Origin of the sequence: Arthrobacter sp. 147(2020), from assembly GCF_013116715.1 — a bacterium.
GTDB lineage: Bacteria > Actinomycetota > Actinomycetes > Actinomycetales > Micrococcaceae > Arthrobacter_D.
Genome location: NZ_JABFOM010000008.1, coordinates 55,449 through 112,513 on the forward strand (window position 1 = coordinate 55,449; position 57,065 = coordinate 112,513).

Here is a 57,065-nt window from a genome sequence, read left to right on the forward strand (position 1 = left end):
ATGACCGAAGACCTCATCGCCGGCAAAGCCCGCTACTCGAGCATCTTCAACTACCCCGCCGTCACCTGGGCGGACATGGGGGCCATCGGCTGGCTCGTCGACGGCGCCGCGATCGCCAACCAGGTGCCCCTCTGCCGGGCGTCCTACGGCCCCTACGGCCGCGCCATGGTCCGGATCTGCAAGGAGGAATCCTTCCACCAGCGCCAGGGGTTCGAGATCCTGCTGGAACTCGCGAACGGTACTCCCGCCCAGAAGGAAATGGCCCAGGACGCCGTCAACCGCTGGTACGCTCCCTCGCTGATGATGTTCGGCCCGCCCGACGACGATTCGCCCAACTCCAAGCAGTCGATGGCCTGGAACATCAAGCGGTTCTCCAACGACGAGCTCCGCTCACGCTTCGTCGGCATGATGGTGGAGCAGGTCAAGGTCCTCGGCCTGACCCTGCCCGATGACCAGATCCGGTTCAACGAGGACACCCAGCAGTGGGAGCACGCCCCGCTCGACTGGAACGAGTTCAAGGAAGTCCTCGCCGGCAGGGGACCCTGCAACGCCCAGCGGATGGAACGCCGTCGTGAAGCCCACGAGGACGGCGCCTGGGTGCGCGAAGCAGCGGCAGCCTACGCCGACAAGCGGGCCACAGCAGCACAGCAGAAGGCGGCCTAGATGACCGGCGGTTCAACCACAGGCGACGACGGTTCGGCGGCACCAGCCCCGGCAGCTCCCGAGAAGCGCCAGCCCTGGCCGCTGTGGGAGGTCTTCGTTAGGTCTTCCCGCGGTCTCTCGCACGTCCACGCTGGGTCCCTGCACGCGCCCGACGCCGAGATGGCCGTCCGGAACGCCCGGGACCTGTATACCCGGCGCAACGAGGGCGTGAGCCTGTGGGTGGTGCCGGCGTCGTCGATCATCACCAGCGACCCCGACGCCAAGGGGCAGTTCTTCGAGTCCCCGCAGGGCAAGGACTACCGGCATGCGACCTACTACACCAAGAGCGACGGGGTGAAGCACCTGTGAGCGAATCCAACGCCAGCGCCACCCGGATTACCCCCGGCAACGCTCTGCGCCCTGAAGACATCGCCGCCGCGGACCTGCGGCCGAGCGCCGACGTCGCCGAGTATGCGTTGCGCCTCGGCGACGACTCGCTGATCCTCTCCCAGCGGCTCGGCTGGTGGATCTCGAGGGCACCGGAGCTGGAAGAGGACGTGGCCCTGGGCAACATCGCCCTGGACCTGATCGGCCACGCACGGTCTTTCCTCAGCTACGCCGGCCACGGCCTGGACAAGACCGAGGATGATCTGGCCTACTTCCGGCGCGAACCGGAGTTCCGCTGCGCTCACCTGTTTGTGCAGCCCAACGGCGATTTTGCCCGCACCATCGCTCGCCAGTTGGTGGTCTCGCACTACCAGTTCGAGCTCTACTCACGGCTGATGCACTCGACCGACGCCACCCTCGCGGCCATCGCAGCGAAGGCCGTCAAGGAAGTCGACTACCACCGCGACCACAGCAGCCAGTGGGTGCTGCGCCTGGCCCTGGGCACCGACGAATCCCGCCGCCGCATGATCGCCGGACTGAAACTGACCTGGCCCTACGTGGAGGAACTCTTTGTCGACGACCAGCTCATCGATACCCTCGGCGAGGCTGCGGTCCGCCCGAGCACCCTCCGGGCTCCGTTCGATTCTCTGATCAGCGCATTGTTCGCCGAGGCCGACCTGGATATCCCCGCGGTGCCAGGAGCTGTCGGTGGCGGCCGCGCCGGCAAGCACAGCGAACACCTCGGCTACCTGCTCGCCGAAATGCAGGTGCTCGCCCGCGAGCATCCCGGCGCCACCTGGTAACGGCGGTGCGGGCATGAGCATCGCCGCGTCTTCAGTGGACACCAGTACCAACACCGCGCACCGGCCCGTTGACGCCGAGTCCGCCCGGATCTGGGATATCGCCGCCACCGTGGTGGACCCCGAGATCCCGGTCCTCACCATCGAGGATCTGGGCATCCTGCGCCAGGCAACGCTCGACGGCGACGGCGCCGTGACGGTGACCATCACGCCCACCTACTCGGGCTGCCCCGCCATGGACGCGATCCGGGATGACGTCACGAGCGCCCTCGCCGGACACGGCTACAGTGATGTCCGGGTGCGGCTCACGCTCGCTCCGGCCTGGACCACCGACTGGATGACCAGCGCCGGCAAAGCCAAACTGGACGAGTACGGCATTGCCCCGCCCACCGGCCTCGCTGCGGCGGGACCCGTCCGGGTGGGACTCAGCGTGAAGTGCCCGCAGTGTTCTTCCCTCAATACCCGCGAACTCACCCGCTTCGGTTCCACCTCCTGCAAGGCGCTCTATGTGTGCCAGGACTGCAAGGAACCCTTCGACTACTTCAAGGTGCTCTAGATGGCAGTCAAGCTTGCCCCGTCCACCCAGCGACGCACGGCCTTCAACGAGCTCACCGTCGCCGAGGTCCGGCGGCTCACCGGCGACGCCGTCGAGGTCACCTTCGCCGTCCCCGACCACCTGGCCGGCAAGTACAACTACCTGCCGGGCCAGTACGTCGCGTTGCGCACCACCCTTGACGTCGACGGCTCACCCGTCGAGGTGCGCCGCAGCTATTCGATCTGCGCCGAGCCTGTTCCGGGGGAGATCCGGGTGGCGATCAAGAAGGATCTTGGCGGCGTGTTCTCCAGCTGGGCGAACGAATCGCTGAAGGCCGGCGACCGGCTCGACGTCATGAGCCCGATGGGCCAGTTCATCTCCAAACATGAAATGAACGAGCTCAACCGGCCTGAGCACCTTCAGCAGAACCTCACCGTCGAGGGGGAGTCCACCTTCGTTGCGGTGGCCGCGGGTTCCGGCATCACGCCGGTCATCGCCATTGCCCGGACGGTCCTGGCCGCCAACGACTTTGTGCGCTTTGACCTGATCTATGCGAACAAGGCAGCGATGGATGTGATGTTCCTCGAAGAGCTCGCTGATCTCAAGGACCGTTACCCCGCCCGGTTCGCCCTGCACCATGTGCTGTCCCGCGAACAACGGATTTCCCCGTTGCTTAGTGGCCGGATCGACGCTGACAAACTGGAAAAGCTGCTCGGCACCGTCATCCGGACCGACGACGTCGACGAGTGGTTCCTCTGCGGACCCTTCGAACTCGTGCAGCTGTGCCGTGACACCCTGGCGGAGCGCGGTGTGGCGCCGGAGAAGATCCGGTTCGAGCTTTTCTCGACCGGCGAGCCCACCCGGCCGGAAGGGCAGATCGGCCGTCCGGTCCGCGCTGACGACGGCGGCGATAATTACACCATCTCCTTCAACCTCGACGGGTTGCAGGGCAAGGTTGCCAGCCCCACCCATGCCCGGGAATCAATTCTCAACGCGGCACTGCGCGTACGCCCCGATGTACCGTTCGCCTGCGCCGGCGGGGTCTGCGGCACCTGCCGCGCGAAACTGGTCTCCGGCACCGTGGAGATGGAAGAGAACTACGCGCTGGAGCCGGACGAGATCGAGAAGGGCTACGTGCTCACCTGCCAGTCCCGTCCCACCAGCGACACCGTCTCGGTGGACTACGACGCCTGACCTTTTTCACAGAAATATTCATGCTCCTGCATCCAAAGTGCCGCCACCGACGGTAGTACCGGTGTAAGCATCAGTTGGAGGCCCCCTGGGCCCGAGTGAGGAGCAAAAATGCGAAAGAGCCTTTACGCAGTAGGAGCAGTAGCAGTTCTCGGCGCTGCTTCAGTCGCAGCACCGGCAGTAGCCACCGAAACCGGTGACACGGCCTCATTGTCAGTCCTTCACGCTGTCCCCGACCTGACGGTCGACGTCTACGTCAACGGTGACCTGACCCTCGACGATTTCACCCCCGGCGAGCTGGCTGGTCCCCTTGAACTTCCAGCCGGCGACTACGAGTTGGCGGTGACGGCCTCCGACGCCGCTGACGCCAGCGAACCAGTCATCGGCCCTGTGGCTGTGACGTTGGCAGCGGGCGGCAACTACACGGCCACCGCCAACCTCGACGCTGAAGGCGCCCCCACAGCAAACTTCTACACGAACGATGTCTCTGCTGTGGAGGCTGGCCAGTCCCGGCTGACCGTCCGCCACACCGCGGCTGCCCCAGCGGTCGACGTCCTCGCCGGCGATGCGGTGGTGGTGGAGAACCTCAGCAATCCTGACGAGGCGACCCTGACCACCGACCCTGGCACCATCTCGGCCTCCGTGGCGGCCACCGGGACCACCGACCCTGTGATCGGCCCGGCTGACCTGACCCTCGGTGAAGGCACCGCAACCATCGTCTACGCCTGGGGAAGCCTCGAAGACGGCAACCTTGCCCTCGCCACCCAGGTGATCGAGGGACTCCACTCCGACCCTGCAGCGGTCCCCGGCGCACAGGCCGGCCCAGCGCAGGACAACACCGCAGCGATCCTCGGAGCAGGCGCCCTCGGCCTCGTGCTCCTCTCGGGAGCAGCTGTCGCCGCCCGGGTGCGTACCGCCCGCGCCGGCAAATAAACCAGTGTGGGCAGGGTGGGGGCCCCCTCTCGCTCCTTACCCTGCCCACCTGTCTACCCACCCCCGACGAAAGACCCACTCCTTGCCGCATAAGTCCCTCCGTCTGACCGCAGTGGCCCTGGCTGCCTCACTTGGTTTGTTAGCTGGTGGGTGCGCAACCCCCGCAAGCCAGGCGGGGCCGGCGACGATCGTCGAACGATCAACGCCGCTGGCGACCATCGAGGCGCCTGACCTGCGGGAGAGCGACACCACCGCCCAGGAAGCGACCGGACCCGAAGCGCCGGCTGAGGAACCAGCCGCCAGCGCGCCGGGCGTCACCGTCCGTCCGGCCACTGGAGCGCTGGCAGAAGCCACGCCCCGTCCCGTCTCGCTCGATATTGCCGGCACCGACATCTCCGTCGATGTGATCGACGTGGGCATCGCGAGCGACAACGAAATGGAAATCCCCGACAGCTTCTACGAGGCGGGGTGGTACCGGTACGGCCCCGCGCCGGGCGCCTCCGCGGGAAACGCAGTCCTCGCCGCGCACATCGACATTGGGACCGAGGTCATGCCCTTCACCCAGCTGAAGGACGTCGCACTCGGCACCATCATCACTGTCGGACGCGAGAACGCGGAGCCGGTGCAGTACCGGGTCACCGACGTCAGGCATGTTCCGAAGGCAACCCTCGACACCTCCCAGATCTTCCAGCGCGATGGCGAACACCGGCTGATGATTCTCACCTGCGGAGGGGACTGGCTAGTAGACAAGGATGATTATGAGGATAATGTTGTGCTGACGGCCTCCCCGCTCTGAACGGTCCATGCACGCAGCGACCGGTCAGCAGCGCGGATGCCATTTCAGGGGGCACCAGGGACGCGGCCGCGCCGTAAGGAGAGTAGTTTGACACCTCCAGGCCATGACTGGACACGGCAGCGCGACGCCGAATTCTCGGCCGGCGACGAACACGCTCTGGCGCTCGCCTATCAATGCTTCGCCCCGCTGATCTTCACCGTGGCCCTCCGTTCACTGGGAGACCGGGCGGCGGCCTCCGATGTCACCCAGGAAGTGTTTGTCAGAGCGTGGCGGTTTCGCTCCGGCTACAACCCCGATACGGGAAGCCTGCCCGCGTGGTTGCTCGGCATCAGCCGCAACGTCGTCTCCGACGCACAGGGAGCCCGGCAGAAAAGCGAGAAAATCGTGCAACGGGCCCACACCGTGGGAGATCATCGGGAGCGCGAACACGGTGCGGACGAGATCGAGAGCGTGGCCAACCGGGTAGTGCTGGATTCCGAGCTGAAGTTATTGGGTGAGCCCCAACAATCAATCCTTCGGCTCGCCTTCTACGAAGACTTAACACATCAACAAATATCTTCACGGCTGGATCTGCCCCTCGGAACCGTCAAAAGCCACATTCGCCGAAGCCTCACCCAACTACGCAGCCGATTGGAGACCTGGAATGCAGCACCTTGACCCGGGAACCATCAGCATGGCTGCCCTCGACGAACCCCTTGACGCAGATTCGCAGGGTCACCTGGATCACTGTGACACTTGCGCCGGCGAGGTACGGGAACTGAACAGCGTGGTCCTCGCGGCCCGTGGGGATTTCGCCGGCGCCCCGCTGGAATCCCCGGACCCGCAGGTGTGGGCGGGAATCCATCAGGAACTGGGCTTGCAGTCCGCCCTGCTCCCGGACCCGCTCAGCAGAACCCCGCAGGCCGCCGCGCCAGTACCGGGTCACCAGCCCGCCGAGACCGCGGAGTCGGCTGCGACGGTGGTGGCATTTGAGCCACGGCACGGACGGCGGACTTTCACCTCCCGCTTCCTCGTCGCCGCGGTGACGGCCGGAGTCCTCACCGGTGCTGCCGCGGTCTGGGCAGCGCAACAGTTCGGCGCGGATTCCGCACCTGCCGTGGTGGCACAGAGTGAACTGGATCCGCTGGAAGGCTTCACCGCGCAGGGCAGTGCCACCGTCTACGCCGACGACGACGGTGCCCGCACCCTTGAGATCACTGTGACCGACAACCAGGTTGCCGGCTACCAGGAGGTATGGCTGATCGCGCCGGACCTGCAGGAGATGTACAGCCTCGGGGTGGTCGGGGCAGGCACCAGTTCCTTCACCATCCCGGACAGCGTTGACCTGGCCGCGTTCCCCATCGTGGACGTCTCGGACGAACCGCTGGACGGCGATCCGGTGCACTCAGGGGTCAGCGTGCTCCGCGGGACGCTGTCCGCCTCGGACAGCTAAACCCAGGGCCCCGGCGGGGTTCGGGTGGGCGGTCACCGCTAGGCTGGAATCCACCCGAGAGGAAGGCGCTGACCATGATTGACCTGACCTATGAGAACAATGTCGCCGAGATTGTGCTCAATGCCCCGGCAAAACTGAACTCGCTGGACGAAGCGGGAATTGCCGAACTGTCGCGGGCCTACGACGAGGCGGCGGCTGCGGCTGTCGCCGGTTCTGTCCGGGCGCTGGTCCTGCGTGGGGAGGGCCGCGCGTTCTGCGCTGGTCGTGACATCTCGGGGGTGGAACCTGCCACCGACGACGCCGTCGCCTACCTGGACGGGCTCGTCACACCCCTGCTGCGGAAAATGGCCGAGTTCCCGGCGCCCACGTTCGCTGCGGCCCACGGGGCATGCCTCGGCGTCGGGCTTGGACTGCTGGTCGCCACGGATGTGGTCTATGTGGCCGACACCGCGAAGCTGGGCTCTCCCTTCGCCAACCTCGGAGCTACCCTCGATTCCGGCGGGCACTGGCTCTTCACCGAGCGGCTTGGCGCCCACCGTACCCTTGACCTGATCTACACAGCCGAGCTGATGACCGGAGCCGACGCCGTCGCGGCTGGCCTGTTCAGCCGGGTGATGCCGGCGGAGGAGCTCCTGCCGCGGACCCGGGAGACGGCTCAGAGGGTGGCCTCGGGCGCCACCGGGGCGTTCCGCGCGTCGAAGGCCCTGGTGGCGGGCATCCGCGACCGTCGCCTCGGCCTGTGGGATTCGATCAGCGAGGAGAATACCGCCCAGGGCATCCTGTGCAGCAGCGAGGATTATGCCGAGGGCTTCACGGCCTTCCAGGAAAAGCGCAAACCGGTTTTTAGAGGCTGACGGCGGTGGCCAGCGGCTCCCCGCTGTCCAACGGCGGGGAGCTGGCACTGGCGGACCCGTGTTCGCTCGGGCGGCCCAGCAGGTACCCCTGCCCGTAATCGCAGCCGAGCCCATGGAGCGACTGCGCCTGGCTGCTGGTCTCGATCCCTTCGGCTACCACCCGCAGCTTCAGGGCGTGGGCCAGTCCGATCACGGCGTTGACGACGGCGAAGCTCTCCCGCCGTCGCGCATTGTCATCGAGGCCCGCGGTGAACGAACCATCGATCTTGATCGTGTCCACCGGGAACTGGGCCAGGTATGACAGTGACGAGTAGCCGGTGCCGAAGTCGTCAATGGCCAGATGAACCCCCATGGACCGCAGCAGAGCCAGCGTAGTCCTCGCCCGGTCAAGGTTGACCATCAGAACGCTCTCGGTGATTTCGAGGCCCAGCACCGACCCCGGCAACTCGTGGTCGGCGAGGGCTCGCCCCACGCTGGCAGCAAAGTCGGGGCTCCGCAGTTCGAACGCTGACACGTTAACCCACATCACGGGGGCTGCGATGCCGGCCGCGCGACGCCTGACCACCTCGCGCAGCGCCTCCTGCATCACCCAGGCACCCAGGTCGATAATCAGCCCGGTGTCCTCGGCCAGATCGATGAATTCACCAGGCATCAGCAGGCCGCGCGTGGGGTGTTGCCACCGGACCAGGGCTTCGAGCCCGACCACCTGCCTGTCGGCGAGGCTCATCTCGGGCTGGTAGTGCAGTCGCAGCTGACCATCCCGGATGCCCCGCAGCAGGTCGCTTTCCAGCTGGGCGCGGGTCCTGACCTGGACGCCGATTGCCTTGTCGTAGATTGATGAGCGGTTTCTGCCCTGCTCCTTCGCCGCATACATGGCGTCGTCCGCGTCCCGCAGCAGTGCGGACGAGGAGGTGTGCTCGGGATCTGACAATGCGATGCCGATGGAGGCGGTGACAAACACTTCAATATCGCCAACGAGAATCGGTGCATCAAGCGCTGCCAGGATCCTCGAGGCAGCGGCGGAGGCCTGCTCGCCCGTTGCCTCCTGGCAAAGAATCACGAACTCGTCCCCGCTGAGGCGCGCGACGGTATCCGAGGGGCGCACGGCTGACTGCAGACGGCGGGCCACCTCGGTGAGCACGCTGTCGCCAGCCTGGTGTCCGTGGGTGTCGTTGATTGCCTTGAAACGGTCGAGGTCGCAGAACAGCACAGCCACTGAAGGTCCTCCTCCGCCCACTGCGCTCAGCGTCTGGTTGAGGCGGTCCACCAGCAGCGCGCGGTTGGGTAACCCGGTAAGGGTGTCGTGCAGCACCTGGTGCTGCAGCATCGCTTCGAAGGCCTTGCGGTCGGTGATGTCCTCGATGTGGTCGATCAGCATGGCCGGGCCACCGCTGGCATCCTGCACGGCCGAGGACGAGTGCAGGATCCCCACCACCGCACCGTCGGCGTGGAGGAACCGGGTTTCGTGCCGGCGTCGCCCGGTGACTCCCCGCAGGAGGGACTGACGCTGACGCTCCGCGGGTTCCCGGTCGTCGGGGTGGGTCAGATCCTGAACCGACATGCTCAACAGTGTTTGCTCGTCCCGGCCCAACAGCTCGGTCAGCGCACGGTTGACCTGGATGAACTCCCCGGTAGGCAGGGTGACCGCCATCCCGATGGGGGCGTCGTCGAACGCGCTGCGGAAGCGCTGGTTCGACTGTTCCAGCTCCAGCTCCGTTTCCTTAAGGTCGCTGATGTCACTGCAGGCGAGGACCAGTGCACTGTCGGGGTCATTCCCCGAAGCGTCGAGGTCCGCGACGCTGACCTCGAACCAGCGCCAGCGACCATCCCCGTGGCGGAGCCTGAGTTCGGCGATCGCGCTGCGGCCCAGCCGCAGCCCTGCGGGTGCGGTCAGGAAGCCATGGGCGTCCTTCCGGTCCTGGGGGTGGACCAGGGTCAGGAAGTCCTCCCCGACGTGGGTGTGACCGGCCGCGCCCAGGAGTTGTTCGGAGGACGGGCTGAGGGAAGCGATCCGCTGCCCGTCATCGAGGATGATGAGGAGATCGGAGGTGTTTGCCAGCATCGTCTGCACCGCGAGTTCGCGATGCTTGCGGTGGGTAATGTCGCGTTGGATAGCTACCCAGTGCGTGAACCAGCCGCGGGCGTTTGCCACCGGGGTGATGTTGATCTGAACCCAGAATTCCTGCCCGTCCTTGTGGATGTTCAGGAGTTCCACCTCAACCGGTTCCCAGGCCTTCAACGCGGCGCGGAGCCGGTCCAGTTCGGCACGGTCGGTCTTCGGGGACTGCAGGATCCGGGGAGTCTTGCCGACAATCTCATGGGCCTCGTACCCGGTCATCCGGGTGAAGGCGGGGTTGACGTAGAGTACCTCCGGTCCGCCGGAGAGCAGGTCAACCGGTTCCGCCCTGGTTACCAGCACCACGTCGTTGGCATTGACGACAATGGATTCGAAGAGTGCCGCCGCCTTTGCATCTGGGATGACTGCGACTTTGCGTTCGTCTGAGCCCGGCGCACCGTGATCAATCATGGGGGTCCCTTCGATGCCAGGCCGATCGCGGCGCTGAGATCTGATTCCTGCGGCCGGTGAGAGATATTAAACCATAGGCGGCAGGCGCTGGACGCCCCGGCGACCCCAGTCGTCGCGGGGCGTCTTAAGGATTCAAATGTTTATAACTTTTGGAGAACATTCGCGGTGAAAGCCTACTTTCAAAGTATTTTGCCTAGGCAATGACTTTTACTTGTGGTGTGGCCAAGGGGCGGTTCCGCAGCGTCTCATGGGGGAGGGTGACATTCAGAACGGGATGTCACCACCAGTCAGGATCGCTCCTTGGCCACGCCAGATCCTTTGTGGTCCCACATAGCAGTCGCAAAAGTCCCGCAGGTCACCGAGTGTCAATGTCCTCGAAAACCAGGAAAGTCTGTGTATCCATCACCCCGGGCATGGACTGGAGCTGATCAAAAATGACGCGTCGGAGGTCCACATTGTCCTCGGCTCGTACCAGCAGGATGACGTCGAAGTCTCCGCCGACCAGGGCGATGTGGTGGATCTCGGGGATCAGCCGTAGTTGCTCGCGCAACTCCCGCCACGCATGCTGCTGCACCTTGAGAGTGACGTAGGCGGAGGACCGAAGACCGGCTTTGATGGGGTCAATGAGAGCCGTGAATTTGGTCAGGACCCCGGATTCGGTGAGGCGGGCGATGCGGGAGTAGGCATGGGCCCGTGAAATGTGGACATTCTCGGCAACGGCGGTCACTGACAACCGGCCATCCCTGGTGAGCTCCGCAAGGATGCGCCGATCTACTTCGTCCAAGGGTTGGTCCACCATTTGTCTACACCTTCCTGCGTAATGCAGCTCACACTAGCAATTCGTCCACAACAGTATGGCGTTCGCAGATGAAAGTCCAGAACTTTAGCCATTGGTAGATACGAATAGTTACCCCAGACCATAATTGGACTACACAGTATCCAGCGCACAGCATCCCCTGGGTGCCCCGGATCAGCAGAGCAACCGCCCTACCGGGCGGGATGACGGAGGCGGACATGACCATCTCGACCGGCACCAACAGGGCACCCGGCACCGCAAGGACATCGGACCAGCAGGAATCCGCCGAAGCAGCCATGCTCCCCTCGGCGACGCCCGTCCAACTCGTGGACCCCAACGGAGTTCACACTCCCAACGAGTCCTACCCGCTGCCGGACGGCGAGAGCCTCCTCGCCGCGTATCACAAGCTAGTGGTCGGTCGACGAATCAACGATCAGGCAAACGCCCTGGTCCGGCAGGGCCGGATGGCCGTCTATCCCTCCTCCCATGGACAGGAAGCCTGCCAGGTAGCTGCCGCCGTCGTCCTCGATCACCAGGACTGGCTGTTCCCTACCTACCGCGACACCGTCGCTGTGATCACCCGTGGAGTCGACCCGATGGAGGTGCTCACCCTCCTGCGCGGCGACTGGCATTCCGGCTATGACCCCCTGGAACACAAGGTAGCCACCCAGGCCACTCCGCTGGCCACGCAACTGCTCCATGCTGTGGGGGTGGCCCACGCGGCGAAACTCAGGGGCGAAGACACAGTGGTACTGGCCCTCTGCGGCGACGGAGCCACCAGCGAGGGGGACTTCCACGAGGCACTGAATTTCGCTGCAGTCTTCCACGTCCCGGTGGTCTTCCTCATCCAGAACAACGAGTACGCCATATCGGTGCCGCTGAAGTCGCAGACCGTTGCGCCGTCCCTCGCGCACAAGGCGATCGGGTACGGCATGCCGGGTGAGCGGGTGGACGGGAACGATCTCGCCGCCCTCCTCTCAGTGCTCGGGAAGGCAGTGACCCGGGCCCGCGCCGGTGGCGGACCGAGCCTGGTCGAAGCTCACACGTACCGGATGCAGGCCCACACCAACGCCGACGACCCGTCGCGCTACCGCTCCCAGGACGATGTGGAGAAGTGGATCCCCAAAGACCCGCTCAGCCGCATGCGCACCTATCTGCGGGACCTGGCAGTGCTTGACGACGACGGTGAGACCCGCATTGCTGCGGCGGCAGAGGAGATGGCCGCGACGCTCCGGGACGGGCTGAATACCGACCCGGTGGTCAACCCCGAGGACCTGTTCAACTATGTGTTCACCGAAAAGACCAGCCAGCTGCGCGAACAGGCGGACCTCCTGCGCGGGGAACTCAGCCGCGAACAGTCCTCCGAGGAAGTGACACCATGACCGATACAACCGAACGGGTGATCGACCCGGGGACGGAGCTGCCGGACGGGCCGCCGGCCGGAGTGCTGAACGGGCCGGAGCGGGCTGCCGAGGCTCGCACCGTTGGGCCGGTCACCTTCGCCAAGGCCCTCAACGCAGCACTCGCCGACGCGATGGAAGCCGACAGCTCAGTTGTCATGTTCGGCGAGGACGTCGGAGCGCTGGGTGGCGTGTTCAGGATTACCGATGGTCTCACTGCCCGGTTTGGCACCGGCCGCTGTTTCGATACGCCGCTCGCTGAGGCGGGGATCATGGGAATGGCCGTCGGGATGGCGATGAACGGAATTCGGCCGGTCGTCGAGATGCAGTTCGACGCTTTCGCCTACCCGGCTTTTGAGCAGGTGGTCAGTCATGTCGCCAAGATGCCGAACCGCACCAAGGGCAAGGTCAAACTGCCGATTGTCATCCGCATCCCCTACGCCGGGGGCATCGGCGGTGTCGAGCACCACTGTGACTCCTCCGAGTCCTACTACGCCCACACCCCGGGCCTTACCGTCCTCGCCCCGGCAACGGTCAGGGACGCCTATACGATGTTGCGCGAAGCAATCAGCTACCCGGATCCGGTGGTTTTCCTGGAGCCGAAGAAGCTCTACTGGTCCAAGGAAGTGCTGGACCTGGCGGAACTGAAGGAGACCTTCGAAGCCAGCACCGCGGCGCCGAGCATCGGCCGGGCCGTGGTGGCCCGCGCCGGCACTGATGCGACCCTGGTCGCGTACGGGCCATCGGTGCCCACCGCGATGGCCGCCGCTGCCGCAGCGGCTGAGGAGGGTCGTTCGCTCGAGGTCATCGACGTACGGTCAATCGTCCCGTTCGACGACGAAACGGTCTGCGCGAGCGTACGTAAGACGGGGCGGGCTGTGGTGATCGCCGAAGCGCCCGGGTTCGCGTCCGTCGCGGCCGAGATCGTGGCCCGCATCCAGGAGCGCTGCTTCCATTCGCTGGCAGCCCCCGTGCGCCGGGTCACCGGGTTCGACGTGCCGTATCCGTCTCCGAAGCTGGAACACTTCTTCCTGCCCAGCGTTGACCGTATCCTTGACACCGTCGATGAACTGCAGTGGGAGGATCAGGCGTGAGCGCTACTACCGCCAGTGCAGCCGCGCCGGGCACGCAGCTGAAGGTCTTCAACCTCCCCGACCTCGGTGAGGGCCTGACCGAGGCGGAACTGGTGAACTGGCTGGTCGCCGAGGGCGACGTCGTCGTCGTGGACCAGGCCATCGCCGAGGTGGAAACCGCCAAGTCAGTCGTCGAGGTGCCCTCTCCGTTCGCGGGAGTGGTCGAGAAGCTCCACGGCCGCGCTGGCGAAACCATCGACGTCGGGAAACCGCTCATCTCCGTCCGCCCCGCGGGTCAGTCCGGTGTCACGGTGCCGACGGCGGCCGAAGAGACCTACCGGGAAGAAGAGCGTGCCGGGATCACCCCGCCCCAGAACCGCGAACCCGTGGCTGCACCGGCACCCGACGAGGGTTCGGGAAATGTTCTGATCGGCTACGGCACCCCCGGAGGGCTCGCCTCCGGGAGACGGCGACGTCCCAAGTACCAGAGTGCGGCACGCCCCGCAGGTTCGGAGCCCACGGCCGTCGCAGCCAGCGCCGCAGCTGACGAGGCACCCGCTCGCCAGGCGCCCCTTTTCATTTCCCCGCTGGTGCGGAAACTCGCGCGGGACGCGGGGCTGCGGGCGTCCGACCTCACCGGCTCGGGCCCTGACGGCATGGTGCTGCGCCGGGACGTGGAGCAACACCTCAGCCGATCCGCGGCTCAGCCGACGTCCGATGACGGAGCCAGCACGGCTCTTCCCATACCCGCCGACACCGCACCTGCCGGCCCTGCTGCCGAAGCCGTTACGGACCGTAAATCCGGTCTGGGAATCAGCACCCGCACGCCCGTGAAGGGAGTGCGCAAGACGGTTGCCGACAACATGGCGCGCAGCCGCCGCGAGATTCCCGAGGCGACGGTGTGGGTGGACGTCGACGCCACGGCACTGATGGACCTGCGCGCCTCCCTGAAACGCACCAACCCTGACAGCACTCCAGGCCTGCTCGCCTTCGTGGCGCGGTTCGTGACGGCAGGGCTGGCGAAATACCCGGAGCTGAACACCCGAATTGTCACCGACGAGACAGGAGGCCAGGAGATCCTCGGGTTTGACGGGGTGAATCTCGGGATCGCAGCCCAAACGCCCCGCGGACTGATGGTGCCCTGTGTGCAGCGCGCCGACACCCTCAGCGCCCGCGGGCTTGACGCCGAAATCCGGCGGCTCACCGCCGTCGTCCGGGAAGGAAAGGCAACCCCCGCCGAACTGACCTCCGGCACCTTCACCCTGAACAATTACGGCGTGTTTGGTGTGGATGGCAGTGCCGCGATCATCAACCATCCGGAGGCCGCGATCCTTGGCATCGGGCGGATCATCGACCGCCCGTGGGTAGTCCGCGGCGAGCTGGCCGTCCGGAAGATCACCGAACTCACCCTGACCTTCGACCACCGGGTGTGCGACGGCGGGGTGGCGGGTGGCTTCCTGAGGTACGTAGCGGACGCGATTGAGAATCCAGGCACAGTGCTTGCGGATCTCTGAAGCGCGCGGCCGGGCGGCGACCACGCCGCTGATCGGTCCGGTGGCTGCCCCTGACTACCACGTGATGACCTTCAACATCCGCCGGTCGATGCCGCATCTGCTCCCCGGGCACCGTGACTCCTGGGCAGTCCGCGCGCCGCTGGTGACCCGCCTGCTCCATGACGAGCGGCCCACCCTGCTCGGTGTGCAGGAAGCGCTCCCCGTCCAGTTGGATGCAGTGCAGTCAGGGCTCGGGTCCACCTACACGGGAATTGGTCGCGGGAGGAACGCCGACGGGCAGGGCGAGCAGTGCCCACTGTTCTATGACCGGAGCAGGCTTTCCCTGCTCGACTGGGAGCAGCTGGCGCTCTCCAACACTCCGACCGTTCCCGGTTCCACCTCGTGGGGCAACCGGATTCCCCGGATCGCTGTCCGTGCCGTGTTCAGCGACCTCCGCTCCGGACAGGAGTTCACAGTCATCAACACGCACCTCGACCACCTGTCGAAGCGTTCCCGCCTTTATTCCGCCGACACCCTGCGCCATCTGGTGCAGGACACGAAACTGCCGGGGATCGTGATGGGTGATTTCAACGTCGATGCCCCCTCCGGAGCCTATGACGTGCTCACCGAGGGAGGTCGGCTGGTTGACACCTGGCGAGCGGCGAACCGCCAGCTCACCGAGCAGTGGGGCACCTTCCCCCACTATGGGAAACAGCAACGGGGTACCAAACGCATCGACTGGATCCTTGCAACCGAAGACTTCAGCGTGCAGCGAGCGGGAATCAACGTCACCCGGTACGGTGGTGCGTGGCCGTCCGATCACGCCCCGGTGCAGGCAGTCCTGACACCCGGTGGCCGCCCCGGCTCGTAAATGCCCGCACGACGCGGTGCGCAGCGACAGTAGTTGAAAGGAATCCATGTCCGACACGCATGAAGTTGACCCTGACTCCCGATGGCGGAGCGTGGGCCCCCAGACGTGGATCCTCCGCGATGCCGGCTACGGCATCAACCCGGGGTTGGTGATCGGTACGGAACGTGCCCTGGTCATCGATACCGGCGCGGGACCCGGCCAGGCAGCCCGCATCCTCGACGCTGTCCGCGAGCTGACGGATCTCCCGGTAACCGCGGTGAACACCCACTCGCACTTCGACCACGCGTTCGGCAACGCCTATCTCGCGGCCCACGGCGTCGAGGAGATCTGGGCAACCGTGCGGTGCGCCGAGGACCTCGCCCAGACGGGCGAGCAACAGCGGGGGCTAGCCGCCGAGCTTGAACCTGACATGGCCGACGACACCGGCCCGCACACAGCGATTCATCCGGCTAACCGGCTGGTGGAAGGCAGCCCTGTGGACCTGGACCTGGGTGGAATCTCCGTCACCTTGTTCCACCTGGGTCGCGGCCATACTGACAACGATCTCCTGGTGGGAGCGGGCAATGTGCTGTTCACCGGTGACCTGGTCGAAGAGGGGGCAGACCCGGGATTCGAAGACTCCTACCCGGCGGACTGGATCCGCACGCTAGGGAAAATCGCGGCGCTGGAGGACCTCTACGATGTGTTTGTTCCGGGCCACGGCGACCCGGTAGGGGTTGAGTTCGTCACGGCCCAGCTGTACAAGATGAGAACCGCCGTCCGGGTCACCAAGGTAGCGATGGACGAAGCGTCCGTGGACATGACGAAGGCCATCCCCATCCTTCCCTACGGTCCCGAACAGTCCCGGGCCCTGCTGATCCGGCTGCGCACCCTCGCGCACTGGAAGTGGCACCAGAGCGCCACCCCCTGATCCGGGCTGGCCCTGGTCCAGTCAAAGGCAGGAGGAGGACAATCCGCTGGCCTATCTGTGACGAAGTTCATATGACACTATGATTTCAACGCCTGCCGCCCACCGGATCCATCCGGGGGTCGGCAGGAATCGTCCGGAGGGTACATCATGAAAATCAACCATCCCGTCGCAGGCATCCTGTTGGCCGTCGCCCTAGTCGGCGTCGCCGGGTGTGGGGCGTCCGACACCACGGGCACTCCAGCCGCCGAGCCCGAGACGGCCACCAGCGCTCCGGCGACTTCCAGTCCAGCCACCGCGCCAGCCGAGACCACCGAGTCAGCTGAAACCCCGGCCGAGGCGGCTGAAGAAGTGGTCATCACCATTACTGACTTTGAATACGAAGTTTCAGGGCCGGTGGCTCCAGGCGCCGAAGTGACAGTCATCAACAATGATTCTGTTGGCCACACTGTCACCTCGGATGAGGAAGGCCTGTTCGATTCAGTCTTCGGCCCCAACGAGACTGTCACCTTCACAGCACCCGAGGACGCGGGAGAGTACTCCTTCCACTGCACGCCACACCCAGGCATGATCAGCACACTGGTCGTCGAAGGGTGAGCAACCGCGTACTCGCGCGCAACCGCCCGGTCCTGGTCGGTCTCCGTGTGGCCATCGCCATCGGACTGGCAATCGATGCCTTCGTCCATGTGCAGCTCGCCGCCAATTATCAGATCGCGTACCCAGGGGGCATGGGCGGCGGCACACTGTTCCGGCTGCAGGCAGCAGCGGCGGTGCTGGCTGCCTTCTACGTCCTGCTCAGAGGAAGCCGGTTGTCCTACCTCATTGCCGCGGTAGTGGCTTTATCGGCCTTCGCAGCCGTGGTGGTGTCGACCTACGTCCAACTGCCCGCCATTGGGCCCATCCCCGCGATGTACGAGCCGATCTGGTTCTTCGAGAAGGCACTCAGCGCGGTAGCTGAGGGGGCGGCAGGAGTCCTCGCCGTCGTCGGGATGATTCTTGTGGGGCGGCGCACACACGAGGGCTGATCGATAACGGGGCGAACGGCGCCGGTGACTACAGTAGAACCGTGCCGGCCGAATCGTTCAACCTCAAGTCGATCGCCGTCGGCGCGTATGGCCCCTCCCTCCTCTATGGTGTGGCGACCGGTGCCATCCTGCCAGTCATCGCGCTGTCGGCGCGCAGCCTGGGCGCCGACATTGCCACCGCGGCCCTGGTGATCACGCTGACCGGCATCGGCTCGCTGGTCACCAACGTGCCTGCGACACTGATTGCCACCCGGTTCGGCGAACGACGCGCGCTGGTGGGGGCGTCACTCTGGTGCTCTGCCGCAATGGTGCTGGGGTTGCTGGCCCCCAACCTTGCCGTCTTCGCGGCAGCTATTTTCATGGTCGGCATGGCGGGCGCAGTGTTCGGCCTGGCGCGCCAGAGCTACCTCACGGAAGTAGTCCCCATCCACTTCCGGGCCCGCGCACTCTCCACCCTGGGCGGAGTGACCCGGATCGGGGTGTTCCTTGGTCCTTTTGCGGCAGCTCTGGCGATGAGCTCCGCTGGTCTCGCTGGCGCCTACTGGGTAGGCGCCGGGGCGGCCCTCCTGGCTGCGGTGCTGAGCAGCCGGGTTCCGGAACTGGCTGCGCCCGGTCGGCTGGCCATGACCGGGCCCACGGGGATTGAAGGCGTGATGGGCCAAGCACCGGCCGCGCCGACGGTCCGGTCAATCCTGCGTTCCCATCGGCGGGTGTTCGCGACTGTGGGCATCGGCGTGCTGCTGATTGCCGCGATCCGGGCCACCCGGCAGGCTGTGCTTCCGCTCTGGGCCCAGGACATCGGACTCGACGTCACCACGACTGCCCTGATTTACGGGTTGTCAGGGGCCATCGACATGCTGATCTTCTACCCCGCCGGGAAACTGATGGACGTCAAAGGACGCCGCTGGGTCGCCGTGCCCTGCATGGCGATCATGGGGATCGCCCTGATCCTGCTGCCCTTCACAGCCGACGCCGTCGGGCTGTTGCTGGTGGCCCTGCTGATCGGGTTCGGCAACGGAATCGGGTCCGGCATCGTCATGACGCTCGGAGCCGACTTCTCCCCGAACCCCGGCCGTCCACAGTTCCTGGGGATCTGGCGGCTACTCAGCGACATCGGCACCATGACCGGTCCCGGAATACTCGCGGGGGTCACGGCCATCGCCACGCTCTCGGCGGGTATCTGGGCTACCGGAGGTCTCGGTGTGCTCGCGGCTTTAGTCCTCTGGTTCTGGATTCCGCCGCACCGCCCGACGGCGATCGCAAGGAACTAGCTGTAGAACCACCCGGAAGGCGCTGACTCAGGCTTCCCGGCGTCGCGCCTGGTGGCCGAACAGGCATCCGGCAGCGGCGCTGAGCGTGAACCCGACCCCCACAATCATTGACAGCCCCGACCAGAAGAAGAGAGGGATTCGTGCTGTCCCCGGGACCGGGGCGGGACCAATCATCTGCACGTACAGGTAGAGAATCACCCCGAGAGCGAGGCCCGCGACCCCTGCCGCCCAGCAGAATGTCAGCCACAGTTTCGTCGCCGCCCAGTGCTCACCGAACCCATCCCAGACGTTCCAGGCATTGCCGAACCGCATGGTGAGCAGCCCTCCGAGGAGTGTCCACGCACCGACCACCAGGAAAGCGGCCACCACGTCCGCCGGGCGATGCCAGAGGTTCAGGAAGGTGGCTGCGCCTGCTGCCACCGCGTAGGTGCCCCCAACTGCGGCCGCCAACGGCCGCCAGCGCGGTGTGACCACGAGGAAGATGGCGGCTGCAGCCGATGCGGCGAGGGTGGTGTGCCCGGACGGCAACGAGTTGAAATCAAGGGTTGGCACGCCACGATCCGGGCGGTCCAGCAGGAAATTCTTCAGGAGCTGGGTGGTCAGATTGGCTCCAACGATGGTGCCCAGCGCGATCACTGCCGCCGGCCACCGGTGTCGGCGCAGGGTGACAAAGAGGATCACGCCAGCTGCAATCAGCACCGACAGGGCAGGCAGACTGTCCAGGAACTGCAGGAACGGTTGCTGCGAGTCGGGTGCGGCGAACCCCGCCTCCCGCCAGGCGGACTCGTCGGCGAACTGCCCGGTGCTGGTCCGCACAAACGCCCAATAGGTCCAGCCCAACGCAACGGCGCACAACAACGAACCCAGCAGAAACAGGGCTGGGTTCCGCGCGGCCCGTGGTTGCCGCGTGGAGGAGTTAGTTGATTGCCGGGAGCTCACACTGCAAGACTTCCACATGCGCGCCGCACTTCTGCAATCCAATTGTGATCTTGCGGGGATCCAGTTGTGGAACGGAGCCGGGACAATGAGTCCATGACACGGCATCGTGCGCTCCGGCCGACGTCGCTGGCGAGGTCGGCTTTGCCGGTTGCTACGGCGGCTGTGATCGCCGTGGCTCTCGTCGGGTGCGGGGCGGTGGGAGTGCCGGGTTCGACCAGTCCTGATTCACCGGTAGCCAACTCCCCGGGCTCGTCCCCGTCGCCGTCTTCTTCGCCGTCGTCAGATGTGCCCTCGGCGGGTGACGCGTGGGGTATCGCGGCCCCGGGTGAGGTTCTCGCGCAGGGCACCGTGCTCCAGCAGGGGGAGGCGCCGCCGCAGTTGTGTCTCGGCGCTGTGGCCGAGTCCTATCCGCCCCAGTGTTCCGGATCTGAGCTCCTCGGCTGGGATTGGCTCGCGGTGGAGCAGTCCGAAACCGCTTCTGGGGTGACCTGGGGGTCCTACGCGGTGCAGGGAACGTGGGACGGAACCGCTTTTACCCGCACCGGCGACCCGATCCCGCTATCGCTCTACGACCCCCTCGCCGACATTGATCCCCGGATGGATCCGGCCAACCCCGGGATCGGGGAGCAGGCGGAACTGGAGCGACTGCAGGTGGAACTGTTCGAAGCCGACGAGAGGATGCTCACGTCGTCGGTATTCAACGGCTACCTGTTTGTCACTGTGGTGTACGACGACGGAACTCTCCAGGAACGGTACGACCGTCAGTACGGCCCGGACCTGATAGCGGTGCAGTCGGCCCTGCGGCCTGTCTCGTGACGCTGCCGATCCCATCCGGCGGTTACCGGTCCGTCGCGTAACCTGAACGCGTGAGCACACTTGTCCCAGCCGCCGACCTCCGCGCCTCCGCCCGGGTGGTGTCGATCCCCATGCGGGTGAAGTTCCGCGGGGTCAGCCACCGCGAGGCCCTGCTGGTGCGGGGTCCTGCCGGCTGGGGGGAGTTCTGCCCCTTCCCCGAATACGACGACGCCGAATCGGCAGCCTGGCTCCGAGGCGCTATTGAAGCCGGTTGGGAGGGCTTCCCGGAACCGGTGCGGCAACGGGTGGCGGTCAACGCCACGGTCCCCGCCGTCCCGGCAGCGGAAGTGGAATCGGTGCTGGACCGCTTCGGCCCGGTCACCGCCGTCAAGGTCAAGGTCGCGGAGAAGGGCCAGAGCCTTGCCGACGATCTGTCCCGGGTGGCCGAGGTGCGCAGACTGCTCCCCACCGCGGGGTTGCGGGTCGACGCGAACGGCGGCTGGACCGTCCCGGCTGCGATCACCGCGCTCACAGCCCTCGCCGGGCACTCCCTCGAATACGCTGAGCAGCCGGTGATGGACATCAGCGGCTTGCGGGAGGTCAGGCTTGAACTTCGCCGTCGCGGAGCCCCGGTCTTGATTGCTGCAGACGAATCGGTCCGCAAGGAATCCGACCCGTTGCGCGTCGCCAGGGAGGATGCCGCCGATCTGCTGGTGATTAAGGCAGCGCCCCTGGGCGGAGTGCGGCGGGCGCTCGACATCGTGGCGCAGGCCGGGCTTCCCGCCGTCGTGAGCTCAGCGCTGGATACCTCGGTGGGGATCAGCGCCGGCGTAGCCCTCGCTGCGGCCCTCCCGGAGTTGCCCTATGCCTGCGGACTCGGCACCGTGACCCTGATGCACGGGGATGTCACCGCGACGTCGCTGGTGCCCGACCGCGGATGGCTGCCCGTGGGGCAGGTGGACGTGTCCGAGGAGTTGCTGGACCGGTATGCCGCCGATCCGCAGCGGACAGCCTGGTGGCTGGACCGGCTGGACCGGGTAGCCTCGCTCCTCAGCCAGAACCCCGGTTGAACCGACGTTCGAAGAAATTCATCTGCTGGCCATCTGGACGGTCCGTGGAGTTTGCCTGGCCGGGTCAGGGTAGGAGCGGCTCTCTCCCTCCGCTGCTGGAAGGCACCCCATGACTGACACGAAGAAGCGTTTCCTGCCCATGCTGGGCCACACCAACGGGAAGCGCAGCCCGGTGACCTGCGCGCTGAAGTGCGACAACGCCTGCGCCTCGGCTGTCTGCAACACCACCGACAACAGTTACTTCCGGGACATTGCCTCGTCCGAATTCTCACGCCGGAACGTCCTCGGGGTGGGAGCAGTCGGGGCGTTGGCCCTGATCGTCGGCGGCCAGGCGTCCACCCCGCTGCAGGCGCCCGGCCAACCCTTGGCCCCCGCCGTCGCCGTCCAGCGGCGCGGTCCCCGCAGCAACCTCAAGTTCACGCCGATCCGCCCCGTCGACGCACTGGTGGACGACTTCACCGTGCCCAAAGGATTCACCTGGCGGCCGATCATCCGCTGGGGCGACCCCCTGTTCCGCAGCTCCCCGGCGTTCGACGTCTTCAACCAGTCCGAAGCCGCTCAGGAGCTCCAGTTCGGGTACAACTGCGACTACACCGAGATCCTTGACCTGCCCGGCGGCAAGGGCAAGCGGGCCGTCATGTTCGTGAACCACGAGTACACCAACGAGCCGATCATGGTCCCGCCCAGCCTGCCCGCCGCCGAGGTGCGCGGGATCGGCCGCGCAGCGCACGGGCTGACGGTCGTCGAACTGGAACGCCACAATGCGTCCAAGCCCTGGAAGTACGTCCAGGGGGCACCGTTGAACCGTCGCTTCCTGCTGGATACCCCCTACGAGCTCACCGGTCCCGCCGCCGGATCCGAACTGGTCAAAACCATCGACGATCCCGCCGGCCGCACCATCCTCGGCACCTTGGGCAACTGCGCGGGCGGCACCACCCCGTGGGGGACCATCCTGTCGGGTGAGGAGAACTTCAACGGCTATTTCGTGAGCCCCGGTACCAGCGCATCGGACCGGCGCTACGGCCTCACCGCGGCGCCGACCGCCCGCGGCTGGGAGATTGACGAACCGCGGCTGGATACCCGCAACGCCGGCTACGCGAACGAGACCAACCGTTTCGGCTACATCGTTGAGGTGGACCCGTTCGACAGGACCTCGACGCCGAAGAAGCACTCAATGCTGGGCCGCTTCAAGCACGAGGGCGCGAACGTCTCGGTGGCCGCCGATGGACGGGTGGTCGCTTACTCCGGCGACGACGAGCGTTTCGACTACCTGTACAAGTTTGTGTCCAAGAACCGGATGGACACCGCCGGGACGCCAGCCGCCCGGCGGAAAAACATGACGCTGCTGTCCGAGGGGTCTCTGTATGTTGCCCGGTTCCAGGGCAACTCGACACCCGAGATTGATGGCTCGGGCGCAGTGCCCACTGACGGGGCGTTCGACGGCGTCGGCGAGTGGCTGCCGTTGATCGTCAACAACAAGTCGGCGGTGCCCGGGATGAGTGCCGCGGAGGTGGCCGTGTATACCCGGCTCGCGGCGGACAAGGTGGGTCCCACCAAGATGGACCGTGCCGAGGATGTGGAGCCGAACCCGTTGACCGGCAAGGTGTATGTGGCGTGCACCAACAACACCAACCGCGGGGTCGGAGCCAATGCCGTTGCTGACGAAGCGAATCCCCGCACCGGGAACCGCACCGGTCACGTCATCGAGATTACCGAACGCGGTGGAGACCAGACGGCAACCCGTTTCACCTGGAACCTGCTCCTGGTGTGCGGCGACCCAGCCAACGACCCCACCGTGTACTTCAGCGGTTTCCCGGCGAACAAGGTGTCGCCCATCTCGTGCCCAGATAACCTGGCATTCGACTCGGTGGGGAACCTGTGGATCTCCACCGACGGGCAACCCGGCACCATCGGGTACTGCGACGGGCTGTTCCAGGTCACGCTCGACGGTGAGGACCGCGGCAAGGTGGAACAGTTTCTCGCTGTCCCGCGGGACAGCGAAACCTGCGGGCCGATTATCAGGGACAAGGACAAGCACGTGTTCGTCGCCGTCCAGCATCCAGGGGAAAACGGCGTCTGGGGCAACCAGACCTCTCTCTTCCCGGACTATGTCGCCGCGGGCAGCGACCCCCGCCGAGGGGATGCCGCAGTACCCCGGCCGTCAGTGGTGCAGGTCCTTCCCGGCAACGACAAGCCGCGGGGCCGGGGACGTGGACAGGGTAGGCCTCGCCGGGACGACCACCGCGGCGGACGGGACGCGAAGGGCCGCTCCTAGCAACCCCTCGCCAGTAGCTCCAGGCCATCCCGATTCAGGTGGCTCTGGGGCTGATGGGGTTGTGTGAGGATGGAGGCGTGAACCAGCAGCTGAATTCCATCGACGCCGCCCGGCTGGCGGTTGCCTCGCTGACCGCCGCCGGCGTGCGCCACGTCGTCGTCGCGCCCGGATCACGGAGCGCGCCGATGGCCTACGCGCTCGCCGAGGCAGAAGCGGCTGGTGCGCTCCGGCTGCACGTGAGGATTGATGAACGGGTGGGAGGGTTCACCGCTCTCGGCCTCGCCCTGGGATCGCAGGCGCCGGTAGCGGTCCTGACGACGTCGGGCACCGCCGTGGGGGAGCTGTTGCCAGCCGTGATGGAGGCCAATCACGCCGCCGTGCCGCTGGTGGTGCTGTCTGCGGACAGGCCCAGCGAGCTCAGGGGGAGCGGCGCTAACCAGACCACCAACCAGATCGGTCTCTACGGCGTCCATGTCAGGTGCGCTCTCGACGTTCCAGCCGGTACTGATCCTTCGCCGTTTGTGGCGCGGGCCCTCGCCGAGGCTCAGGGTGCGTCGGGGCCGAGGGGTCCGGTCCAACTGAATCTCGCCTTCCGCGACCCGCTGGTCCCCGACGCCGCTGCGGCCCCTGTTGTTGCCCCCGCCCCGGCCGCCGCTTCCATTTCCGGCGGCGCACTGCCCGAACGCGCCCTCCAGCAAAGGATCCAAACGACCCCGGCACTGCCGGCCCGCACCGTGGTGGTTGCCGGACACGGTGCCGGCGAGCTGGCTGCCGTCGTCGCGCAGCACCTGCGCCTACCGCTCCTGGCCGAGCCCTCCTCAAACTCCCGCTTCGGACCGAACGCCGTCGCCCAGTACCGGCTGCTCCTTGAGCATCTGGGGGCTGACATCGAACGGGTGGTCGTCTTCGGGCGCCCCACGCTGTCCCGGCCGGTCGCGGCACTGCTGGCCCGTACCGACATCGCCCAGGTTCTTTACCTTCCCGGACCGGTGGCCTGGTTCGAAGAAGGACGGCGCCGCGAAGAGATCATCACCACCCTTGCCGACCTGCTGCAGTTCGCCGGGACGGGCGAACCCGGCTGGTTGGAACGCTGGCAGGCCGCTGGAACACACGCCGACGCCGCTGTCCGTTCACTGATTGCGGAGCGCAGCGCACTGAACGGCCTCCATGTGGCCGATGCTGTCTGGGAACACACCGACGGCAACCTGGTTCTGGGATCCTCCAACCCGATCCGGGACGCCGACTTGATTGCCTCCCCGGGCTGGCACCCGCTCGAGGTGTACGCCAACCGAGGCCTCGCCGGCATCGACGGGACCCTGTCAACCGCCACCGGAGTGGCGCTCGCCACCGGTATCCCGACCCGGCTGCTCGTGGGAGACCTGACGTTTTTGCACGACGCCGGGGGGTTGCTGCTCGGACCGGGCGAGGAGGAGGCCGACCTGCAGATCGTGGTGCTCAACGACGCGGGCGGAGGAATATTTGGGCTCCTCGAACACGGCGCGGAGGAGAACCTTGAACGTCATAGCGGGGTGGTCGAACGGCTCTTCGGAACCCCTCACACAGCCGATCTCGGCGCGCTGGCCCACGGCTATGGTGTTCGGCATACCCTCGTTGACTCGGTTGCTGCCCTGGAAGCGGCACTGGAACCAGCCATCGAGGGCCGCTCCATCATCGAGGTCCGGGCGGACCGCGCCAATCTCCGTGCGCTTCACGGATCGATCAAGGCGAGCGTTTCCCGGGTCGTCTAACCGGACGGCGTCGCCTGCCAGAGGAGAGGGCGCCGGATCAGACCTACCGGAACTGCTGGTAGTTCTGCCATCCAGTGCCGACGGTGAAGGAGCCACCCCACCCGCGGGGGGTTATCGGGTAGTGCTTGACGGCTCCCGAGCTGGTGCGGGCGGTCAGCCCGTAGGACCCCGGTCCCTGGAATCCCGAGACGGCGCGGGCGCTTTCGATATGCTGCCAGCCAGAGCCAATCGTCCTTCGGCTCTCGGAAATGAACCTGGCCTTCCCATCCGACCGGTAGAGCACGAGTTCGCCGGTGGTGCGGGTTCCGAGGACGTCCTGGTTGCCGTCACGGTCGTAGTCGGCGAGTGTGATCCGCAGGTTCTGCCAACCTGATCCGATTTGCCCTCGTGCCTGTGAAGACAGGGCCCCGCCGGTGTTGTTGGCGTAATGCCAGAGCCGCCCAGCACTGTCCTTGGCGACAACTGAGGGGTATGTGCTTCCGCGCCACCAGGTACCCACGGTGATCTCGTGGTTCGCCCACCCGGTCCCGATCCGGATCGGTGCCTGGAACCCGCCCCCGCGGAGTCCGCGGTAGAGGGTCAGCCGACCGTCCTGCCACTGGGCGAGGATGTCCTGGACTCCGTCTGCGTTCCAGTCGGTGGCGAATCCGGCCTTCAGGCCCACCCAGCCGCTACCGACCAGGGATCGTTTGGCAAGCCCCCCGGACCAGTTCGCCGGATAGTTCCACAGCTTCCCTGATGAATCGACTGTGGTGAGATCCGTGGGGCTCTTGATCGAGGGATTGGAGCCGTTGAAATAGTGCTCAAGGGTTGGAAAGCCACGGGTTTTCATCTCGGTGGCCAAGGGGCGTCCTACATACCGCAGGTGCCAGGGTTCATAGGTGTACCCGGTGGTGGACTGGTAACCGTCTGGATAGCGGATGATGAACCCGTATTTGTACGCATTGGCCGCGACCCACCGGCCGCCCGGAGTGTCGCCGAAGCAGGAACCCAACCCACACGACCCGTTGGCGTTCCCGACGTCGACGGCGAGTCCCGTCTGGTGCTCACTGTGCCCTGGTCGCGCTGAAAGGGTGTCAGCGACCGCCTGGCCATAGATCGACACGTAGTAGTTGTAGAGGGCCGCCTGCTCATCGTAGGAGCGGTATGCGCTCACCACGCTCAGGGGGGCTCCAGCGTTGCGTGCGCCGGCGAAGAGGTTCGAAAGATTCGCCGAAACGGCACTGCGCATCACATAGTTCGTGCCCGGAAAGTAGACCAGATCCGGGGCGATGTAGTTCAGCGGATTCAGGGGCCGGGACTTGGTCACAAGCACGTGATAGCTGTTGGGATCACCCACCGGAAGGGCAGCGGTCGCGGGCTGGGCCGTGAGCATCCCGCCCATTAGGGCACAGCAGAGGGCGACGACGCTGATCAATCGGGCGCGAAGCCGTGCGGGCCGGGTGGGTGAGGGCATGAGGATTCCCGCTGTAGGTGGGTCAGATGGACTTATCGTCCCACGCGTTCGGGTCCGCCGCTAGGGGCCCGGCACGCGGGCCGGGCTACAGGACCTTGGAGAGGAACTCGCGGGTGCGTTCATGCTGCGGGTTGCCAAGGACGTCTTCCGGCTTGCCCTGTTCAACGACTACGCCGCCGTCCATAAACACCACCCGGTCCCCAACCTCCCGGGCAAACCCCATTTCGTGGGTCACCACCATCATGGTCATGCCGTCCTTGGCGAGTTGCTTCATCACGTCCAGGACGTCACCGACCAGCTCGGGGTCCAGGGCACTGGTGGGCTCGTCGAACAGCATCATGTCGGGATCCATCGACAGCGCGCGGGCGATGGCCACGCGTTGCTGCTGGCCACCGGAGAGCTGTGCCGGGAACGCTGTCGCCTTGTCCTTCAGCCCCACTTTGGCGAGGTTGCGGGCAGCGACTTCGCCTGCCTCGGACTTGCTCCGCTTCTTCGCCCGAATCTGCGCCAGGGTGAGGTTGCGGGTCACGTTCAGGTGCGGGAAGAGGTTGAATTGCTGGAACACCATGCCGATGCGGGTGCGTACCTTGTCCAGGTCCGTCTCGTCGTCGGTGATGTCGACGCCCTCCACCATAATGGTGCCGCTGGTGGGCTCCTCCAGCCGGTTCACGCAGCGGAGGAGGGTGGATTTGCCGGAGCCCGAAGGCCCGATGACGCAGACCACCTCACCCTGGTCCACATGGAAATCAATCCCCTTCAGGACCTCGTTGTCACCGAAACTCTTGTGCAGGTTGCGGACCTCAATGGCCGGCACGCCTTTGCGTAGCGCTGGTTCGGTCACTTCGCTCACCGCCCTCTCTTGTTGTGTCGTTCGAGCTTGGCCACCAGTTGGGTGAGCGGCAAGGTAATGATCAGGTAAAGCAGGGCGGCGAGCACCAGCGGGGTTGCGTTGGCGGAAGAGGACACCATGTCGCGGGCGAAGGTGGTCAGTTCGCGGTCGCCCAGTGCCATGCCGGCGATGAACAGCAAGGAAGTGTCCTTGATGAGAATGACCAGTTCATTGGTCAGCGGTGGGGTGATGATCCTGAACGCCTGTGGGAGGACCACGGAGATCATGGTCCAGGAGGGGTGCATCCCGAGGGACCGTGCAGCCTCCACCTGGCCCGGTGGGACTGCCTCGATTCCGGCGCGGATGGTCTCGGCGATGTAGGCGGAGGAGACGATGATCAGGGCAATCAGGCCAGCGCCTGCGCTGCCGCCCGGGGGTCGCCACCCGAAGGCGATGGGAACCGCGAAGGCAAACCCAAAGATCACCAACAGTGCCGGCAGGCCACGGAACAGCTCAATGTAGGCGGTGGCAGCCCAGCGGTAGGGCAACACTGGGGAAAGCTTCATCAGTGCCAGGATCAGCCCGAGCAGAAGTCCGCCGACGAAAGCAATTGCCGTATACAGGACGGTGTTCTTCGCAGCGACCGTGAGGATCTCGGGGAACGCCTCAATAGCGACATCCACATCGAAGAAGTTGCTTCGGATTGCCCCCCAGTCAGCGAGCGCGACGACGACGGCGACGGCGAGGATGAAGAGTGCATACAGTGCGCCGCGGGTGAGGCGTCTGCGGGTTGAGCGTTTCACTTTGGGAGCCAATCTCTCTCAGAAGACTTACGAAACGGAACCCGCCACGGCTGCGCTGGAGAAGTGCTGCCGTGGCGGGTTCCGGACCAGGGTTTCTACTCCGAGAAGTAGGTGTTGTAAATCTCGTCGTATTCGCCGTTGTCCCGCAGTTCGGCGAGCTGCTCGTTGACGGCGGCCAGCAGCTCCTCGCTGCCTTCCTTGGTGGTCGCGAAGCCGTACTGCTCATCGGTCTCAAACTCGGCGGCGATCGTGTAGGTGCCGTCCTCAGTGTGGGCGAGGTTCACCGGGAGGTCCTGAAGAATCGCTGCAACATTTCCTGCCTGCAGTGCTGAGTACAGCTCGGCGTCGCTCGGGAAGGCCACCACCTCGGTGTCAGCGGGGACGTTCTCGCGGGTGTAGGTCTCACCGGTGGTTCCAGCCTGCACACCGACGGACTCGCCAGCCAGATCGTCGATCGAGGCAACCTCGGAATCGACAGGTACCAGCAGTGACTGCAGTGAGTCGTAGTAGGGCTCGGTGAACGCAAGATTCTCCGCGCGTTCCTCGGTGATCGTGATAGCGCTCGCTCCGATGTCGCACTGACCGGCGGACAGCACTGCACCACTGGCGAGGCCGTCGAAGCCAACGTCGACTACCTCAAGCTCGAGGTCCAAGCCGGTGGCGATAGCGCGCATCAGGTCCATGTCGAAGCCCACGTACTCGCCGTCTTCTTCATATTCGAAGGGTGCGTACGGGATGTCCGAGCACACGGTGAGGGAGCCTTCGGCGACCAGGCCGAGGCCTGACTCGTCGGCAGCTGGCTCATCGGAGCCGCCACAGGCGCTGAGGGCCAGCGCGCCGATCGCGGCAATGGCTAGGGTTTTGGGAACTGCTGAGCGCTTGGCAAACATACAACTACCTCTTTTGTGGACGGGAAAAACTTCGTTTCACAGTGTAGTCGCATCGAGATGTGCATCACAGGCTACAACTATTGCGTATAGGTAACCATAAGGTTTCGCTCACCTGCTGAAACTCCGACGAGGAAGTAGTTGATGCTATCGGCGAATGCCCAGCGCCTCGATCATCGGCCGGAATTTGCTCCAGGATTCCGCCAGCTCTGCGGCAGCATTGGAGGCCGCGACGATCCCGCACCCCGCATACATCCGCACCCGGGTGGGGCTCTCGATTACAGCTCCACGGAGCGCGATGCCCCACTCCCCGTTGCCGCGGGCGTCCATCCAGCCGACGGGTCCGGCGTAGGGCCCACGCTCAAGGTGTTCCAATTCGCGGATCAACGCACCTGCCACCGTGGTGGGGGTGCCGCAGACGGCGGCGGTGGGGTGCAGTGCACCGACCAGGGCCAACGACGTCGGCACGCTCCCATCGGCCCCAGGTTCCAGCTCAGCTGTGACATCGGAAGCCAGGTGCCAGACGTTCGGGAGTTCCAGCACGAAGGGCTCACTGTGCGAGGTCATCGAGCTGGTGAACGGTTCCAGTTGCTGGGTCAGCGAGTCGATTGCAATCTGGTGCTCATGGAGTTGTTTAGTTGAACCGGCCAGGACCCGCTCTGCGTAGTCCGGGTCATCCGCCGGCGCGTTGTTGCGGTCAAGTGTGCCTGCCAGTACCCGGGCACGCGCCGTCGAGTTCTCCACCTTGATCAGCATCTCCGGGGTTGAACCGATCAGTCCGTCCACCGAATAGGTCCAGCAGTCGGAATACCTCACGGCCAACTCACGCAGCACCTGGGCCGTGGCCACCGGGGACCCGAGTTCTGCCACGACATCGCGGGCGAGTACCAGCTTGCTCAGTTCGCCGGACCTGATGTGCTCGATACCCTGCTCGACCGCGGTCATCCACTGCTCCTCGGAGAGGATCCCTGACGTGAGCCGGTCCGCAGCGTCGGGAACACGTTCAACGGCGGTTTCGTCCAGATACTCGGCCAGCGCTGCCTCGGCTGCTGCTCCGCTCAGCTCCGCGTCGGCGTCGTCGGTGATGTAGGTGAGCCAGCTGTGGCCGTCACGGCAGCCAACCACGATCCGCGGCACGATCAGCCGGGACGGATGCCCCGAGGTCTTCGAGAAGGCGAATGAGCCGAAGGCCACCAGTCCGGAACCGGGGACGCTGAGCGGATTGACGACGTCGGCTGCGGCGAGTTCGGTGCGCCACCACTCCTGGGCCTCGGCGAACCGGCCCGGTCCCGTCGCGGTAAACCGGGCGGTCTCGCCGAACGCGACCAGCCCGTCGCCGCGGCGGACCCAGGTATGAACGTCGTTCCGCACCACGTAGTCCAGGAGTCCGGTGCTGTCGTCGAGCTGTCCCCGCTCGATGGTGATGCTGCGGAGGCCGTGCGCTGGTGTCAGCGGCGGCGCGACCGCGATGGGGGACGGGGTGCTCATGATTTCCAAGCCTACTCTTGCCCGGGAGCGGGTCCGTCAGGCCAGGGTAGGCGACGATGGCAGCCGGTCGTATGGACGATTGATTAGGGACCTGTCAATTGTTTGAGACAATGAAGGGGTGAACCGTGCATCACTGGAAAAGCGTCCCGAAGAAGTAGCAGCCATGTTTGACGACGTGGCGCCCAAATACGACGTCGTCAACGACGTGCTGTCCCTCGGGCAGACCCACCGTTGGCGCCGCATTGTGGTGGAGGCAGTGGGCGCCGTGAAGGGCCAGCGGGTCCTCGACCTTGCGGCGGGCACCGGCACCTCCAGCGAGCCGTACGCTGACAATGGTGTGTATGTGGTGGCGTGTGATTTCTCTCTCGGCATGCTGCGGGTGGGGAAACGCCGCCGCCCGGACATCGACTTCATCGCCGGGGACGCCACCGACCTCCCGTTCGCCGATGACTCCTTCGACGCAACGACCATCTCTTTCGGGTTGCGCAATGTGCACCGCCCGCAGCTGGCGCTCGCCGAGATGCTCCGCGTCACCAAGCCCGGCGGCAAACTGGTCATCGCTGAGTTCTCCCAGCCGACTGTCCCGCTGTGGCGCACCATGTACACCGAATACCTGATGCGCGCCCTCCCCGCCATCGCCACGAAGGTCAGTTCGAACCCCACCGCCTACGTATACCTCGCCGAGTCCATCAGGGCCTGGCCCGACCAGGATGCGCTCGCCGGCTGGCTCACGGATGCCGGCTGGGAAAACGTGGCCTACCGGAACCTGAACGGCGGGATTGTGGCAGTTCACCGGGCCACCAAGCCGCTGGACTCTTCAGCCACAGCACCCGCCCAGGCGCGCATCCGCCGCCGCAGCGCACGGCCAGCCAACTAAGTGTCGGTCCTGATAGTCGGGGCTGGCCCCGCCGGATCGACCGCTGCCTACTACCTGGCCCGTGCCGGGGTGGACGTCACAGTCGTCGAGAAGTCAGTTTTCCCCCGGGAGAAGGTTTGCGGCGACGGGTTTACCCCCCGCGCGGTGCGTGAAATCCAGCTGCTCGGACTACCGCACGAGGAAACGGCAGGTTGGCGCCGCAACGTGGGCTTGCGCCTCCGAGCTGGCGGGCGAACAGTCGAAGTGCCCTGGCCAGAGCTCACCGACTTTCCCGACTACGGCCTGGTCCGCACCCGCCTCGGTTTCGATGAGGAACTGGCTGAGCACGCCCGCGCCGCCGGAGCGGTCATCCTGGAGGGCCATTCAGTCACTTCAGCCATCCGGGACGACGCCGGACGGGTGACAGGCGTCGTCGTCAATATCCTTGATGCGGCCGGTCGGAAAACAGGGGAGACCCGGAAGTTCCACGCCGACACCGTCCTCGCCGCCGACGGTAACTCGACCCGCACCGCCGTCAGTCTTGGACTGGCGAAGCGTGATGACCGCCCGCTCGGTGTCGCGGTGCGCACCTACTTCACGTCCCCTCGCCACGAGGACCCATGGATGGAAGGGTGGCTTGAGTTGCCCGACGCCACCGGCCGCCCGCTGCCTGGCTACGGCTGGGTGTTCGGTGTGGGGGATGGGACCTCCAACGTGGGCCTCGGAATCCTGAACTCGTCGGCCGAGTTCGGGAAGATCGACTACAAGCAGGTCCTCAAGGACTGGACTGCCGGGATGCCCCCGGAATGGGGCTTTGTCCCCGAGCAGCAGGTAGGGGAGATCCGTGGGGCCGCCCTGCCGATGGGCTTCAACCGGACTCCTCACTACAGCCCCGGAATGTTGCTGCTGGGCGACGCCGGGGGAATGGTGTCCCCGTTCAACGGTGAAGGCATTTCCTATGCGATGGAGTCGGCCCGCTACGCCGCCGAGTTCATCATCAACGCCGAGCAGGTCCGCTCACCCCTCGGCCGGGACCAGGTACTGGCCGGTTATGCGCCCCACCTCCGGGGTTTGTGGGGCAGCCACTTCACCCTTGGCACCATTTTCGCGCAGCTTATTGGTAAGCCAGCCATCCTACGGTTGGCCCTCCGGACCGGAATGCCCATTCCGGTGCTGATGCGCTTCGTTGTGCGTATGCTCGCGAACCTGACTGACACCGGCGGCAAGGGTTTCGAGGACCGCGTCATTCACTTGCTGGAGCAGCTGGTGCCTGCCGTCAGCAACCAATCCCATTCACGCACGCGGACGCATGCCAGCTCCGCGCGCCCTACTAGTTAGTCTTAGACAGTGACTGAATCTGCGAACCCCGGCTGGACCAGCGCTGGTCACCCGCGCTCCGACAGCGCCGAGCTCGATACTGCCACCGGGGCCATCGCCACCGGCCTGCGGCTCCCGCCCGGTTTCGCCCTGATCGCCGACGATCCCGACCTGGGTCCGGCAGTCTCCACCTGTCTCGCGAAGGTGGAAAAGCAGCTGCGTGAAGCCATCGCCAGCTCCGACCCGCTGGCAGACGCCACCAGCCGTCACCTGGTCGAAGCCGGTGGCAAACGGATCCGGCCGCTGCTGACCATCCTCGCTTCCCACCTCGGCGATTCCAGCCGCCCCGAGGTGGTCCAGGCCGCCGTCGTCGTCGAACTGACCCACCTCGCCACGCTCTATCACGACGACGTCATGGACTCTGCCCCTTACCGCCGCGGAGCCCCGACGGCACACGAGGTGTGGGGGAACTCGGTCGCCATCCTGACCGGTGACCTGATCTTCGCCCGCGCCTCAATCCTGGTATCGGAGCTGGGTGGCCAGGCGCTTGGAATCCAGGCGCGTACCTTTGAGCGGCTCTGCCTGGGCCAGCTGCACGAGACGGTGGGCCCTCGCGAGGACGAAGACCCCGTGGAGCACTACCTCTCGGTTATTGCCGACAAGACCGGTTCCCTGGTGGCCGCGTCAGGCCAGCTGGGTGCCCTGTTTGGTGAGGCGCCGCAGTCGGCGATCGACGTCATGCTCGCCTATGGCGAGCGGGTCGGCGTGGCTTTCCAGCTGGCCGACGACGTCATCGACGTCACGGGCGTCAAGGTCACCTCGGGCAAGTCGCCCGGCACCGACCTGCGCGAAGGCGTGCCGACCCTGCCTGTCCTGCTGATCCGGCAGGCCGCGTCCCGTGGTGATGCCTCCGCCGTGGCCGTGCTGGACCTGGTGGATGGGGACCTGACCTCGGACGAGGCGCTTGCCACTGCCGTCGCAGCGGTCAGCGGCCACCCGGCCACCCAGGAAGCCTGGGCGGTAGCTCACCAGTGGGCCGACGACGCGGTCGCCGCCCTCGAGCCCCTGCCCGAAAGCATCGTCAAGCAGGCACTCACCGCGTTTGCGCAGGCAGTGGTCACCCGGGACGTCTAGTCCTTCCCTGTTCCCGCGCCACCTCTCTGCCGGCGTGCACGTTTCCCCACGTTCTTCGCTCAGCAGGGCCACGTCGACGGCGTGTCTCCCGCCGCCACGGGGTCTGATGCCCGGTAGGTGGGGAAACCTGCACGGCTCCCGACGCCCCGGGCTTTGTCTTCACCTCCCCAGCCGTCCTCCGTCGACGCTTCTTGCTGAAGCTGCCCACATAAGGGCAGTCGGGCGACCGCAGACCGGAGGGAATCGGGTGCACTGTCCGGATGGATACCATCGCCACCCTCAGGGGTCTGGGGTCGGTCGCCCGCTGCAGCGAGGTGCTAAGACGAGGTCCGACCCGCCGTCAGATTGACCGCCATGTGGCAGGTGGTGAGATTCTCCGACTCCGCCCGGGGGTAATAGCCCTGCCCGACGCGCGCCCCGACTATGTGGCGGCCGTCCTCAATAACGGTCGGCTGACCTGTGTTTCCGCTGCGGGGGCCTACGACCTGTGGACGATTTCTCCAGCGACCACCCTGCACCTTAGTTGCCGACATGGACATGGCGGCGGATACACGAACCACCGGGTGCAAACCGTCCCACCCCATCCACGGGTGCCGCTGGTGGGAGTGGTGGACGTGCTGATCCACGCATTGAGATGCCTTCCACCGCTGGAAGCCGCCGTCATGGTCGAGTGCGCACTCCGTCGTGGCAACACGGTCCGGAGCTTCCTGCTGGATCAGCTACCGGGGGACCGGAACGGGACTGCCCGGGCGGTAGTGGGCCTGGTGACCTGTACCGCCGAGTCTCCCCTGGAGGTGGTGGCACGGTTCCTGCTCATGAATGCGGGATTCCACGTCGAAACCCAGGTACCGCTGACCGGCGTCGGAAGGGTTGACTTCCTGCTGGAGGGCTTCCTGGTGGTTGAAGTGGACGGGGCCGCCTACCACTCCGACCGCCGCGCCTTGAGGCGAGACCTCCGGCGAAACAACCGGGCCATGGTGGGTGGGTATCTCGTCCTCCGGTACAGCTACGAGGACATCATGTTCCACCCTGATGACGTGCTGCGGCAGATCCGTCAGATTCTTTCAGGCCGCGTGATCCGCTGACCCGCGTGCAGGTTTCCCCAGGTACTGGCCCGGATCCGGGCCGCAGACCGGTGTGTCGGCCGCGACGCGCGATAAATCTCCTACAACCTGGGGAAACCTGCACAGGCACAAGCCACCACGGGAAGGGCAAACGACCCAGCCGAGTACTACAGGACGGAGCGGAGCTCGTCGGCCTTCCGTGCCCGGACCGCGGGGTCCACGATGGGGCGCTTCGGCGTGAAGTAGAAGCCGTCGTCGTGCCACCGGGGGAGGACATGCTGGTGATAGTGCCAGACGTGCTGGCTGCCGGCAGGTTCGTTGTGCTGCCGGGTGGAGATGCCATCCGGCGCCCAGGCGCGTTTGATGGCGACGGCCATGTCGCGGGTGACAGTCATGATGCGGGCGGCGACGTCGTCGGGCAATTCATACAGCAACTCGAAGTGGGCGCGAGGAGTCACCAGCACGTGGCCGGGGTGCGGTTCGAATCCGTGGGAGGCAATAAAGGCCAGCACCAGGTCGTCCGAGTAGATCAGATCGCCGGGTCGGCACAGGTTCCTTGGCGCACTGAAATCTCCGGCAGCAAAGTCGCAGAACGGGCACTGGTAACCGTCAGGCGCGTGCCGCACCCATTCGGTCACTGCTCGTCCGTGTCTTCCTCGAACACCCACTCGAACATGTCCAGGACATACTCGCTGAAGGTGCCCTCTTCGCTCTTCCACGTTCCCCGGGCATTATTGCGACGCCAGATGATGGGGTCCGGGACGTTCAACTGGTCCACGCGGATTCCCCAGGTGTACTTCTCCTCTTCATCCTCGAGGAAAAGGAGGTGACCGTCTTCGATGGTCAGCTCGTCGGGATCCCAGAAGAAGTGGTACGCCTCCATGATGTCCTCGACGGCGCCAACCGCGAGGTAGAAGTCGCGCAGCGCGAGCGGGAGGTCAAAATCCTGGTCCTCCATGAGGTCCTGGAGTTCCTCTTTCGACAGGCCATCTTCCGCCGACCACTGGTCATCGAAGTACGCCGGAACAAGCGCACGGAATTTGTCCAGGAATAGCTCAGTCACTTGGAACTCCAGGGGTGGGGGTGGGGGATACATCCATCCTAGCCCCCGCTGCGGGGTCGGTTAAGCAGTGCCTGAACGCTTCCAGCCGAGCACCGCGAGGGGCGCCCGCCAGCTGAAGCGCCACGCGAGAACCCGCAGCGCGAAGACCAGTGTCGCGACGACGGCTCCGGTCACCACGTTGAACCACCCAGTGCCCACCAGCAGGGTAGTCAGTCCGGCGCCCAGCATCGCGGGGAGGGCATAGATGTCCCGCGGATCGAACAGCTGGGGTATCTCGTTCGCGACGACGTCGCGCAGTAATCCGCCACCGACGGCCGTGGTCACCCCAAGCAGGATCCCCGCTACCGGGTGCAGTCCGAACTCGAGCGCCTTGACCGTGCCGGTAATACAGAACAATCCCAGGCCTGCGGCGTCGAAGACCACCAACAGGTTGCTGACCCGCTCCACTCCGGAGAACAGGAAATACACCAGCAGGGTGGCGAGTACCGGCGGAATCAGGTAGGCGGGATTCGAGAACGCCGCCGGAACCGTGTCGATGATGAGGTCCCGTGCCACACCGCCGCCCAGCCCGGCGAGCGAGGCGAGGAGCAGGGAACCCACCAGATCGAAGCCCTTGCGTGCAGCCAGCAGGGAGCCGGAGACGGCGAAGAAGAAGACTCCCAGCAGGTCGATCAGCAGGGCTACGTCCGCCGCGTCGATCATGGGTTCCTCGCTGTCCGGGTTGCACGTGGTTGGTCTGCGCCAGATGCATTACCGGCCTCCACGAGTTTACCCAGAGCCAGCCACCGCGGGCTGCCGGGGTGTTAGCGGATCCGCCGGGCGAGACCGGGATAGTCCACCACGACGCCGTCGTCGTCCACGGTGAGTTCGGCAGTAAAGCCGCCGTTACCCGAGCTGTACAACACCATGGCGGGGCTATCCTCACGCGCTGAACGCACATGGCTGTACACCTGACGGCTGGGGATAACGCGCAGGCTCGGCACCTCCACCCAGGCCATGGTCAACTCGGTTTCATCGACCGGAGCGGCGTCCCCCGACAGAAGGTCAAGCCGCAGGATCGGCATGGTGTTGGTGACCGGGCACAGGCCCAGGTCACAGTCCAACGCGCCAGCCAGGGCGTCAGGGTCAGTGATTCCGGGTTCCGGAAGGGCTGAATCTCCGGAGCTGTGCGCCACGCAGGACCACTCACCGGCCTCGTTGCGGTCCAGCTCGAGGTGGCGGCTCCACCCCTGCCCGTGGACCGTCGCGGTGAGCCGCTGGGTGACCCAGCCCGAGGTCGTCGCGAGCGCCCAGCTGATCGCGTAGTCAGCGGTCCGGGAAGTTCCGTGCGCGGTGAGGCGGTCGGTCTCGAGGTTGATCGTTGCCGTGTCGATCCTGGTGGGATCGTCCTCGCCCTGCCAGCTGTGCTGGAGGCTGGTGTGTGCCGGGTTTACCATCCTCTCACCTTAGGCAGCGGCGCCCGCCACCGCTAGGCCTCTAGAGTTAAGCCCATGATCCCGACCAACCGGACCGCTCCCAATCGTCCGAGCGTGCCCATGCGACTTGTCAGTGCCGCCTTGCGTCTGACGCCCACCAAGGCGCACTACAACTCGGTCGGCTGGATGCGGGGACACTACCTGCAGCGCACCTATCCCAGCCCCGCGCCGCTGACCCGCGCGCTGCGCCGGCAGTGCAGCATCGAGGATTACCTCGTTGATGGTGTCCGGACACTGACGCTGCGGCCGCGGTCCGGTGGCTCGGGCCGGCACATCATCTACACCCACGGCGGCACCTACATCAACGAACTGGCCATAGTGCACTGGTGGATCATCGCTGCTTTGATCAGATCCACCGGTGCCACGGTGACGGTTCCGCTGTACCGGTTGGCACCCGAGCACACGGTCACCGGGGCCTACCGCTATCTCACCGCTGTCTACCAGCGGGTGCTCAGCACCACCGCCGCCGCCGACGTCGTCCTGGCGGGCGACTCGGCGGGTGCAGGCTTGGCGGTGGGGCAGGCGTTGCACTTCGCCGCCGCGGATCTGCCGCGTCCCGGCCGGCTGGTGCTGTTCTCACCGTGGCTGGACATCACCGGCACCAACCCGGATATTCCACAGTACGATCGGGTTGACCCGATGCTGGGCGTGCCCGGCGCCGTCGAGGCCGGCAGGTGGTGGGCAGGGGATGCCGACCCGCGGCACCCCTCACTCAGCCCGGTCTTCGCTTCACCGACTGCGTTGGCTGGCCTGCCGCCGACCTCCATTTATCAGGGCACCCGGGACATCTGCATGGCGGATGCTCTCGCCTTTGAACGGGGGATGCGCGACGCCGGCGGCGACGTGACGCTCCATCGGTTTGCCGGGGCGTTCCACGTGTTTGTCGGGATGCCGTGGCTCCCCGAATCGCGGGCGGTGTTCGCTGATATTGCCGAGACTTTGCCGACAGAAGAATCAGTGGCGAAAGAGAAGCCTCAACTGTAGACGCAATTGCTCGGGAGGATTATGCTTGGTGTACTGCCCCAGACCCCGGCACCGTGTTGAGTATGTGCATTCCGCGGAAGCAATTGGTCGGGGCATTTTCTATTCTCCCTGACTTGGTGTTCTTGCCAGGCGGAGCGTTCCTGCTTAGCCGTTTACGGCTCAACATTTGGTGGCAGTAATGCGAATCCTCAGCATCGTCGGTTTTGGGGAGGTATATGAGATATGAGTTCTGAGACAGTCGAACGACTCTTAGAGGGAGACCATATGGCAGCTAAACCGCGGTTAGTAGTCGATTAGGTACATCGGCACTGACGGCAACCTGACAACTTGCGTTGTCAGCCGGTTCGGTAATTCCCCCCAGCCACCGAACCGGCTGGCAGCGCTCCTCTATTTAAGGGGCGGTTACTTCATTTAAGGCGCGGTTACTTGAAACCGCGCCCTGGCGCACTAGCGCCGGGCGCAGGATCTCAGAGCGTCAGGGAACGGTCAACGATCCTGGCGGCGGTGTCGTGCAGGGTGAGGTGGTTGCTCCGGGCGTGATTGCGGATCCGGGTGAACGACTCATGCATGTCGACGTTGCTCAGCTGGGCCACAACACCCTTGGCCTGTTCGATGAGGATGCGGCTGGTCAGCGCCCGCTGCAACTGGTCATTGATCATTTCGGCCTCGCGGATCGCCCGCTCCTGCAGGATGCTGATGGTCGCCACGTCGGCCAGTGCCTGGCCAATGGCCGCGTCCTCGGCACTGAGCGCCCCAGAGGTGCTCCCAAACAGGTTGAGCGCACCGATGGTCCTGCCCCTGACCCGGAGTGGAATGGCATGCACCGAGCGGAATCCCTGGGACAGGGCGGCATCCTTGAACTCTGGCCAGCGGTCTCCGAGCTCCCTGATGTCGTTGACAGTGACCACCGTGCCCGTCAGGAAACATTCGACGCACGGGCCCGCACCGGCCTCCCGCTGCAGCACCTCCACGAGTTGGCTTTCCTCGCTGGTGGAGGCCAGCACCTGCAACTCGCCGTACTGATCCACCAGGAGGAGGCCAGCAGCTGAAGCGTCAAGGATGCCGATCGATTCCTCCACAAGGGCGTGCAGGAGGTCGAGGACGTCATAGTCGTCAACCAAAGTGTCGGCGATCTTTACAAAAGCGGCGCTAACGCGTTCCGCCCGGGTCGTGGTCACCATAAGTAAAGTTTACTCCGCTCTCTGTGGATTGGGCTTAAAGTCCAGCCGACGTTCAATCACGTCGGCTGCGACGTCTTTCAGCGGCCGACTTTCGGAGAAGGCATATCCCCGCAGCAGCAGCAGGGCATCGGTGGCGCTGACGTTGGCCTGGGCAAGGACCATGCCGGTGGCCTGATGGATCTCACGCCGCGACAGGGAGGAGCCCTCGGTGCCGCCGAACGAGCCATCGTGATCGGGCTCCTGGGCCAGGATCCGCCGGAGGAGGGTCCAGGAGGTTGTCTCCGTGAGGTTCGATGCCACCGCCTGGCTGGCGCCGCTCAGTGCCCCGGGTCGGGTTCGATATAGCTCGACCACTCCGATATCAATGGCGCCAAGAACCAGAGGGAAGACAAACATCGCCCTGACCTCGGTGGCCCGAACAGCGTTCCCGAAGACAGGCCACCGGGTGTGCCAACCGTCGGCGGTGTCCGGGACCAGTACCGGCAGTCGGCTCGCAAGGGCATCCCACCGGGGACCTTCGCCCAGTTCGAACTGGAGTTCGTCGAGTTTGCCTGCCACCGGGTCGCTGCAACAGATGGTTTCTTGCTGGGACCCGCTGCTGAGAGAGATAGCGGCGCCGGTCACGGGGAGCTTGACCAGATAGGGGGCACAGAGGTTTACGTGGTCACTCTGCGACGTATTAGCTGACCGCTCAACCATATTTCCCTGACATTCCTGCCGCATCCGTCAGATGACGGAGCGATCCATTAGCCGAGCGGCAATCCCTAAGGCGGGCTGCCTATCATCTCAGGATAGTCGATACGTGTCCGGACCTTCGGAGAATTGATTTCCCGAGGCCAGCGCCCGCGCGCGGATTCATAGACGTGCCAGCAAGGAGGAACTATCCTTTAACTGTTGTCCCAGAACCCGGCGGCGTGAAGCAAAGTCGCTATGAAGGGTCACTCAATGAGTGGGATAACAGCACAGCAAACCATCAGCGCAGAGCGCACGTCTGTCACGGGACGCGCCACGACGGCCGTCCCCCGAATTCGCGAGAATGCGCTCGTCAACTCCTACTCCTCACTGCTGAGGAGGGTGCGCAGCGAAGGGTTACTTGAACGGCGCAGGGGCTACTATCTAAGCCACCTTGTCGGCACCCTGACGCTCTTCAGTGGAGTGTGGGTGGGGTTCTTCACCCTCGGGGACTCGTGGTTTCAGTTGCTGACGGCCGCGGGCCTCGGACTGATGCTGACGCACTTTGCCTTCTGGGCCCATGAGGCGGCGCACTGCCAAATCTTCAGCACCCGCCGGGCCAACGAATGGGCCGCCAGAACCGTCGCGGGTCTCCTGGTCGGCATGAGCTATGGCTACTGGGTCAACAAGCACAGCCGCCATCACGACCACCCCAACACCATTTCGGTTGACCCTGACATCGCAAAGGGCGCGCTGGTTTTTCACGAGGAGGCGGTGGGGGAGCGGAGCCGCGTCGCTGCGTTCGTGTTGCAGCGGCAGGGATATCTGTTGTTTCCCCTCCTGCTCTTCCTGGGATACACCCTGTACTTCGACTCACTGAAGTACCTCCTCAGTCGAACCCGGGTGTCGCATCGGTGGCTTGAGCTGTCAGGCGTCCTGCTCCGCCTCGGGCTGTACGCAGCGGTTGTCTTCGTCTTCCTTCCTCCGGGGCTGGGAGCCGCCTTTATCGGTGTACAGATGGCCGTGTTTGGCCTGTACCTGGGTAGTTCCTTCGCTCCGAACCACAAGGGGATGCCCATCATCCCCGCAGGGCAACGGGTTGATTTCCTCAGCCGGCAGGTCCTAACCTCCCGCAACATCAGCGGTGGACGGCTCCTTGCCCTGTTGATGGGAGGGCTGAACTACCAGGTGGAACATCACCTGTTTCCCGACATGGCCCGCCCCCAGCTTCGCCGTGCACAAACGATCGTCCAGGCGCACTGCCTTGAGCACGGAGTTCCCTACACCGAAACCTCATTGCTGCGGTCCTATGGCATCGTCATCAGGTATCTGAACCAGGTGGGGCTGGCCGCCGAACCCTTCAATTGCCCCGTGACGGATCGGTACCGGTAGACAAGCGCCGTACCATAGCTGGATGGCAACAGACGAAGGGTTTGGGCGGTACCGTCCGTTGCTCCTGGAGGAACTGCAGCGTGCACGGGCCAGTTCCGCAGCGCTCGCGGCGGACAGCCGCTCGGTGAGCGCTGCCCGGGACAATTCGAATGTGGACGACGAACACGACCCTGAGGGAACGACCATCGCCTCTGAGCTGTCCCAGATGTCGGTGCTCTCGCGGGCCGCGGCTACCCGTGCTGCCGAGATCCAGGCGGCATTGGAGCGGCTCGACCACGGCACCTACGGTCGGTGCGTGTTCTGTGGGGACCCGATTGCCGTGGGCCGGCTCGACGCCCGGCCGTGGACCGCGTTTTGCATCGCTCACGCGTCGTCGAGTGCCCGCGGGTAATCGGTCACACCAGAAGATCGGCCAGTTCAACGGCAATCGGGTCCAGAGCAGAGTGCACTCCGATTGCTGCCGAGTACCCGGGGGGAGCGCCAACCCACGTGAGTCTCAGATCGTCGGCGCCCGCTAAACCTGAGCCAGGAACTGCCCGAAATGGTGAGGTGGTGAGGTTCGCCGCTGAGCGGCGGACCGGGTAGGTTCCGGCAGGAACAGGTCAAGGCCTCCCAGGCCTTTCAGGATTGCCTCTACCTCCGCTGCAGGCACTGTCAGGTAGCGGGTGCAGGGTTTCGGCTTCACCGGGGCCCCCGCAGCGACTGATCTGGTGGTCCTCCGGCACGCAACGATGCCCACAGGGAGGGGTGGTCAAGGGCTCGATCATTCAGCGGGGGTCGCGGTGATCACCACGTTCTTGCCCCAGATGTCCTCCGTGTAGCAGCTGATCACCACCAGGCGGTTGGGTACGATGTCCCAGATCTCGCTGTCCTTGAGCGTGTCCTTGTCGAGGGTGGTGATCGAATCGATGACGTAATCCAGGACACCGGTCTCGGTGGTCAGCTGGATGGAGTCACCCACCTCCGTGTCCGTACTGAGCCGGTTGAAGGGGGCGTCCTTGCCCTCCCAGCTGTGTCCGGTGAGGTAGGTGGTGTCCTCGGATCCGCTGCCGGGGGACCCGAATGAGGTCAACCAGTAGGCGTCCTCGGTCAGGGGCGGAACGATCGACTGGGTGGCGAACTCCTCGGCCGAGGGCGTGAGCGGAAGGATCGACTGGTCGATCCCGGCCGCTTCCACGGTCAACCACCCTGGCGGGGATGCCGCGGGCCCCGCGGCAGGAACGGGTGGAGCGACAGTTACTTCGGGGGCAGCAGGCTGGGCGGGCGCGTACGCGACCGCCACTGCCTGCCGCTCGAATGTAACTGGTGGGGGTGATGCTGCACCAGCCACCGAGGACGCGGTAACGATCAGTGCGGCCGACAGCGCCAGGCCCGTCCAGCGGGCAGCGCGACGCCGTCGGCCGGTCACTGTTATGCCTTCGCGGATCGACGCAGCCAGACGGCGGCACCCGACAGGAGCATCAAGGCGCCTCCGGCCAGTCCGCCGATCGCCAAGGCCCCACCATCGGTCACCGAGGTTTCAGCTGCTGCGGTCTGGACGTTCAGACCCCGCCCGGCCGCTGGTGCAACGGCTCCGGGAGCGGCCGGGGTGCTGGGAACGATGGCGACGACGGGCACTTCAATTTGCTGTCCCGTGCCGGCCCCGGTTGCAGCGCAGGCGGCGATCGCGGCGTTGACCAGTACCTGGACCTCTTCCACGCTGGTACCCGGTCCGCCCAGTGCGGAGAGCACACCCTCGATTACCTCGACGGTGGCGAAGTAGTTGGTCTCGGCGGCAATCACCGCTTCGGAGTACAGTGCATTGTCGAGCGCGGTCTGCGCGTCCATCAGGGCTGCATCAGCAGCTTCGAAAGCTGCAGGAGCGGCGTCGCGTTCTGCCTGCCGTGCGGAGAGCACTGCGGTTGCGTCGGCCTGGGCGATCAGCGCCGCCGCGAGTTCCGCTTCGGCTGCCAGACGTGCTTCATCGTCGCCCTCTGCCACTGCGGCGAGCGCCAGTTCCGCTGCAACCACCCGATCATCCGCGAGGATCTTGATGGTCTGGGCGGCATCCAGCGCCACCTGGGTGGCTTCGACTGCCACGATGGCTGATTCGTAGGCCTGGATAGCCAGATCATAGGCCGCGTATTCCTCGGCGGCTGCTGCGTCAGCGGCCATCCATGCCTCGTCAAGGGCAAGGGAAGCCGCCTCCAGCGCGGTAAGTGCGGCCTTCAACTCGTAGGCCAGGGCGATATCCACCGAGGCGGAGTCGAGGGCGCCGGCCAGGGCGACCTGCGCGGTGACGCACGACCCGGAGTTCGGCGCCGCAGTGGCGGGAGTTGCAGTAATGAATGCGGAGCCGGCAACAAGCGCGGCGCAGGAGCCAAAAGTCAGCAAACGATTACGGTGTGTCATGAGAGTTCGTCTTTCCCCCGAAATGGGCCCTCAAGTCCCCCTTGAGCGGCATCCGCCGGATGCGCGTCGCTGGGTGCGGTTTGCTGTACGGCTGAAGTAATTTGACCACGCGGATTTACGAAATACCAGCAATTCTTTTAATATTCTCGAATCATCTTCGAATTAGTCTCAATTTCCTCAGATAGCTACCTCAATCCCCTGACATTCAGGGCGAGGTACAGGTGAACCCGGTCCGCGGTGACCGCCGGGTTGTACCCGCTGAGGTCCTGGATTTGCTGCAATCGATACCGCACCGTATTCCGGTGGAGCTGGAGGGCTTCGGCTACGGCAGCGACTGATCCATTCAGGGCGAGGTACCGGTCCAGGGTCACCATCAGCTCGGAGTGGTGGCGCTGATCGAATGCCACCACCGGGTCCAGGGCCTCCGCGGCCAGGTCGGCCAGGGGCACGTCCTCGCTGGCCATCAGGAGTGAGGTCAGGGACAACCGGTCGGGGGTATTGACCGGTTGGCCCCTGGTTAGCGACTCGCGGGCCTCAAAGTAGCTCCAGCGGAAACCACTCGCCTGGGCGTAGGCTCCACCGAAACCGACCTTCGCCGTCAGCCCGGCCCCATGCAGGTAAGCGCCCATCACCTGACTCAGGGCGGGGCCGTCGCCGTCGGGAATAGTGATCACCAAACGCTCATCCACCAGTGCCGCCACCCCCGATTCGAATCCTGCAGGGGTCGGAAGCGTGCGCAGTGCGCGTCGCTGACCGGAGGCAACCTCCACGATCACCACCACCTGGCGCAAACCGGTGTCGATCCCAGCACCGCCGAGGCGCGCGACGGCGTCGGGGCCTGCCAGCGTTCCCCGCACCACGTCCTGGAAGAGTTGTCCCATCACTGCGCGCTCGCTCGCCCGCCGTCGGGCCTGGTTGCTGAGCTCGACGCTGATCAGGCTCTGCGCGTAGGCCACGATGGCGTTGGGTGTGTAGGGCTCGGCGATGGCGAGGGTGCACCGGTCTTTCAGTCCCGTCGCCACCGGCAGGCGGTGCCAGTGCCCCGACGGCGGACCGGCCGGTCCCGTCCCGAATAGGCGAGTCCCGTACTGGGACAGCACGACGTCGGTCCCCAGCATCGCACCCAGCTCACGGAGCAACTGGTGAAGGCCTCCCTCGCCGAGGAGGGCGGACGCCAGGACCTGGTGGCCCTTCAATAGGTTTTCGAGCCGGGAGTAGTGGTCGGCGGAGAGCGAATCAGCAACGATTTTCCCGATGGCGATGAAGGGCGTCTCGTAGGGGACCCGGAAGACGGGGAGGCCCAGGGTGTTGGCTTCGTCGATCAGGGCCGCTGGAACCTGCTTGTGCCCCAACCCGGTGCCAAACCCGATGCCGAGTGCTCCCGACTCGTGGACCCGGCGTACAAAGGCCCGCTGCGCCGTCGTCGTCTTTTGCCGCAACCCGGTGGTCAGCACGATCTCCCCGCCGCTGAGGAAGGGGAGCGGGTCTTCCAGTTCGGTCACCGCAACCCACTGGATCGGAAGGTCGACGGGGGCGGTTGTCCCGACCGGGTGGAGATCGAGGCCAGCGGCGGTGAGCAGGGCGGGGAGCGTGATGGCCATGGCTCAACTATAGAGCGGGGTCACTGTGCGGTTGCATCACAGTGAGCCAGAGTTGTTGTGCGCATCACCCTAGGCCGCTGATCGCGTAAAGGCGTAGGGTCGGCAGTGGATTTACGCTGCGACGGGCCCGTTGTGACCCGTCAGCCCATCAGAGAAAAGGGATGAATACCGTGGTAACCACCCTCCAGAACTTCATCAACGGCGAGTTCGTGACGCCGGCCGGCACCGAACTGCTGGACATTGTTAATCCGACCAACGGCGAGGTCGTGGCGAAGGCGCCCGTTTCGCTGCAGTCGGACGTCGACGCCGCCATGACAGCGGCGGCGCAAGCCTTCACCACTTTCAAGCACGTCACCCCGAGTCAGCGGCAGCTCATGCTGCTGAAGCTCGCTGACGCGCTGGAGGCCGCGAGCGATGAACTCGTCGAGGCGCAGCACCGCAATACCGGACAGGTCCGTGACCTGATCGCCGCCGAGGAAGTGGCGGTCGGTGCCGACCAGCTGCGCTTCTTCGCCGGTGCCGCGCGCCTGATGGAGGGGAAATCCGCTGGCGAATACGTCGAGGGGCACACCTCCTACATTCGCCGCGAGCCGATCGGCGTCGTCGCCCAGGTGGCACCCTGGAACTACCCGCTCCTGATGGCGATCTGGAAGATTGGCCCCGCGCTCGCCGCAGGTAACACTGTGGTCCTCAAGCCCAGCGACACGACCCCCGAGTCAACACTCGTGCTGGCGAAGCTGACCCAGGGCATCCTGCCCGCCGGTGTGCTGAACGTGATCCTGGGGACCGGGGAGACTGGCGCTGCGATGGTGGACCACCCGGTTCCCGGCCTGGTGTCGATCACCGGATCGGTCCGCGCGGGCATCGCCGTCGCCACCGGTGCCGCCAAGACTCTCAAACGTGCCCACCTTGAGCTGGGAGGCAAGGCACCCGCCGTCGTCTTCGCCGACGCCGACATCAAGAAGACCGCGGCGGCGATCGCTGAGTTCTCCTTCTTCAACGCCGGCCAGGACTGCACCGCGATCACCCGTGTCCTGGTCCAGGATTCAGTACACGATGACCTGGTAGCCGCCATGGTGGCGCACACCGAGACGCTCAAGACGGGGAACGCCGACGATTCCAAGAACTACTTCGGCCCGCTGAACAACATCAACCACTTCAACGCGGTCAACGCGGTGATGGATGCCCTGCCGGAACACTGCAAGGTCGAGATCGGCGGCAAGCGCTCCGGCGACAAGGGCTACTTCTACGAGGCCACCATCATCACCGGTGCCCGCCAGGACGACGACATTGTGCAGAAGGAAACCTTCGGCCCGGTCATCACCGTGCAGAAGTTCACCACCGAGGACGAGGCAGTGGAACTGGCGAACGACGTCGAGTACGCCCTCGCCTCCAGCATCTGGACCACCGATCACGGAACGGCCATGCGCGTCTCCCGCGACCTCGATTTCGGGGCCGTCTGGATCAACACCCATATTCTTCTCACCGCCGAGATGCCTCACGGAGGCTTCAAGAGCTCCGGTTACGGCAAGGATCTCTCAATGTACGGCGTTGAGGACTACACCCGGATCAAGCACGTGATGAGCGCGCTGGATGTCTAGAAAGGCAGTTTCCCTATGACCACCCAAGCAACGCGGCCGCAGTTCCGGCTCGAGCAAAAACGCAAGATCATCGCAGACTTCCCCGGCCCGAAGTCCACTGAGCTCGCCGCCCGGCGTGCGGCGGTCGTCGCCAAGGGTGTTGCCTCAGGCGTTCCGGTGTATGTTGCCGACGCCGACGGCGGCATCGTGCACGACGTCGACGGTAACTCCTTCATCGACCTCGGTTCGGGCATCGCGGTGACCAGTGTCGGGGCATCGGATCCCGCCGTCGTCGGCGCCGTCAAGGAACAGGTGGAGCACTTCACCCACACCTGCTTCATGGTCACCCCCTACGAGGGCTACATCGCCGTCGCCGAGAAGCTGGCCGAACTGACCCCGGGCGACTTCGAGAAGCGCACTGTGCTGTTCAACTCGGGTGCCGAGGCTGTCGAGAACGCGATCAAGGTGGCGCGTCTGGCCACCGGCCGCACTGCCGTCGCCGCTTTCGATCACGCCTACCATGGCCGCACCAACCTGACGATGGCACTGACCGCCAAGTCCCTGCCCTACAAGGGTGGACCTGCCGGCGACTTCGGCCCGTTCGCCTCTGAGGTGTACCGGCTGCCGATGAGCTACCCGTTCCGCGAGGAGAACCCCTCGATCACCGGTGTCGAGGCAGCCCAGCGCGCCATCACGATGATGGAAAAGCAGATCGGTGCCAGCTCACTGGCTGCCATCATCATCGAACCCATCCAGGGCGAAGGCGGCTTTATCGTTCCCGCCGAAGGTTTCCTGCCCACCCTGGCCGCCTGGGCCAAGGAAAGCGGTGTGGTCTTCATCGCCGACGAGGTGCAGTCCGGCTTCTGCCGCACCGGCGCCTGGTTCGCCGTCGACCATGAGTCAGTGGTGCCCGACATCATCACCATGGCGAAGGGCATCGCTGGCGGCATGCCGCTGTCGGCCATCACCGGCCGGGCAGACCTGCTCGACGCCGTCCATCCCGGTGGCCTCGGCGGCACGTTCGGTGGCAACCCGGTGGCCTGTGCTGCAGCTCTGGCCGCTATCGAGACGATGCAGGAGCAGGACCTCATCTCGCGCGCCCAGGCGATTGAGGAGCTTGCCACCTCGCGGTTCCGTGCGTTGCAGGAGGACCTCGGTGAAGAGTCGATCATCGGTGAAATCCGTGGTCGCGGTGCGATGCTGGCTCTTGAGTTCGTGAAGCCGGGAACCAAGACCCCTAACCCTGAAGCCACCAAGGCCATTGCCGCGGCGTGCCTGCAGGAGGGCGTCATCATCCTGACCTGCGGTACCTACGGCAACGTGGTTCGGCTGCTGCCCCCACTGGTGATCGGTGATGAGCTGCTGAACGACGGCCTGGACGTCCTCGAGGCAGCCATCCGCGCCGCGAAGTAGCGCAACCCCGCATCCCCCACCCCTCCGCCGAGTGGTCGGGTCTGGTGAATCGGCCGACGCCGACCCCACCAGACCTAACGCTTCGGGGGAGGGGTTTTGCGTATCTCCAGCAGGTCCCCGACCTGACATTCCAGCACTTCGCAGATGGCCTGAAGGGTGGAGAACCTGATGGCCCGGGCCCTGTCGTTCTTGAGGACTGAAAGATTCACAATACTCATATCCACGCGGCGACCCAGCTCCGTGAGCGTCATGTTCCGGTCAGCGAGGAGCTCGTCCAGCCGGCAATGGATGTCAGTGGCCTCCGAGTCTGCGGGGGCCATTAGATCAGCCCGTCGGTGTCGCGCTGCAGCCGGGAGCCGATATGGAAGGCCCCGGCGAATAGGGCGCAGAAGACTCCAGTGATCAGGGAAATCGAGTCAGTCGGACCGAAATAGTAGCCGGTACTGAAGGGTGCCGCCGCCAGGTCGATGCCGAGGTCAGCCACGATCACTGTGTGCGCGTAGGAGAAAACTGCCGGCAGAATGAGCGAGCCAACAGTGAAGAACAGTGCGAGGATGCCTAGACCTGCCGTCATTAACCGTCCGAAAGGACGTCCACGCTGCACCCGCCGGGTGAGGTGAAGGAAGAACACCAACGACGCTGCAACGAAAAGGAATCCGACCGTCATGGTGGCCGCATAGGGCGCTATCGCTGCACCACTGACTCCTTCAACGCTCAGGGTGATGGTGTCGAAGTACGCCATTGAGACCTGTGGCCCCAGCCCGGCGACTGAACCCTCAGGGGTGACCGCTGGCAGATACAGTTCGGTTTTACCCTGCGAGGCCATTACCAGGAAAACAGTGAGCACGGCGAGGACGATCACTGTGAGAAGGCCAGTGATTACCTGGACGGTCACCAGCCCTGCTCGTTCGACAGTCTTCAACGGTGTCCGTGTGCTGGGTGGGGACGGTGTCATGGTCATGGGGTTCCTCCAGTTAACTTAACGTTTATCAATACTAACGATAAACGTTAAGTTAACGATTGTCGATAGCCTCGAGGAAACTGGTACTGCGTTGGCTTCAGGTGGCCAGTTGAGCCTTCAGTCCGATGATGAGCGCTTCGAGTCCGATCGTGAACGCTGCATCGGCGGAGTCGGCCTGCGAGCTGCCGCGCACCCGTACGGCAGCAGTGAATAGGGGATAGTCGGGTCCCAGGCTGCCGGACTCGAAGATATCTTCCGGTGCGGCGACGTCGAACGCTGACCCGAAGATGAAGGACTCCAGAGCCACGATGGCAGGAATGATGCGGTCCTCCGGCCAGCCAGCCCTGAGGAATCCCTGCGTGACCGCCTCATACATTGCAAGGGTTTCGGGAGCACCGGTGACGGGAAGGACGGCGATCACCGAAATGAGTGGCGCATGGGCGGCGAATACGCCGCGGTAGGACCAGGCCCACGACCGGACCGCCTCATCCCAGGGTGCCTCAGCAAAATCGCTGAAATCCACCTGTGCCATCACCTGGTCTTCGACCCAGCGCAGCACTTCCTGCTTGGACTCGGCGTGGTTGTACAAAGCCGAGGGCGCAACACGCAACCGGTGTGCCAGTGCGGCCATGGTCAACCCCTCGTACCCCTGGCTGGCAATCAAGCCCAACGCGGCATCGGTGATCAGATCACGGGACAGTACCCCGCGTGGCGGCCTTCCTGCGCGGCGGCGGCTCACCGGAGACCCCACTGTTCCCATGCCTGCCCCTTCGCCATCCCGTTGCTGGGGGTCAATTCTACTGCGCCCCATAACTGATCGGCCCTTTCCAAAATCGACGGGTATCGCTACAGTATCTGTAATAAATGAATGCCGTTCATTTTGTGGCCTGGGCCATACCGTCCGTGAGGGGTAATTGTGGAGCAGTTGGAACGCGACGTCGTCATCATAGGGGCGGGGCCCTCGGGTCTCACTGCCGCCTGGGAGCTGAGCAGGGCGGGATTGAGCGTTGCCGTCCTGGAAGCGCGGAACCGGGTGGGGGGACGCACCTGGACAGACACGGTTGATGGTGCGGTGCTGGAGATCGGCGGCCAGTGGGTCTCGCCGGACCAGACCGCGCTGAAGGACTTGCTGGCAGAGCTCGGGCTGGAAACCTATGAAAGGTACCGCGACGGCGACTCGGTCTACATCGGCGCTGACGGCGCCAGCACCCGCTACACCGGCGACATGTTCCCAGTCTCGCCTGACACCGAGACGGAGATGAACCGCCTCATCGAGTTGCTGGACCGGCTGGCGGCGGAGGCTGGCCCCGAGACGCCGTGGACCCATCCGGAGGCCAGGGAACTGGATACAATCTCTTTCCACCATTGGCTCCGCGAGCAGTCCAATGACGAGGAAGCCTGCAACAACATCGGCCTCTTCATCGCCGGGGGGATGCTCACCAAACCCGCTCACGCATTCTCTGCACTGCAGGCCGTGCTCATGGCCGCGTCGGCCGGTTCCTTCTCCAACCTGGTGGACGAGAACTTCATCCTCGACAAACGCGTCGTCGGTGGCATGCAGCAGGTGTCGGAACGTCTCGCTGAACGTCTGGGTGACGACGTCGTCCTGTCCAGTCCGGTGCGCACCCTGCGCTGGCACAGCGGATCGAACGACGACGGCAGCACCGACGGAAGCCACGTCACCGCCGTCTCGGACGCCGTCACCGTCAGGGCGCGCTACGCGATCATGGCCGTCCCACCGAACCTGTACTCACGGGTCTCCTACGAGCCACCCCTCCCACGACGGCAGCACCAGATGCACCAGCACCAGTCCCTGGGCCTGGTCATCAAGGTCCACGCCGTCTACACGACGCCGTTCTGGCGCGCCGACGGCCTCTCCGGGACGGGGTTCAGCGCCTCCTCGATAGTGCAGGAGGTGTACGACAACACCAACCACGAGGACTCCCGCGGCACCCTGGTGGGATTCGTCTCGGATGAAAAGGCCGACGCCATGTTCCGGCTGGACCTGGCCGAACGGCAGCGGACCATCCTCGAATCAATCGCAGGTTTTCTGGGACCGCAGGCGCTGACCCCCGAGGTCTACTACGAGTCGGACTGGGGTTCCGAGGAATGGACCCGCGGAGCGTACGCCACCAGCTACGACCTCGGCGGCCTCCACCGCTATGGACCCGACCAGCTCACCCCGGTGGGCCCCATCCACTGGTCCTGTTCGGATCTCGCGGCTGAGGGCTACCAACACGTGGAGGGAGCGATCAGAATGGGTCAAGCGACCGCCCGCAACATCCTGAGCCTTACCTCAGCCGAAGGAGCATGAAGCGCATGGACTACATCGTCGGGTACACGGCTGACGAACGCGGCCGCGATGCCGTGAGCCTCGCCGTCGCCCTCGCCCGCCGCCAGGACGCGAAGCTGCAGCTCGTCATGGTAATGCCCGAGCACTCACCCTTCAACGCCGTCTACCCGCCCGAGCGCGGGTTCGAGAGCATCCTGTCTGCCCAGCTGCAGGAGTGGCTCGCCGAGGGGCTGGCCATGATTCCCGACGACGTCACGGCCCGCGCGCATGTCATCAGCGCCGATTCGCAGGCGGGTGGCCTGATCGACGCCGCAGTGGACTCGGGTGCCTCGCTGATCATCATTGGGGCGAGTTCACGCGGGCTGCGGAAACGGTTCAACGTGGGCAGCGTCGCGGGGACCCTGCTGCACGCATCCCCGGTCCCGGTGGCCCTTGCGCCACAGGGCTACCGGCGGCTCGACCCGATCACCCGGCTCACCTGCGCCGTCGGGACCAGGGCCGGTGCGGACGAGGTCATCGCCGTCGCCGTCGACTCCGCGGCCCGGCGGAAGCTGCCCCTGAGGCTGGTTTCGCTGGTAGCACTGGACCCGTCGTCGGGCGCTGACGGAGCCGACGCTGCGGCGGTGGAGGCAGCCCACGACCACGCCAACACCCGGTTGGCCGAGGCGGCCGCCTCGCTCGCAGCAGGAGGCCAGGTCAGCGTCGAAGTGGTGCGCGGGTCGACCGTCGAGGAAGCCATCGGCGCGCTCGCGTGGGACGAAGGCGAGATCCTGCTGGTCGGATCGAGCCGGTTGGCTCAGCACAGTCGACTATTCCTCGGCGTGACTGCCAACAAGATCCTGCGGGCACTGACCGTGCCAATGGTTGTGGTGCCACGCAGCTACCGATCCGACGATATCCAGTCGCGCCAACCGGAGCGATCTGTCACGAAGCGCTCCGATGCCGGTGAGGGCAGGGACGTCCAACCTACCGAGGTGTCGCAGTGAGCACTACACAGGATTCGCCCACCGGACTGAGCAAGAAGGGTCTGAGTTCCGGGTCGGTCGGGCTGCTGGGCGCCGTCGTCATCGGCGTCTCCTGCATCGCCCCCGCCTACACCCTGACCGCGGCGCTCGGCCCCACCGTTGCAGAGGTAGGGGTGCAGCTTCCAGCGATCTTCCTCGTGGGGTTCATCCCGATGCTGCTCGTGGCCCTGGGCTACCGGGAGTTGAACAATGCAATGCCCGACGCCGGCACCTCCTTCACCTGGGCGACGCGCGCGTTCGGCCCGTGGGTCGGCTGGATGGGTGGCTGGGGGCTGATCGCTGCGACGGTGATCGTGCTGTCCAACCTGGCCGCCGTCGCCGTCGACTTCTTCTACCTCATGCTCGCCCAGCTGACCGGGAACGAGTCGCTGGCCGACCTCACCCTGAACCTGCCGCTGAACATTGCCACCACGCTCGTCTTCGTGGCCCTGGCCTGCTGGGTGTCCTACCGCGGGATGGAAACGACCAAGGCCGTGCAGTACGTGCTGGTCGGTTTCCAGCTGCTCGTCCTGGGCTGGTTCGCAATCGCCGCCTTTGCGCACGTAGCCAACGGCACCGCTTTCGACGCGACAGCCATCAGCCCCGACTGGTTCAACCCGTTCGCCGTCGAATCCTTCTCAGCCTTCGCCGCCGGGGTATCCCTGTCGATCTTCGTCTACTGGGGCTGGGACGTCACCCTGACCATGAATGAGGAAACGAAGGACCCGGAGCGGACACCCGGCCGGGCCGCCACCCTTACCGTGCTGGTCATCGTCGTGATCTACCTGACGGTCGCGCTCGCCACCCTGTCCTACGCGGGAGTAGGCGACGGCGAATTCGGTGCCGGCAACGTCGACAACCAGGGGAGCATCTTCGCCGTCCTGGCCGGACCCGTGATGGGGCCGTTCGCCATCCTGATGTCCCTGACGGTATTGAGCAGTTCAGCGGCTTCGCTGCAGTCGACCTTCGTTTCACCGGCTCGCACCCTGCTCGCGATGGGCCACTACCGGGCGCTGCCAGCGAGCTACGGCAAGATCAGCCCCACCTACAAGTCGCCGAGCTACGCGACCGTCGCCGCGGCGGTCGCCGCCTCCGGGTTTTATGTGGTCACCCGCATCGTCTCGGAAAACGCACTGTATGACACCATTACGGCGCTCGGCATGATGATCTGCTTCTACTACGGGATCACCGCCATGGCCTGCGTCTGGTACTTCAGGGCTGTCGCGTTCAGCAACGCCCGCAACATCCTGCTGAAGTTCCTGGCCCCCTTGCTCGGCGGGGTGATTCTGCTGGTGATGTTCGTAAAAACGGCCACCGACTCGATGGACCCCGACTATGGGTCCGGTTCATCGATCGCCGGGGTGGGACTGGTGTTCATCCTGGGCACCGGAGTGATCCTCCTCGGGGCAGTACTCATGGTGATCATGTACCGGGTTAATCCAGCGTTCTTCAAGGGCGACACTCTGCGGAAGGGGAGTGCACCTGCCCACGTCGAACGGTAGAACCCCACGGCCCACCAGCAGATCCACCACTGTCTGCAGCCGCGATAGGCTAGAGCAGATCTGCGGCGGTGATCCTAGGCGCCGGTCAGAATCCGAACCGGAAGGCGCCGTATGCGTTATGTAGTGGGTTTCACCAACAATGATCGTGGCCGTGATGCCCTGGCACTGGCGACGTCGCTCGCGCGCACGCAGGGTGCCAGCATCGACCTGGTGACGGTGCTGGGCCGTCCGCAGGACGGCAGTGTCGGAGCTGGCACGGGCCGTGCGATGGTCGCCCTTGAGGAAGCCATCCAGGGAATCCCCGGTGGGGTCGAAGTGGTTCCTCACGTGTTGCTCGCCGACTCGTTCGCCGAGGGCCTGCTGGAGGTTGCCTCCGACCTGGAGGCCGGGCTGATCGTGATCGGAGCGGCCAGCAATGGACTGCTGCGCCGGTTCACCGTGGGCAGCGTGGCCAATGCCGTGCTGCACTCGTCGCCTGTCCCGGTGGGACTGGCTCCCCGTGGCTACCGTCACCGCGACCGGATGACCCGGCTGTCCTGCGCCGTCGGCACCCGTGCGGGTGCGGAAGCGGTCCTGGACGTGGCGGTCGACTCGGCGGCCCGCCGGGGCATGCCACTGCGGCTCATCTCCCTGGTGGCTTTGGACGTCAACGAGCAGGCGGATACCGGGGAAGCAATCAACCTGGCCCACCAGCACGCCAACACGGTTCTCGCCCGGGCCGGGGAACAGCTGCCGGAGGGCCACGAAACGACAATCACTGTGGCCCACGGCCGGACGATCGAACAGGCCATTGACGACATTGAGTGGGATCCGGGAGAGATCGTTTTCGTCGGCTCGAGCCGGCTCGCGAAGCGGAGTCAGCTCTTCTTGGGCTCCACCGCCAACAAGATGCTGCGCGCGCTGCCCGTCCCGATGATCGTTGTTCCTCGGGACTGGAACCTGCCGGCCGCTTAGCGGCAGCCAGCAACGCCCGCCGAATCATGAGTACTGGCGACCCAGGGATGCCCTGGGTCGCCAGAGCTCACTTCTCGGCGGGGTGAATCCGGTCAGACCTTCGCGGTCTCCTCGACCACTGCGGCAGCGCGGTCGCGGCGGGGGCGGGAGTTCTTGCGGACGGTGCGCAACATGTCGATGGTGAGCATCGCCAGGGCAACCCAGACCAGGCCGAACCCGATCCAGCGCTCCAGCGGCATCTCTTCCTTGAATACGAGCAGGGCCAGCAGGAACTGCAGGACCGGTGCCAGGTATTGCAGCAGGCCGATAGTGGTCAGGGGCAGCCGCCGTGCTGCAGCGCCGAAGAAGAGCAGCGGGACGGCGGTAATCACGCCGGCGGACGCCATGATCCAGAAATGTGCGGGGCCCTCGGTGAGGACTGTCGCAGCCCCGGAGAAGGTCAGCCAGATCATGACCGCGGCCGCGATTGGGGTGAGGACGGCGGTCTCGATGCTCAGGCTCGACAGCGCATCCACCTTGGACCCGACCCGTTTCTTGACGAAGCCGTAGAAGCCAAACGAGAAGGCGAGTGTCAGGGCGATCCAGGGCACGTTCCCGTAGCCGATGGCCAGCACCACCACCGCGATGATGCCCATGGCGACCGCTGCCCACTGCAGCCTGCGCAGTTTCTCCCGCAGGACCAGGACGCCCAACAGTACCGAAACAATGGGGTTGATGAAGTAGCCGAGGGCCGCCTCGATGGCGTGGCCGGTGGTCACGCCGTACGTGTAGACGAACCAGTTCACGGCGATCAGGAGGGCGGCGATTGCCAGGGTGCCGAGGATCCGGGGATTGGACGCCGCGGCCCAGACCGTCCGCCAGGACCTCATGACGGTCAGGAGGAGCGCGCAGAACACCAGCGACCAGAGGACGCGGTTAGCGACAATCTCGATGGCCGTCGCCGGCAGCAGGATCATGAAGTACAGCGGCAGGAGACCCCAGAGGCCGTAGGCGCCAATTCCGTAG

56 protein-coding genes (2 of these 56 cut by a window edge) are annotated in these 57,065 nt (G+C 65.3%); 35 read left to right on the forward strand and 21 right to left on the reverse strand.

The features are described 5' to 3' along the window. From paaA to HMI58_RS08030, 10 genes are all read left to right on the forward strand, one after another. Window positions 1–663, forward strand: partial view of a 1,2-phenylacetyl-CoA epoxidase subunit PaaA gene (paaA, locus tag HMI58_RS07985; RefSeq protein ID WP_171618825.1) — the 3' portion only. Its footprint begins 339 nt before the window's first position; 663 of the gene's 1,002 nt are visible here — the last part of the coding sequence; its start codon lies off the left edge, out of view; its stop codon occupies window positions 661–663. Beyond that, on the forward strand, window positions 664–1,011 hold the full coding sequence (gene paaB, locus HMI58_RS07990) for a 1,2-phenylacetyl-CoA epoxidase subunit PaaB (protein ID WP_171585839.1): 348 nt from the start codon (window positions 664–666) through the stop codon (window positions 1,009–1,011). Continuing rightward, window positions 1,008–1,832: a 1,2-phenylacetyl-CoA epoxidase subunit PaaC gene (paaC, locus tag HMI58_RS07995; RefSeq protein WP_171585841.1), complete on the forward strand. Its 825-nt coding sequence runs from the start codon at window positions 1,008–1,010 to the stop codon at window positions 1,830–1,832. Before paaB ends, paaC begins: the two co-directional genes overlap by 4 nt. A 13-nt stretch (window positions 1,833–1,845) precedes the next feature. After that, window positions 1,846–2,385 carry a 1,2-phenylacetyl-CoA epoxidase subunit PaaD gene (gene paaD / locus HMI58_RS08000; RefSeq protein WP_171618827.1) on the forward strand — a complete coding sequence of 180 codons (540 nt, stop codon included), beginning with the start codon at window positions 1,846–1,848 and terminating at the stop codon, window positions 2,383–2,385. Next, a complete protein-coding gene (gene paaE / locus HMI58_RS08005; protein WP_171618829.1) occupies window positions 2,386–3,558 on the forward strand; it encodes a 1,2-phenylacetyl-CoA epoxidase subunit PaaE in 1,173 nt (390 codons plus the stop codon). It abuts the gene before it with no gap. A 108-nt stretch (window positions 3,559–3,666) separates the two neighbouring features. Next, window positions 3,667–4,488 (forward strand): DUF4397 domain-containing protein, encoded by an 822-nt coding sequence (locus HMI58_RS08010; RefSeq protein WP_171585847.1) that lies wholly within the window; start codon window positions 3,667–3,669, stop codon window positions 4,486–4,488. Between the two features lie 82 nt (window positions 4,489–4,570). Then, window positions 4,571–5,284: a class F sortase gene (locus HMI58_RS08015; RefSeq protein ID WP_225667963.1), complete on the forward strand. Its 714-nt coding sequence runs from the start codon at window positions 4,571–4,573 to the stop codon at window positions 5,282–5,284. A gap of 87 nt (window positions 5,285–5,371) precedes the next feature. After that, window positions 5,372–5,941, forward strand: coding sequence for a sigma-70 family RNA polymerase sigma factor (locus tag HMI58_RS08020; RefSeq protein ID WP_225667962.1), 570 nt, complete (start codon window positions 5,372–5,374; stop codon window positions 5,939–5,941). Beyond that, window positions 5,928–6,716: an anti-sigma factor gene (locus HMI58_RS08025; protein ID WP_171585851.1), complete on the forward strand. Its 789-nt coding sequence runs from the start codon at window positions 5,928–5,930 to the stop codon at window positions 6,714–6,716. The genes HMI58_RS08020 and HMI58_RS08025 overlap by 14 nt, the downstream gene beginning before the upstream one ends. 74 nt (window positions 6,717–6,790) lie before the next feature. After that, a complete protein-coding gene (locus tag HMI58_RS08030; protein WP_171585853.1) occupies window positions 6,791–7,570 on the forward strand; it encodes an enoyl-CoA hydratase/isomerase family protein in 780 nt (259 codons plus the stop codon). On the opposite strand, the gene HMI58_RS08035 is transcribed toward HMI58_RS08030, so the two are convergent. Beyond that, window positions 7,560–10,097: an EAL domain-containing protein gene (locus HMI58_RS08035; RefSeq protein WP_171618831.1), complete on the reverse strand. Its 2,538-nt coding sequence runs from the start codon at window positions 10,095–10,097 to the stop codon at window positions 7,560–7,562. The genes HMI58_RS08030 and HMI58_RS08035 overlap by 11 nt on opposite strands. Window positions 10,098–10,452: 355 nt before the next feature. Further along, the gene (locus tag HMI58_RS08040; RefSeq protein ID WP_171618833.1) at window positions 10,453–10,896 is read right to left on the reverse strand and encodes an Lrp/AsnC family transcriptional regulator; all 444 of its coding nucleotides are present in this window, start codon (window positions 10,894–10,896) and stop codon (window positions 10,453–10,455) included. A 293-nt stretch (window positions 10,897–11,189) separates the two neighbouring features. On the opposite strand from HMI58_RS08040, the gene pdhA reads away from it, so the two are divergent. From pdhA to HMI58_RS08080, 8 genes are all read left to right on the forward strand, one after another. Next, window positions 11,190–12,275, forward strand: a complete 1,086-nt coding sequence (gene pdhA, locus HMI58_RS08045) for a pyruvate dehydrogenase (acetyl-transferring) E1 component subunit alpha (RefSeq protein ID WP_225667971.1) — start codon at window positions 11,190–11,192, stop codon at window positions 12,273–12,275. Beyond that, the gene (locus HMI58_RS08050) at window positions 12,272–13,387 is read left to right on the forward strand and encodes a transketolase C-terminal domain-containing protein (protein ID WP_225667961.1); all 1,116 of its coding nucleotides are present in this window, start codon (window positions 12,272–12,274) and stop codon (window positions 13,385–13,387) included. The genes pdhA and HMI58_RS08050 overlap by 4 nt, the downstream gene beginning before the upstream one ends. Continuing rightward, window positions 13,384–14,880, forward strand: a complete 1,497-nt coding sequence (locus HMI58_RS08055) for a dihydrolipoamide acetyltransferase family protein (protein ID WP_318779160.1) — start codon at window positions 13,384–13,386, stop codon at window positions 14,878–14,880. The genes HMI58_RS08050 and HMI58_RS08055 overlap by 4 nt, the downstream gene beginning before the upstream one ends. Further along, on the forward strand, window positions 14,867–15,730 hold the full coding sequence (locus HMI58_RS08060) for an endonuclease/exonuclease/phosphatase family protein (protein WP_225667960.1): 864 nt from the start codon (window positions 14,867–14,869) through the stop codon (window positions 15,728–15,730). The genes HMI58_RS08055 and HMI58_RS08060 overlap by 14 nt, the downstream gene beginning before the upstream one ends. A gap of 46 nt (window positions 15,731–15,776) precedes the next feature. Then, window positions 15,777–16,640, forward strand: a complete 864-nt coding sequence (locus HMI58_RS08065; protein ID WP_171618837.1) for an MBL fold metallo-hydrolase — start codon at window positions 15,777–15,779, stop codon at window positions 16,638–16,640. A 147-nt stretch (window positions 16,641–16,787) separates the two neighbouring features. Further along, window positions 16,788–17,234: a cupredoxin domain-containing protein gene (locus tag HMI58_RS08070; RefSeq protein ID WP_171618839.1), complete on the forward strand. Its 447-nt coding sequence runs from the start codon at window positions 16,788–16,790 to the stop codon at window positions 17,232–17,234. Beyond that, entirely contained in the window at window positions 17,231–17,662 is a 432-nt protein-coding gene (locus tag HMI58_RS08075) for a hypothetical protein (protein ID WP_171585861.1), read from the forward strand. The genes HMI58_RS08070 and HMI58_RS08075 overlap by 4 nt, the downstream gene beginning before the upstream one ends. A 41-nt stretch (window positions 17,663–17,703) precedes the next feature. Then, window positions 17,704–18,933, forward strand: coding sequence for an MFS transporter (locus HMI58_RS08080; RefSeq protein WP_171618841.1), 1,230 nt, complete (start codon window positions 17,704–17,706; stop codon window positions 18,931–18,933). A 27-nt stretch (window positions 18,934–18,960) separates the two neighbouring features. Here HMI58_RS08080 and HMI58_RS08085 read toward each other — a convergent pair whose 3' ends face one another. Then, window positions 18,961–19,872, reverse strand: a complete 912-nt coding sequence (locus HMI58_RS08085) for a phosphatase PAP2 family protein (RefSeq protein WP_171618843.1) — start codon at window positions 19,870–19,872, stop codon at window positions 18,961–18,963. Window positions 19,873–19,965: 93 nt separating this feature from the next. On the opposite strand from HMI58_RS08085, the gene HMI58_RS08090 reads away from it, so the two are divergent. The 4 genes from HMI58_RS08090 (at window position 19,966) to menD (ending at window position 25,760) form a co-directional block, all read left to right on the forward strand. Further along, complete coding sequence (locus tag HMI58_RS08090; protein ID WP_171585864.1) at window positions 19,966–20,688, forward strand: hypothetical protein; 723 nt, start codon at window positions 19,966–19,968, stop codon at window positions 20,686–20,688. A gap of 50 nt (window positions 20,689–20,738) precedes the next feature. Beyond that, window positions 20,739–21,737 carry an o-succinylbenzoate synthase gene (locus HMI58_RS08095; protein WP_171618845.1) on the forward strand — a complete coding sequence of 333 codons (999 nt, stop codon included), beginning with the start codon at window positions 20,739–20,741 and terminating at the stop codon, window positions 21,735–21,737. Window positions 21,738–21,846: 109 nt separating this feature from the next. Continuing rightward, a complete protein-coding gene (locus HMI58_RS08100) occupies window positions 21,847–24,012 on the forward strand; it encodes a PhoX family phosphatase (RefSeq protein WP_171618847.1) in 2,166 nt (721 codons plus the stop codon). 77 nt (window positions 24,013–24,089) lie between these two features. Then, entirely contained in the window at window positions 24,090–25,760 is a 1,671-nt protein-coding gene (gene menD, locus HMI58_RS08105; protein WP_318779159.1) for a 2-succinyl-5-enolpyruvyl-6-hydroxy-3-cyclohexene-1-carboxylic-acid synthase, read from the forward strand. A 43-nt stretch (window positions 25,761–25,803) separates the two neighbouring features. Here menD and HMI58_RS08110 read toward each other — a convergent pair whose 3' ends face one another. The 5 genes from HMI58_RS08110 to HMI58_RS08130 all read right to left on the reverse strand — a co-directional run bounded on the left by HMI58_RS08110 (window position 25,804) and on the right by HMI58_RS08130 (window position 31,223). After that, window positions 25,804–27,216: a D-alanyl-D-alanine carboxypeptidase family protein gene (locus tag HMI58_RS08110; RefSeq protein ID WP_225667959.1), complete on the reverse strand. Its 1,413-nt coding sequence runs from the start codon at window positions 27,214–27,216 to the stop codon at window positions 25,804–25,806. A gap of 85 nt (window positions 27,217–27,301) precedes the next feature. Continuing rightward, on the reverse strand, window positions 27,302–28,066 hold the full coding sequence (locus tag HMI58_RS08115) for an amino acid ABC transporter ATP-binding protein (protein WP_318779158.1): 765 nt from the start codon (window positions 28,064–28,066) through the stop codon (window positions 27,302–27,304). Further along, window positions 28,063–28,848, reverse strand: coding sequence for an amino acid ABC transporter permease (locus HMI58_RS08120; protein WP_171585868.1), 786 nt, complete (start codon window positions 28,846–28,848; stop codon window positions 28,063–28,065). Before HMI58_RS08120 ends, HMI58_RS08115 begins: the two co-directional genes overlap by 4 nt. 95 nt (window positions 28,849–28,943) lie before the next feature. After that, complete coding sequence (locus tag HMI58_RS08125) at window positions 28,944–29,738, reverse strand: transporter substrate-binding domain-containing protein (protein ID WP_171618850.1); 795 nt, start codon at window positions 29,736–29,738, stop codon at window positions 28,944–28,946. 144 nt (window positions 29,739–29,882) lie between these two features. Then, window positions 29,883–31,223, reverse strand: coding sequence for an isochorismate synthase (locus HMI58_RS08130; protein WP_205208005.1), 1,341 nt, complete (start codon window positions 31,221–31,223; stop codon window positions 29,883–29,885). Window positions 31,224–31,341: 118 nt separating this feature from the next. On the opposite strand from HMI58_RS08130, the gene HMI58_RS08135 reads away from it, so the two are divergent. The 4 genes from HMI58_RS08135 (at window position 31,342) to HMI58_RS08150 (ending at window position 35,615) form a co-directional block, all read left to right on the forward strand. Next, a complete protein-coding gene (locus tag HMI58_RS08135; RefSeq protein WP_171585870.1) occupies window positions 31,342–32,100 on the forward strand; it encodes a demethylmenaquinone methyltransferase in 759 nt (252 codons plus the stop codon). Then, entirely contained in the window at window positions 32,101–33,417 is a 1,317-nt protein-coding gene (locus tag HMI58_RS08140; RefSeq protein ID WP_171618852.1) for a geranylgeranyl reductase family protein, read from the forward strand. Window positions 33,418–33,426: 9 nt separating this feature from the next. After that, entirely contained in the window at window positions 33,427–34,530 is a 1,104-nt protein-coding gene (locus HMI58_RS08145) for a polyprenyl synthetase family protein (protein WP_171585872.1), read from the forward strand. 260 nt (window positions 34,531–34,790) lie between these two features. Then, entirely contained in the window at window positions 34,791–35,615 is an 825-nt protein-coding gene (locus tag HMI58_RS08150; protein ID WP_171618854.1) for a DUF559 domain-containing protein, read from the forward strand. A 146-nt stretch (window positions 35,616–35,761) separates the two neighbouring features. On the opposite strand, the gene HMI58_RS08155 is transcribed toward HMI58_RS08150, so the two are convergent. The 4 genes from HMI58_RS08155 to HMI58_RS08170 all read right to left on the reverse strand — a co-directional run bounded on the left by HMI58_RS08155 (window position 35,762) and on the right by HMI58_RS08170 (window position 38,093). Beyond that, window positions 35,762–36,232 (reverse strand): HIT family protein, encoded by a 471-nt coding sequence (locus HMI58_RS08155; RefSeq protein WP_171585874.1) that lies wholly within the window; start codon window positions 36,230–36,232, stop codon window positions 35,762–35,764. Then, window positions 36,229–36,657: a hypothetical protein gene (locus HMI58_RS08160; protein ID WP_171618856.1), complete on the reverse strand. Its 429-nt coding sequence runs from the start codon at window positions 36,655–36,657 to the stop codon at window positions 36,229–36,231. The genes HMI58_RS08155 and HMI58_RS08160 overlap by 4 nt, the downstream gene beginning before the upstream one ends. Before the next feature lie 60 nt (window positions 36,658–36,717). Beyond that, window positions 36,718–37,359, reverse strand: a complete 642-nt coding sequence (locus HMI58_RS08165; RefSeq protein ID WP_171585876.1) for a TRIC cation channel family protein — start codon at window positions 37,357–37,359, stop codon at window positions 36,718–36,720. A gap of 101 nt (window positions 37,360–37,460) precedes the next feature. After that, window positions 37,461–38,093, reverse strand: a complete 633-nt coding sequence (locus tag HMI58_RS08170; protein WP_171618858.1) for a putative glycolipid-binding domain-containing protein — start codon at window positions 38,091–38,093, stop codon at window positions 37,461–37,463. Between the two features lie 54 nt (window positions 38,094–38,147). On the opposite strand from HMI58_RS08170, the gene HMI58_RS08175 reads away from it, so the two are divergent. Next, entirely contained in the window at window positions 38,148–39,116 is a 969-nt protein-coding gene (locus tag HMI58_RS08175) for an alpha/beta hydrolase fold domain-containing protein (protein ID WP_171618860.1), read from the forward strand. A gap of 467 nt (window positions 39,117–39,583) precedes the next feature. Here HMI58_RS08175 and HMI58_RS08180 read toward each other — a convergent pair whose 3' ends face one another. Beyond that, the gene (locus HMI58_RS08180; protein WP_171618862.1) at window positions 39,584–40,297 is read right to left on the reverse strand and encodes a GAF and ANTAR domain-containing protein; all 714 of its coding nucleotides are present in this window, start codon (window positions 40,295–40,297) and stop codon (window positions 39,584–39,586) included. A 9-nt stretch (window positions 40,298–40,306) separates the two neighbouring features. Continuing rightward, window positions 40,307–40,996, reverse strand: a complete 690-nt coding sequence (locus HMI58_RS08185) for a GAF and ANTAR domain-containing protein (protein ID WP_171618865.1) — start codon at window positions 40,994–40,996, stop codon at window positions 40,307–40,309. Between the two features lie 246 nt (window positions 40,997–41,242). Between HMI58_RS08185 and HMI58_RS08190 the strand changes: the two genes are divergently transcribed. Next, a complete protein-coding gene (locus tag HMI58_RS08190; protein ID WP_171618867.1) occupies window positions 41,243–42,361 on the forward strand; it encodes an acyl-CoA desaturase in 1,119 nt (372 codons plus the stop codon). Window positions 42,362–42,383: 22 nt separating this feature from the next. Beyond that, window positions 42,384–42,752, forward strand: a complete 369-nt coding sequence (locus tag HMI58_RS08195) for a TraR/DksA C4-type zinc finger protein (protein WP_171618869.1) — start codon at window positions 42,384–42,386, stop codon at window positions 42,750–42,752. 372 nt (window positions 42,753–43,124) lie between these two features. On the opposite strand, the gene HMI58_RS08200 is transcribed toward HMI58_RS08195, so the two are convergent. From HMI58_RS08200 to HMI58_RS08210, 3 genes are all read right to left on the reverse strand, one after another. Next, window positions 43,125–43,769 (reverse strand): class F sortase, encoded by a 645-nt coding sequence (locus tag HMI58_RS08200; protein ID WP_318779157.1) that lies wholly within the window; start codon window positions 43,767–43,769, stop codon window positions 43,125–43,127. Window positions 43,770–43,771: 2 nt separating this feature from the next. Then, complete coding sequence (locus HMI58_RS08205; RefSeq protein ID WP_171618871.1) at window positions 43,772–44,734, reverse strand: hypothetical protein; 963 nt, start codon at window positions 44,732–44,734, stop codon at window positions 43,772–43,774. 203 nt (window positions 44,735–44,937) lie between these two features. After that, window positions 44,938–46,353 (reverse strand): PucR family transcriptional regulator, encoded by a 1,416-nt coding sequence (locus HMI58_RS08210; protein ID WP_171618880.1) that lies wholly within the window; start codon window positions 46,351–46,353, stop codon window positions 44,938–44,940. Between the two features lie 161 nt (window positions 46,354–46,514). Between HMI58_RS08210 and HMI58_RS08215 the strand changes: the two genes are divergently transcribed. Beyond that, complete coding sequence (locus tag HMI58_RS08215; protein WP_171585887.1) at window positions 46,515–47,954, forward strand: gamma-aminobutyraldehyde dehydrogenase; 1,440 nt, start codon at window positions 46,515–46,517, stop codon at window positions 47,952–47,954. Between the two features lie 15 nt (window positions 47,955–47,969). Beyond that, the gene (gene gabT / locus HMI58_RS08220) at window positions 47,970–49,346 is read left to right on the forward strand and encodes a 4-aminobutyrate--2-oxoglutarate transaminase (protein ID WP_171618882.1); all 1,377 of its coding nucleotides are present in this window, start codon (window positions 47,970–47,972) and stop codon (window positions 49,344–49,346) included. A 74-nt stretch (window positions 49,347–49,420) separates the two neighbouring features. Here gabT and HMI58_RS08225 read toward each other — a convergent pair whose 3' ends face one another. The 3 genes from HMI58_RS08225 to HMI58_RS08235 form a co-directional block, all read right to left on the reverse strand. Next, window positions 49,421–49,666, reverse strand: a complete 246-nt coding sequence (locus HMI58_RS08225) for a helix-turn-helix transcriptional regulator (RefSeq protein ID WP_171585889.1) — start codon at window positions 49,664–49,666, stop codon at window positions 49,421–49,423. Beyond that, window positions 49,666–50,307: a DUF2975 domain-containing protein gene (locus HMI58_RS08230; protein WP_171618884.1), complete on the reverse strand. Its 642-nt coding sequence runs from the start codon at window positions 50,305–50,307 to the stop codon at window positions 49,666–49,668. Before HMI58_RS08230 ends, HMI58_RS08225 begins: the two co-directional genes overlap by 1 nt. A gap of 97 nt (window positions 50,308–50,404) precedes the next feature. Continuing rightward, the gene (locus tag HMI58_RS08235) at window positions 50,405–51,067 is read right to left on the reverse strand and encodes a TetR/AcrR family transcriptional regulator C-terminal domain-containing protein (protein WP_171585892.1); all 663 of its coding nucleotides are present in this window, start codon (window positions 51,065–51,067) and stop codon (window positions 50,405–50,407) included. A 156-nt stretch (window positions 51,068–51,223) separates the two neighbouring features. Between HMI58_RS08235 and HMI58_RS08240 the strand changes: the two genes are divergently transcribed. The 4 genes from HMI58_RS08240 (at window position 51,224) to HMI58_RS08255 (ending at window position 56,060) form a co-directional block, all read left to right on the forward strand. Beyond that, window positions 51,224–52,621: an NAD(P)/FAD-dependent oxidoreductase gene (locus HMI58_RS08240; RefSeq protein ID WP_171618886.1), complete on the forward strand. Its 1,398-nt coding sequence runs from the start codon at window positions 51,224–51,226 to the stop codon at window positions 52,619–52,621. Window positions 52,622–52,626: 5 nt separating this feature from the next. Further along, window positions 52,627–53,586 carry a universal stress protein gene (locus tag HMI58_RS08245; protein ID WP_171585895.1) on the forward strand — a complete coding sequence of 320 codons (960 nt, stop codon included), beginning with the start codon at window positions 52,627–52,629 and terminating at the stop codon, window positions 53,584–53,586. After that, entirely contained in the window at window positions 53,583–55,106 is a 1,524-nt protein-coding gene (locus HMI58_RS08250) for an APC family permease (RefSeq protein WP_171618888.1), read from the forward strand. The genes HMI58_RS08245 and HMI58_RS08250 overlap by 4 nt, the downstream gene beginning before the upstream one ends. A gap of 111 nt (window positions 55,107–55,217) precedes the next feature. Beyond that, entirely contained in the window at window positions 55,218–56,060 is an 843-nt protein-coding gene (locus HMI58_RS08255) for a universal stress protein (RefSeq protein WP_171618890.1), read from the forward strand. A 92-nt stretch (window positions 56,061–56,152) separates the two neighbouring features. On the opposite strand, the gene rarD is transcribed toward HMI58_RS08255, so the two are convergent. Beyond that, window positions 56,153–57,065, reverse strand: the 3' portion of a protein-coding gene (gene rarD, locus HMI58_RS08260; protein WP_171585898.1) for an EamA family transporter RarD. The gene runs 62 nt beyond the window's last position; the window shows 913 of its 975 coding nt (coding positions 63–975); its start codon lies beyond the right edge, outside the window; its stop codon occupies window positions 56,153–56,155.

Excerpts from the sequence above, each read along its gene's own strand:
- HMI58_RS08035 (WP_171618831.1), bottom strand. The coding sequence starts at position 10,097 with ATGATTGATCACGGTGCGCCGGGCTCAGACGAACGCAAAGTCGCAGTC.
- HMI58_RS08255 (WP_171618890.1), top strand. The coding sequence starts at position 55,218 with ATGCGTTATGTAGTGGGTTTCACCAACAATGATCGTGGCCGTGATGCC.
- HMI58_RS08195 (WP_171618869.1), top strand. The coding sequence starts at position 42,384 with ATGGCAACAGACGAAGGGTTTGGGCGGTACCGTCCGTTGCTCCTGGAG.
- HMI58_RS08040 (WP_171618833.1), bottom strand. The coding sequence starts at position 10,896 with ATGGTGGACCAACCCTTGGACGAAGTAGATCGGCGCATCCTTGCGGAG.
- HMI58_RS08235 (WP_171585892.1), bottom strand. The coding sequence starts at position 51,067 with ATGGGAACAGTGGGGTCTCCGGTGAGCCGCCGCCGCGCAGGAAGGCCG.
- HMI58_RS08125 (WP_171618850.1), bottom strand. The coding sequence starts at position 29,738 with ATGTTTGCCAAGCGCTCAGCAGTTCCCAAAACCCTAGCCATTGCCGCG.
- pdhA (WP_225667971.1), top strand. The coding sequence starts at position 11,190 with ATGCTCCCCTCGGCGACGCCCGTCCAACTCGTGGACCCCAACGGAGTT.
- HMI58_RS08225 (WP_171585889.1), bottom strand. The coding sequence starts at position 49,666 with ATGGCCCCCGCAGACTCGGAGGCCACTGACATCCATTGCCGGCTGGAC.
- HMI58_RS08215 (WP_171585887.1), top strand. The coding sequence starts at position 46,515 with ATGAATACCGTGGTAACCACCCTCCAGAACTTCATCAACGGCGAGTTC.
- paaE (WP_171618829.1), top strand. The coding sequence starts at position 2,386 with ATGGCAGTCAAGCTTGCCCCGTCCACCCAGCGACGCACGGCCTTCAAC.
- HMI58_RS08050 (WP_225667961.1), top strand. The coding sequence starts at position 12,272 with ATGACCGATACAACCGAACGGGTGATCGACCCGGGGACGGAGCTGCCG.
- HMI58_RS08185 (WP_171618865.1), bottom strand. The coding sequence starts at position 40,996 with ATGGTTGAGCGGTCAGCTAATACGTCGCAGAGTGACCACGTAAACCTC.
- HMI58_RS08170 (WP_171618858.1), bottom strand. The coding sequence starts at position 38,093 with ATGGTAAACCCGGCACACACCAGCCTCCAGCACAGCTGGCAGGGCGAG.
- HMI58_RS08110 (WP_225667959.1), bottom strand. The coding sequence starts at position 27,216 with ATGCCCTCACCCACCCGGCCCGCACGGCTTCGCGCCCGATTGATCAGC.
- HMI58_RS08010 (WP_171585847.1), top strand. The coding sequence starts at position 3,667 with ATGCGAAAGAGCCTTTACGCAGTAGGAGCAGTAGCAGTTCTCGGCGCT.
- HMI58_RS08230 (WP_171618884.1), bottom strand. The coding sequence starts at position 50,307 with ATGACCATGACACCGTCCCCACCCAGCACACGGACACCGTTGAAGACT.
- HMI58_RS08190 (WP_171618867.1), top strand. The coding sequence starts at position 41,243 with ATGAGTGGGATAACAGCACAGCAAACCATCAGCGCAGAGCGCACGTCT.
- HMI58_RS08030 (WP_171585853.1), top strand. The coding sequence starts at position 6,791 with ATGATTGACCTGACCTATGAGAACAATGTCGCCGAGATTGTGCTCAAT.
- HMI58_RS08025 (WP_171585851.1), top strand. The coding sequence starts at position 5,928 with ATGCAGCACCTTGACCCGGGAACCATCAGCATGGCTGCCCTCGACGAA.
- paaD (WP_171618827.1), top strand. The coding sequence starts at position 1,846 with ATGAGCATCGCCGCGTCTTCAGTGGACACCAGTACCAACACCGCGCAC.
- gabT (WP_171618882.1), top strand. The coding sequence starts at position 47,970 with ATGACCACCCAAGCAACGCGGCCGCAGTTCCGGCTCGAGCAAAAACGC.
- HMI58_RS08100 (WP_171618847.1), top strand. The coding sequence starts at position 21,847 with ATGACTGACACGAAGAAGCGTTTCCTGCCCATGCTGGGCCACACCAAC.
- HMI58_RS08210 (WP_171618880.1), bottom strand. The coding sequence starts at position 46,353 with ATGGCCATCACGCTCCCCGCCCTGCTCACCGCCGCTGGCCTCGATCTC.
- paaB (WP_171585839.1), top strand. The coding sequence starts at position 664 with ATGACCGGCGGTTCAACCACAGGCGACGACGGTTCGGCGGCACCAGCC.
- HMI58_RS08090 (WP_171585864.1), top strand. The coding sequence starts at position 19,966 with ATGACACGGCATCGTGCGCTCCGGCCGACGTCGCTGGCGAGGTCGGCT.
- HMI58_RS08150 (WP_171618854.1), top strand. The coding sequence starts at position 34,791 with ATGGATACCATCGCCACCCTCAGGGGTCTGGGGTCGGTCGCCCGCTGC.
- HMI58_RS08165 (WP_171585876.1), bottom strand. The coding sequence starts at position 37,359 with ATGATCGACGCGGCGGACGTAGCCCTGCTGATCGACCTGCTGGGAGTC.
- HMI58_RS08065 (WP_171618837.1), top strand. The coding sequence starts at position 15,777 with ATGTCCGACACGCATGAAGTTGACCCTGACTCCCGATGGCGGAGCGTG.
- HMI58_RS08130 (WP_205208005.1), bottom strand. The coding sequence starts at position 31,223 with ATGAGCACCCCGTCCCCCATCGCGGTCGCGCCGCCGCTGACACCAGCG.
- HMI58_RS08245 (WP_171585895.1), top strand. The coding sequence starts at position 52,627 with ATGGACTACATCGTCGGGTACACGGCTGACGAACGCGGCCGCGATGCC.
- HMI58_RS08175 (WP_171618860.1), top strand. The coding sequence starts at position 38,148 with ATGATCCCGACCAACCGGACCGCTCCCAATCGTCCGAGCGTGCCCATG.
- HMI58_RS08180 (WP_171618862.1), bottom strand. The coding sequence starts at position 40,297 with ATGGTGACCACGACCCGGGCGGAACGCGTTAGCGCCGCTTTTGTAAAG.
- HMI58_RS08070 (WP_171618839.1), top strand. The coding sequence starts at position 16,788 with ATGAAAATCAACCATCCCGTCGCAGGCATCCTGTTGGCCGTCGCCCTA.